We start from the raw sequence: 57,671 nt of genomic DNA, 5'->3' as shown, positions 1-57,671 counted from the left end.
TGTCAGTATTTCCATCCCGGTCATCACTGCCACCTGCTTCTTAATTGCCGCGGCGTCCGCGACATGTGTCAAATCCAGATTCTGCATTACCAGATGCAGGGCTGAGCCTGCTTCAGCGGCAGTCAAGCCATGTTCCTCCTGCATAAAAACCGGCCGCCTGCCAATAGGCGGACGATAATCCAGGGATGCTCCCTCATCCTCCACAATTTGCCGGTCAAACCTTCGTTTCAGGTCAGTTACTGAAGACTTTGCCGCGCAGCCGGTCAGCCCCAAATCAGGATATTTCCATTCCAACCGGCTTTTCACAATCCCGGCAAACCGACTGTCCGTGTCCACCGGCTCCATCCGGCGGACTTGACTTAATAACTCCCTTTCGGATGGTTTTTCCTGTTCTGAAGCGGCGCCTCCACCCTTAAAAAATACCGCCCAGCGTGAGGAGTCCCCTGCCACCGCCGCCGGGGGCTGATCATCACACAGCGCCAGTTTTCTTATTCCCGCGCCGTCTTGATGGCGGGCAAGAGCCGGAACCAGCCAGTCCAGGCAAGAACTTGCCCCGGCCAGTTCACCGTCCGGCAAAGCCCACCCCGCCGCCGCCACCGGACCGCACCAGCGGCGGGCGTGCGCCGGGAGATTGCGGACCGAGCCGACCAGAATCAACTTCTCTCGCGCCCTGGTCATGGCCACGTAAAGGATTCTTAACTCCTCAGCCAAAGCTTCCATTTTTAATTTGTGCTTTATAGCCAGTTTGGCTATCGTAGGATAAGTAATTCTTCTCTCCGCGTCAATTAACTGCGGCCCCAAACCTAAATCCTTGTGCAGGAGCATTGTTTTGTTCAGATCTTTCATATTGAATTTCTTACCCAACCCGGCCACAAAGACCACCGGAAACTCCAGCCCCTTGCTTTTGTGTATACTCATCAGCCGCACTACATTTTCTTTTTCATGCAAAGCCCGTGCCGCCCCCAGGTCGCGTCCGCCGTCTTGAATACGCTCAATAAAGCGGAGAAAGAGAAACAGCCCTCTGAACCCGGTGGTCTCATACTGCTGCGCCCGCTGGTGCAGCGCCCGCAAATTAGCCTGCCGCTGCCCGCCGCCAGGCAGTCCTCCGACAAAATCATAGTATCCTGTCTCCCGGTAGAGGGTCCAAATCAATCCGGCCAGTGTTCCCCGCCGGGCGGTAGTGCGCCACCCGTCCAACTTTTCCAGAAAACATGTTAAACGGTCCGAAATTGCCCCTTTCATCAACGCCGCCGCGGACACCACCGCCTCAAAAAAATCGCCCTGGCGCCGGCACAGCCTGATTTGCGCCAGTTCCCCAGCGTTAAGCCCGACCACAGGAGACCGTAAGACTCCGGCCAACGGCACATCCTGGCGCGGGTTGTCGATTACTTTTAACAATGCGAGAATAGTTTCAACCTCAGTCGCCTCAAAATAACCGGTAGCCAGTTCGGCGTAAGCAGGCACCCCCATCCGCCGAAATTCTTCCAGGAAGCTGTTGGCATAACCGGTGGTGGCGCGCAAAAGCACCACTATGTCACGGTAAACCGCCGGGCGGTATTTTTTTTGATCATTATCGTAAATCAGCGTTCCCGCCCCTCCTGCCGGGTCATTACCGACAATTTCCTCAATCCTGGACGCTACCAGGCAGGCTTCCATTTGCACCGCGTCCAGGTCCGCCTCCGGTTCTCCGGAATCATCTGACTTGTCATCTCCGGAACCGTCCGTCGCAATAACATCTTCTGCGGGGTTTTCAGCCTGTTTGCCGCGCTCAATCAAATACACTTCCACTGTTCCGTCCTCTGCCGTCACTCTCCCGTCAACTGCAGGATAATCAGCGCCATAAATCAGTTCCGCCCTTTGATTATAGGTAAGCTCGCCGACTGCGGGAGACATCAACTGGCGAAAAATAAAGTTCACGGCGTCAACTACTCCCCGGCGGCTGCGAAAATTTCTGGCCAAATCAATCCTGCGCTCCGGGCCGCCCGGCTGCGACGGATACTTTGAGTATTTATCCAGAAAAAGGCCGGGATCCGCCAGCCTAAAGCGGTAAATACTTTGTTTGACATCCCCGACCATGAACAAATTCGGATGCGCTTCACCCTGCCGTGACACCAGCCGCAATATTGCCTCTTGAACCGCGTTCGTATCCTGGTACTCGTCCACAAGCACTTCCACAAAGCGCTGCCGCAGCTCCAGGGCCAATTCCGACGGAGCCAACCCATCCGGTCCGGCAGTCGACAAAATTCGCAGGCAATAGTGTTCCAGGTCGTTGAAATCAACCAGCCCTTTAGCCGTTTTGGCCTCTTGGTACGCTTTATCAAAATCGCGCACCAGTTCCGTTAGCTCCTTTACCAGCGGGGCAACGGCGCGCAGATCGGCGCAATAGTCTTCCGGAAGGCGGGAGAAATAATCATCTTTAAGAGTTTTTATTTGTTTTTTGGCATAATCACGTAAAGCAGTCACTTGTTTTTTTAAGCTCTGCTCGACCCCGGCATCTCTAACTGCCTTTAATTTGCCGAAACTAATTGTGTTAATAATGGAATAAAGACTGGCCCAGCTCATGTCCGCCGCACAAGCCCGGTCCAGACTGAGCGCTGCGTCACGGTCAGCCTCAAGGGTGTCTATATATGCACGCGGGCCGCCTGCCCTGCCGGCCAGCCGGATAGCCATTTCAAGCGTCGCGACAATCCCGGCCGCCTCAAGCGCAATCGCCTTCTTTAAGGATGCGCTCCAGGGGAGCCGGTCGAATAAGATATCCTCCGGCATGTCGAAACCCGCCGCCAGTTTTTCCAGCCATTTTGCCGGTTGAGGCATGCTGCGGGCAAATCTGTGTAATTCCAGAACAAGCGCCTGCAAATCCGTGTCGTCTCTCTTTCCCCCATAGCAGTCAACTAATGTGTTGAAAGGGAGGTTATCACCGGCGTTGTAACGGCGCTCAAAAAGCTCTTCCAACACCTCCGCCTGGATTAAAGCAGCCTCGGTTTCATCGGCTACCCGAAAAGACGGATCCAGGTCAATCCGGTAAAAATGCTGACGAATAACATCCAGGCAAAAAGAGTGAATGGTGCCGATGCTGGCGTGGTTGAGCAAAGACATTTGCCTACTTAAATGTTTTGATCCCGGGTGTTCGTCGATATGCGCGGCAAGCGCGCGGCCGACGCGCTCTCTCATTTCAGCCGCCGCGGCATTGGTAAAAGTCAACACCAGCAGGCGGTCAACATCGGTCTGCGCCGTCAGGTCGGTAATCCGGCGAATGATCCGTTCCACCAGGACCGCTGTTTTACCGGCCCCGGCGGCGGCCGCCACCAGCAAATTGCCGTTACGGCTGTTCATGGCTTCGAGTTGCTCCGCCGTCCATTCTCTTTTGCCTTTTTGTTTAACTTTGGCACTGATCAAGCTGCGCTCCATGCTCTCAAATTGTTCCCGCGGCCCGCCGTTACTCAACGTGCTCACCCCCCAGTATTTCAGCCAGCTTGCCCCATATGATGTCTTTCCGTACCGGCGCGATCTGACGGTAGGCGTTCCCTTCCACCAGTTCGTCAAACGAACAAACCGGGCTGAAAAGGCAGTGCTGACACGAGCGGAAATTCCCCTGGCGATAGGGAGCGATATCCACCACGCCGCTGATAATGTCGTTCCCGGCGGATAATAACTGCATGCGCAGGTAAGCCCGCAGCAATTCAAACTGCTGTCCGGTGAGAACAGCGGAGCGGGCGGCAAAATCACCATCTCTCTTTAGCTGCACCGGAATCAGGTCTGAGGGGCCAGAAAGCCCGCTGTCCATCATCCCGACAACGGCCGGGTCGGCGAGCAGCATACCCTCCATCCTCATTTTCCTGAGAATGCTTTTTTCCAGCTCCTCGTCCGGGGGAATTTCACCGCTGGTTTTGATTAACGGGTCGTCCAGGCTGAAATAAAAAATCGCGCCGGGCAGGCCCGGCCCACCCGCCAAACGGTCCGCCTGCCGCAGCGCCACCTCGAGGTAGGTCAACAGCTGCAGTTTCAAGCCGTGAAAGATGTCCGAGAGATTTATGGTCACCCGGCCCGACTTGTAATCAATTACCCGCAGGTAAATCCCGGCGTCGCCACGAGCCGCGTCAACGCGGTCGATCCGGCCGGTTACCGCCATCTCACTGCCGTCGGAGAGAATAAAGGTTACGGCGGGCAATTCACCCTCCAGCCCGAAAGACAGCTCCAGCCCGACCGGGCGGAATTTCCCCCGCTGGGCGTGCTCAGACAGCACCAGCGCCGCACGCTGCACGGTGCGCTTGATTTTCCTGGTGAGGTAGCGCCGCCGGGCGGAATTGAGCAGTATTTCGTTCTGCAGCCTGGGAGCGAGATAGTCCACCACTTCCCCGGCCAACTTGCGGCAGTCTTTTTGGTTTAGTTCACCCCAATCCAATCCCATTTCCTGGACCCGGTCCCCGTAAAGCTTTAGCGCCGCGTGAAAAAATTGTCCCAGGTCCGGGGCGCCCAGCCTGAAAACAGGCCGGTCCCGCAGCCGCAAGCCTTGAGATAAAAAATGGGCAAAAGGGCAGGAGCGGAATTTTTCTATACCGGAAACGCTGGTTTTCAGCGGCTGCCCGTACAGGAGTTTCGCGGCGCCGGGAGTTAGCCTGTCTTCCTTGTTGTTGTAAAATAGACCGGATAACGCGCGGGTACATTCCTCCCGCCGCTCCCCCCGCGCAAACCAGTTGTATACATCCCACCAGATGGGATTTAAGGAGCGGCCACCCTTGGCTTCCCTCATTTGAACAGCCAAATAAGACAGGCAGCGGCCGGGGTTTGTCACAAACTCAAGGTCTTCAGTACCGGCCGCGTTCGGCTCCACCGCCCAAACCCTTTCCTCAACGCCAGGCAATAGTTCCCTAACCCGTGCAATCACCGGCGAGGGCATATTCGCCCCGCCCTCATCGTCCGCCGACGGGTAGCTGAGAATCAAGCGCTCCGCCGATCGGGTCAGGGCGATATAAACCAGGTATTGCTCGTCAAAAACTTTCCGGCGGACACCGGGAGACAAAGGCAACCCGATCGCCTGCAGGCATTCCCTTTCCGTTTCGGACAGGACCCCTTGCCCCGTTATCCGGGCGGGCAGCACACTTTCATTAACGCCTATGATAAAAGAGGCGCGGGCTTGTGGGCTGCGGGAACGATCCAGGGAACCGGCCACTACCTGGTCAAGTCCGGGCGGGATCAAGCTCAGTCGCATGCTTTCAAAACCGGCGTCCAGTACCGCGGCATAATCCGCCGGCTTTAAAACCTCGTCGCCCAGTGTCTCCACAACCTGATCCAGCAAAGCCGTCAGCATATCCCACACCTGACTGTGCTCCCGGGCCACCTCCAGAAGCCCCTGTGTTTCAGCCCGCCGGCTCCAGCCTTCCAGCATTTCAGGAACCTCTAGCTCGGACAAAAGGTTAAATAGCGCTATTGTTATCTCCCGTACATTACCGGCCTGCCGGACCGCCCGGTGGAAGCCGGCCAGCGCTGCCGTCGCCGTCCGGCGAATCCGGTTGATCTCCTCCAATTCCCGGACCTCCGTTGATGAAACCTCAAGATCCTCCTCAAGCGTCAGCCGTCTCCGGTACTCCCAAGGTCTGGCGTCAACCCAGCGGCTGCCCCGGATGCCGTGCGCCAGCACATAGTTTTCCAACAAATCAACTTCTTCCCGGGCAAGCGGAATGAGGTCGGTTTTCAGATAACGAAATACCGGGTCATAGGTCCAGTCCTTCACTACCACCTCAAGCGCCGCACGGACCAGCTCAATCAGGGGATGGCTCATCACCGGACGCTTCCGGTCCACAAAAACGGGGATACCATGATCGTCGAAAACAACAGCAATAAGATGGTCATAAGCATCCAGATCTCTTGTCAGCACGACAATGTCACGGTAGCGGTAACCCTGGTCGCGGCACAAGCTTATTATTTCCCGCGCCACCCCCTCCACTTCAGCGCGGCGGCTCGCCGCAGCCGCCAGCACCACCCCGTCGCCGGTGTTTTTAGCGGGCGGCGCCGGGCGGCGGAAAAAGTTTTCTTCAAGGTAAGTGATGGAGGAATTGCGGAACCGGTTCTTTTTTTGCTCAAGTGTCAGCGGGCGTTCAACCGGCACCCGCTCCCGGGCCGCTATTTCGCACAAGATATCGTAAGTTTCCCTTGAAGGGTAAAATAGGTCGTTATCATCAAGGCTGCCACTCATTGCGGCCAGATCGGCGCACAAAGTGACATTTATCCGGCGCGACGATCGCAGAAGAGCGGCCAACACCTGGTATTCCTGGGGTGTGAACCCGATGAAGCCGTCCACCCAGATTTCCGACTCCTTGATCGCCGCCGACTTTTCCAGGCGGGCCGCCAGCAGGCTCAGGTAATCGTCCGGGTCGGTAAAACGGCCGGCCAAATAAGCTTCCAATTCACCATATAAAAGACAGAGGTCTTCAAGCTTATCCGTCAGCAGGCTTTGCACTCCCTGCTCACGCAGGGCGTCCAAGCCCGCGGCCAGGTCTGCCGGCGTAATGCAGTAGGTTTTCATTTCACCCAAAGTGCGGGCCAGGGTATCGGCAAAACCAGGCTGTCCGGCCGCCCGTCCAAATACCTTCAAATTTCCCCGCCGCTGTTCCAGCAAGCGGCGCAGTGCCATCCGCTTGCCAAGCTCACCAATATGCGCCCGGGCGGCGCCGCCTACTTCCAACAGCACCCGGTAAGCCAGGCGCCGGAAACTGAGCACCTGAGCGCGGATAAAGCCTTTGACTCCGGCGGAGGAGACCAGAGCGTATTCTGTCTGGAACGTTGCCTGTTCCGGCACTAATAAAATCAGCGGCGGTCCGTCCGGCCCGGCCAGGAGTTCTTGCCGGACGGCGTCCAGGCAGGCGCGGGTTTTCCCTACCCCGGCCCTGCCGATAATAAAGCGCAAAGTCATGGTTTTCATTCACCATCCTATAAGCAAAACATCCCTTAAATGTAATAGAGCATATGTTCGGCACACAAAAACAAAATCCTCCTAATGGAGGAGCAAGATCAAAAAGAACCTTATATTATGATTATGTAATTAATGCTTCTATTTGCTTGCCGCTTTGCCTTCAACGCGCTTAATAAAGCCCGCCAACTCAACAATGAAACGCTCATGTACGCCGGTGCCAACCAGGTCTACTTCATCCTTCACCTCAATATTAAACAAAAGTCGCTTACCGTTCACTTCCACCAGCCGGGAGGTGGCGGTGACATTCATGCCCATAGGAGTTGCGGCCATATGTTTGACCTCAATTTTCGTTCCCACGGTGGTATAGCCTGCGTCCAGCAACGGGTCAACCGAAGAAAGGGCGGCCTTTTCCATCAGTGCGACCATAGCCGGCGTTGCAAATACATTTACCGCTCCGCTCCCGTAAGCCATGGCCGTGTTACCCTTATTTACTACAGTCGAGGCTTTTCCTTCAATGCCAACCTTTATTTCACGCAACATGCTATACCTCCCAGATATATCCAATCAGTTAACATTTTTTGAACGAATCACAAGAATTAAACATATTATATCATAATTTTATCATAGAATAAATTTGTAATATAATTTTATTCCTGTATTAATTCAGGTCATTTTATTTAAATTTTTTCTACAATGTTCATATTGACTCATTCTAAATATTCTGATAATATGATAATAAAAAATAATCTAAATTTTTTAGGGGAAGGGGGAACATTTATGAACGCTTTACTTGCTAAATCCAAAGAACAAAGTACGGCGGAACAAGATCAAATTGATGTTTACCTTGTACCCATTCTATTATACTAAAACACCCGCGTAACGGCGGGTGTTCTTTCATAATGCCGCGCTCCAGTTCATGTACCCCCCGCTGAGATTAAATACTTCACGGAAACCACTTTGCTGCAAAATTTTTAACGCCAGGTAAGAACGGTAACCGCTACGGCAATATACGACGGTCTTTTTCCGGGAGTCCAGCCGGCTGATATCCTGACGAAAGTGGTCAAGCGGTAAATGGACCGCCCCGGAGATATAGCCTTGATTGAATTCCTCGGTGGTGCGCACGTCAACAAGCTGTATATCCGCGCTGTTGCTTAGCTCCCGCCGCAAGTCCCGCGCCGTCAGGGTGGGAACCTCGCCCCGCAGAATATTTGATGCCACCATGCCGGCCATACTCACCGGGTCTTTGGCGGATGAATAAGGCGGCGCATATGCCAGCTCCAAATTCTCCATGTCCTTTACCGAAAAACCGGCGGCCATTGCTGTCGCCAAAACATCAATGCGTTTATCCACGCCCTGATAACCAACGGCCTGAGCACCCAGCAAACGCCCGGTTTCTTTATCAGCCATTAATTTTATCAACATAAATTTAGCTCCGGGGTAATAGCCGGCATGATCCAGGGGGTATGTGTAAGAAATATCGTATTGATATCCGGCATCGATCACTTCCTGCTCATTCAACCCGGTTTTTGCCACCGTCAACTTACCGATTCTGACAATACCGGACCCCAGTACTCCCCGAAATTCCATGTTGCCGCCCGCGGCGTTAGCCCCGGCCGTTCTCCCCTGCTTGTTTGCGGGTCCGGCCAAGGGTAAGCGGACCGGTCGTCCGGATACAAGATGCCTGGTTTGAACGATATCACCGGCGGCGTATATATCCGGATCACTGGTCTGCATCTTTTCGTTTACTTCCAACCCGCCTGTCACACCTATTTTCAGACCAGCCTCCCGGGCCAGTTCCAACCTCGGCCGTACACCTATTGCCGACACGGCCAGATCGGCCTGCAGAATACGGCCACTATTCAACTCAACCTGCTGCAGAATACCTGACCCCAAGAAACGGCGGACGCCATCCCCCAGGATCATTTGAATACCCTCATCTCTTAAGTGGCCGGCCACCAATTCTGCCACTTCCGGGTCCCACGCCGGGAGAACTTGGGGCAGCATTTCCACCAAAGACACTTCCAAACCGCGGGCAAGCAGGGCTTCCAGGGCTTCCAGACCAACAAAGCCGCCGCCAATAATTACAGCGGTGCGCGCACCCAGACCGGCAAGCAAAGCGCTTATTGAGTCGGCATCCGGTATGGTCCACAAATGAAAGATATTTGCCAGCCCGGAACCTTCCAGGGGAGGCAGCACAGGGGCACTGCCTGTGGCAAGAATAAGCTTGTCGTACTTTTCCCTGTATCCTTCTCCCGCAGCCAAATTTTTTACGACCACCTGCTTCCCTGCCGGGTCAATAGATAAAGCCTTTTGTTGAAGTCGCACTTCAATGTTGAAATGGTCCTTAAATCTTTCCGGAGTTGTAATCAGGAGGTCTTCTCTTTTCGGTATGACCCGTCCCACATAATACGGCAAACCACAGTTGGCAAAAGAAACAAAAGGGCCTTGTTCGAGAATAATTATTTCCGCGGCTTCGTCTGTCCGGCGGGCTTTGGCGGCGGCGCTGGCACCGGCTGCCACTCCGCCGACAACCAATATTTTCGTCGGCATACAATACTCCTCCCGGCAAGTTTTTAAACAACGGTACTTGTATTATGCCCGTTAACAGGCAGTTCAAAGGTAAAAGTGCTGCCCTCGCCCACCTTGCTTTTAACCTGTACGTTGCCATGATGAACGTCGATAATATGCTTCACGATAGACAAGCCGAGCCCGGTGCCTCCCTGCTCCCTCGAACGTGCTTTGTCCACGCGGTAAAAGCGCTCAAACACCCTGGATATACTGTCCTCGGGGATGCCTATTCCGTTATCCTGGACTTCGACTTTGACTTTGTCTCCACTAGATTGGGCACTGACACGAATCATCCCGCCGTTTTGAGTATAACTCACCGCGTTGTCGATTAAATTAATTAAAACCTGTCCGAGCATGTCAGGATCCCCGTGCACCATCGGCAGTTTTTCAGGAAGGACAACTTCTATGTTCAAGTCTTTTTCCGCTGCGCGAGGTTTAAAAATTGCCACGGTACGCTCCATTAATTCATGCATGGACACCGGTTGCCAGTCAGGCGCCACCTTATGGTCCTCAATTTTGGACAAGTTCAGCAATTCATCAATTAACCTGGTCAACCGCTCCGACTCAACGTAGATAATCTCTAAAAAATGCTTGGTTGTCTGCGCGTCTTCCAGGGCGCCGTCCAGCAGTGTCTCAGTAAAGCCCTTGATTGAAGTTAAAGGAGTCCGTAGTTCGTGAGAAACGTTGGCCACAAACTCACTGCGCATTTCCTCTAATTTCTTTCTGCCGGTAAAATCCCTCAGCAGCGCCACCATCCCGCCCCCGTCAACGCCAGTATCCATGAGCGGGGTCACTTGCACACGGAATAAACGAGGTTCAGGCGTCATAAGCTGAATTTGTTTTTGCACCGGCCGCCCGGTTTCAAGAAATTGGTTCAGCACCTTTTCAAAATCGCTGTTTCTGATCACTCTGCGTATGTTTTTGCCTTTGCTTGCTTCCTGAGTAGTGCCGAAAAACTTTTCCACAATGGGGTTGACGAGAATTACGCGGCCCCAATTGTCCATCGCGATAACACCGTCACACATGCTGGCTAGAATCGCCTGGACTTTGTTTTTCTCCGAAATAACATCATCAATATTTTTTTTCAGCTCCCTGGACAGGTAATTGATCGAACGCGCCAAGTCGCCGGTCTCGTCCTGTGCGAAGATGCGTATCTCCTGTTCCAGGTTGCCCCTGGCCATATCCTGGGCGATACTAGACATTTCCTCAATAGGGTTAATCAAACGCCTGTAAGTGATCCAGGCAAGTATCGCGGCGCTGATAAAAACGACAACTCCCATTTCCCAAAGAATGGGTTTATGCAGGGCATACAGCTGCGCCAGGGCTAAAAAACCCAGGAAGAGAAAAAAATAACTAATCAGTGGTCTCCATCCTATCCCAAGGAATGGTTTTGCAACGGGTGACACTTCCCAATCCTCCTTAAACCGTACCTGCCCCGGCCATATTTCACCGGTAAGGTTTCCATCCGGCAGGCATTCAATGTTTGTTCTCATTTAGTCTGTTTTTAATTCTAGCCGACAGCTCCCGCGGGCTAAAAGGCTTGGTCACATAATCATCAGCGCCCATTTCCAGCCCCAGCATCCGGTCGAGTTCCTCGGCCCTGGCACTGAGCATAATGATCGGAATACTTTTAGTCATCGTATCATTACGCAGTTCCAGGCATACTTCCAGGCCGTCCATTTCCGGCAACATGACGTCCAGCAAGATCAAATCCGGGGCTTCAGTCCGGGCAAGTTCAAGCCCTCGAACGCCGTCCAGGGCAGTCAATACCTGATAACCTTCCCGCTCAAGATTAAAGCGGACTAATTCAAGGATATTCTTTTCATCTTCGACCACCAATATCCTTGGCATCTTGATCACCCTTTCATCTATTTCAACATGATAAACGACGCCATCCTACCGGTTATCCCTCCTGCAGCCCGGTAAGAAAAGAACTGATCATTCCGGCAGGAAGTGCAAACGCCAGCCATAGCTATGCTGCTTTCCGGCAAGCCGGCTTCCAGGAGGGTGTGGTAATTAGCCTTCCATAAATTCAAGCGCCATTTTCCGGGATGTATGGATTCCGCTAATTCCGCCCAGTTGGAAAAGCTTTTTTTAAACAACCCGATGACCTGCCCGTTCACTTCATAACAGCAGGGCCCGATGGAAGGCCCCACGCCGGCCAGACAGTCCGCCGGATTAGTTCCGCATACCTTAACCATCTTTTGAACAGTTTTTAAACCTATTTTAGCAACCGTCCCCTTCCATCCGGCGTGGGCCAGCGCCACCACCCCCTGAACCGGATCGAGAAGGAAAATCGGCACGCAGTCCGCATAATAACTGGATAGAGGCACACCCGGCACGGCAGTGACCAGGGCGTCAACATCCGGCAGCGCATCTTCAAATACCCTGGCGCCTCTTCCCTTATCGCTCAAAACCACCACTTCAACATTGTCGCCGTGCACCTGCCTGCCGGCCACGATATCATCCGGGTTTATACCCAGGGCGCGGCAGGCCAGCGCTCTGTTCGCCCGCACGTTTTCAACAGCGTCACCGACGTGAAAAGCGGTGTTCAATGATGAATACGGCCCCCGGCTCTCACCGCCGCCCCGGGTGGTAAATCCATGCTTCACCTGGCCGGTGGCTTCAAACATGGGGATCTGATAAAACTGCAAGTGATTTTTTACTTCAGTAACAAAGCCTCTCATCCTGTTTTTTTCAATCCCTCGTCCAAGTAAGTTTCCAAATCAGTCATGCGCCGAATTATTTCCTCCCGTTGAGATTGCGGCAAATCACAATCAAGAAGATTACGCAGCTTAGATGATAGCGAGGCATATACGGTTCTAAGCGGATCCGCCGCGCTTGCCGCAATAAGATTAACGGTCTGCCGCCAGGTAGGAACCGTGGCGTTAAAACCCAGCTCAGCACGAATTAAACCGGCTAAGGCGTTGGAGGAATCGGGTTCACCGTGTACTACAAAAATCTCTCTCGGAGGTATTTGAAAGCCCCTGACCCACTCCATTAATTCCGCCTGGTCGGCGTGCGCCGAGTAACCATCGATCGACCTGACATCGGCCCGGACAGCTATTTCATCGCCAAATATCCGCACTGTCTTCTCCCCGTCTAAAATTAGCCGCCCGAGAGTGCCGGGCGGTTGATAGCCGACAAAAAGCACGGTTGATTCGGGGCGCCAAAGGTTGTATTTCAAATGGTGCCTGATGCGGCCGGCCTCGCACATACCGCTGGCGGAAATAACAATGGCGCCGCTGACGTTGTTCAAGGACTTGGACTCCTCGGCGGTTTTGGTGAATCTTATCCCCGGCAAATTGATTGGGTTTCCGCTTCTTTTGATCAAATCAAGCGTTTCCTGGTCGAAATACGCCTGGCTGTGCTGAAAAACCGCGGTCGCGGCCGTGCTTAACGGACTGTCGATATATATCGCCATTGGCGGCATCCTTTTCGCCTCCGCGAGGAGACTGAGGTGGTAAAGCAGATCCTGAGTGCGCTCAACGGCAAAAGCGGGGATAATAAGATTACCACCCTTCTTATAGGTTTCCCAAATTGCTTCATGCAATAATTCCATTTCATCTTCGTTTTGCTCATGCATGCGGTTGCCATAGGTCGACTCCATGACCACATAATCAGCTTGACTGATTATTGACGGGTCTTTTATCAATGGTTGGTCCTTCCTGCCGATATCGCCGGAAAAAACCAGTTTAATCTCGTCGTTCCCTTCCTTAACCCACAACTCGATCATCGCTGATCCGAGAATATGACCGGCGTCAACAAACCGCACTCCGATCTCAGGTGTTAGCTGGACTATTTCATCATATGAAACCGGGCTAAAAGAAGACAGGCTGTTGTACGCGTCCCTCACATCATAAACAGGTTCTATCATAGCTTTGTTGGCGCGACGGTTTTTGCGGTTCTTGCGTTCAACCTCCATTTCCTGAATATGCCCGCTGTCGGGCAGTAAGACCTCGCACAACTCCACTGTGGGAGCGGTGGTGATTATTTTGCCGCGAAAACCATACCTGACGAACTTGGGTATCAAGCCGCTATGATCAATATGTGCGTGAGTGAGCAACAAGAAATCAACACTGCCGGGAGGCGCAAGGATTTTGCCGTAATTACGTTCCCTGATTTCTTTGGGTCCCTGGAACATCCCACAGTCAACCATTATTCTAGTATTTGCCGTGTCCAGCAGGTAGCATGAACCAGTTACCGTGCCTGCCGCTCCCAAAAATTGCAGTTGCATTAGAGTCCCTCCCCCTCTTCCCACATTAGCAGGTATATGAAACTAAATAATGTATATAAGATAATTCCTCTCCACAACCCTTGATCCCTCTTTTTTCAGATAAAAAGTAACGGCCGCTTGACATGGCAACCCCAAATGGCATACTCTAGAAAAGTAATATTGCTGATTAAAGTGAGGTAATTCATATGCCGATTTACGAGTTTCGGTGCACCGGGTGCGGTAGTCGTTTCGAAAAGCTATGCCAATTGGATGAAAGCGGTGAAGGCTTAAGGTGCCCCAGTTGCGGCGCCGCATCCCCCAAACGGGTGATGTCATCTTTTCGCGCCGCCGGCGGTGGGGTAAACAGCGGGGATGCCGGCTGCAGCACCTGCGGTTCTTCAAATTGCAGCACTTGCGGACATTAGCCTGAAGAAATGCACAAGGAGGCAGGCGGAAACACTGCCTCCTTGCTGTTTTTGTAGAAAAATGATTCTAGAATAGGCAACGCAATTCAACGTCGTCAATCTTAACCGTATTGTTATTGTTTCCCGACGGCTCGAAGGTAAATCTTACTTCGGCGATCCTGGCTCCCGCGGGCACACGTCCAGTGGAAAGGCTATATCTTTGGTAAGCGTTATTCGGTATGTTCTCCTGTGAATATCTTGGTTCAGTTCTACCGACAAAATTCCCGGCCCGGTTGGTATAAATGATTTCAACAAATAAAACGAATCTTCCCACGCCGCCCGGCTGGATATTCTCCCTGGCCCGCCAGCTTAGTTCATATATTCTCCCAGGCTCTATATTTACCTTTTGAGACAATACAGCGCTTTCGTTATGAACTGCGCCAAGCTCGGCGGCATAATTACCGGTATGGGAGAGAGTGCTGCGGTACAGGTTGCTTCCCGTCCAGCCCCGCGGGAAAGAAGCCGCCCGAGGCCAATCCTCAAAATTAGGATTAACTAAAATGTTTCCTCCCGGGCAAGGGGTGGGAGCAACTGTCGGTGTGGGTGTGGGTGTCGGTTCAACAGCTGAGCGGATTCTAATATTAACGGACACGGCCACGTTCTCAAAACCTCGGGCAACGTTATATCCTTCAATGGTTATGTCGCCTGCCGCCACCTGCTGGCCGCGGTTGTTTCTTTGGTTCCAGGTTACTTGAAAAGTCTGGCTGCTGCCTGATCTGAGGGTAACATTTGAAGCTACCTGGGCAAAAGAACGTCCACGGGACCAGCGCCAGATTTCAGTCTGACCGCGTCTGGCCACAAAATCATAGCGTTGGGCATTCCGGTAGCGAAGCGTGACATTTCTACCGCTCACGTTGGTTTTAACCAAAGTGATTACCACATCTTCGCCCCGCCGGTACACCGATTTATTTGTGTATAAAACATAGCGAACGCCCCTTACCTGACGTGTTGCCCTGTTTCCTGCCGTTGCACTGGCTTCCGCGCCCCCTTCATCTTCCGGAATGGTCAGAGTCTGTCCTACAAATATTGTATTAGGATCAGCAATGCTATTAGCCTGAATAATTCTTTCCACTGTGGTGCCGAAACGCCGGGCGATCAGGAACAAGGTGTCTCCTGTCTGAACTGTATAAGTTATTGCCATAATGTCTCCCTTCCTTCCAAATTAGATCTAGACACATTTTTTTACATCTTATGTGTAAAACCCAAAAATGCCACACAAATAAAAACAAGGAACGTTCTAAAGTTGCCGCTCCTTGTCCAAACTCTGCTATTTTATATTTAGAAACAAATGCTAATTGAATGAAGCATTCCATTCAATTATTTTTCTTTCTTTTAATGAATTCACCACATCAATCACCCGCTGGTTGCGAGAGCCCCGGAAAGGCAACTCCAGATCCCTCTCCGCTATAATAAACGGGCCATCTACGATATAATCGGACAGTAGAAGCAGTTCCCTGACAGGCTGATTTAAATCAGCAAGCGCCAAGAGCTCTTCCCAGACATAACCTGTATAGGTAATCACATCCAGACCCAACATTTTGACTTCACGGCCTATCCATGCCAAAGGCAACGCTTGAAGAAAAGGCTCGCCCCCGGAAAAGGTAACCCCTTTAATCAGCTTCGCAGATTTAATCTGTTCCAGTAAATCCTTTGTCTCGACCAGAGTGCCGCCGGTCAGGTCCCATGTGTCCGGATTGTGGCAGCCCGGACAGCCTTTCTCACAGCCCTGGGTAAAAATAACAAACCTCAGCCCCGGCCCGTCAACCACACTCTCTTTGACAGTCCCGGAAACCCGCAGTTCCATGCTCGTCACCTCCTTCAAGTATTCAGAATATATTGAGAAGACAAACTATCCTCTCATTCTGACTCCTGACTGCTGACTCCTGATTACTATTAAACTAATTATACCGGTTTGCAAATCTGAGTAATCTGTACCTTCCCATTCTGCAGCATCTTACCTTTTGCCACTGTTAAACCGTTTATTTCAAGTTCTACTTGCCCGGCCGGAAACGGTATATTGATTTCACCGCCAATATACAACCTGGCTACATCCTCCATCGTCCATCGAAGCCTGCCTAAGGTAAACGAAACCTCTGACGGCACGGCCAGAACACCGGCCAGGTTGGGCAGTTCCTGGAAGGCAAGCGGCTCCGCAGATACCGATGAACCTGCCTGTTCATCCGGCACGTCAAACAGACCCGCTTTCATCAAGAGGAAATAGGCTTCATCACGTGCCGTGTCAACGTCGGTTATCTGCATAAAAGTAGTTTTAAACAGGTTTCCAATCTTCACTTCGAAACGGGCGACAACTACCGGCTTGTCGGTCATCAGCGGGGAGTGGTCGGCGTTCGACAAGTCCGACACCATGATTGTCCGGGGCGGCTCAATATCGACTGCCACCCCAAAAATATTGGACATAGCCGTGGCCGCCGCGCCAATCATCTGATTCATGACCTCAGTCGCGGCGCTTATTTCAATCTCGGTTAATTTAATTGGGTGTTGTATTTCCCCAACGCCGCCCATCATAATGTCGGATATCAATGCTATATCTTCCTCAGTGATTACAAGTACATTAAAACCCCTCAACCCTGATTTGAAACAAACCTCAATAATTAAATAAGGTGTCGAAAAAGCCTTGAAGACTTCTTCCTGGCGGCAAACAATCGTCTGCGGATAACCTATGGTTACTTCCTTGTTCAACAACTCGGACAAAGTGGTAGCCGACGTGCCCATGCAAATGTTTCCGATTTCACCAATGGTATCCAACTCCTGCATGGTTAAAAGCTCCTCAGCTTCTTCCTGGATAGGTTTCTCACTATATCTGTTAAACAATTCATCAATTTCTTTTTGGGTTAATAGCTCTTCACTCATGCGTCTCACCTATCCTTATATGCAATTATTCTAAATATCCCACCAAGCAATAAATAGCACGCGTGTCACCAGCACGACAAGTATATTATATTCTACATATGTGTTACCCTGTCCCTCAATTCGTAAAGTTTGCTGTCATTGAACCGGTCGGTGGTACTTAAATAGCCGGTAATCCGCCGTACCCGGCTGATGTCGGCCGAACCGCAGCGCGGGCAGGTATCTTCATTGATAACACTCAATAAATTGCAGTTGGTGCAAAAATCTACCGGAAAATTTATACCGCCGTAACCCATATCGCATTCACGCATGTGTCTGATGATCGCCTCCACTGCTTCCGGGTTGTGCAGCGGAGGCGAAGCCATTTCTACATAACTGATGTGACCGGCGTTGCAATACTTATGATAAGGCCCCTCCAGCTTAATTTTGTCATAGGCGCTGATTGGCTGGTCAACGGGAATATGAAACGAATTTGTATAGTATTCTTTTGTAGTTACCCCCGGGATAAGCCCGAACTCTTTACAATCCAACCCCACAAAGCGCCCGGAAAGTCCTTCGGCCGGCGTGGCCAGCAAAGTGTAATTCAAATTATAACGCTCGCAAGCCCCGTCAATGGCTGAACGCATAAAGGCCACTATCTCCTGGCCAAGAGCCTGCGACTCCTCGTCCTCGCCATGGTTCCGGCCGGTTAGCGCCGTTAGCGTTTCGGCCAGACCAATGAAGCCCACGGAAAGAGTACCGTGTTTAATGGCCTCTTCAATCGGGTCGTCCGGCTTTAGTCCGTTAGAATCAAGGTAAAGCTTTTGCCCCATGATGAATGGCATATCTTTAACTTTCAATTTCGCCTGCACCGTGTAGCGGTGGTATAGCTGCCGGACGGCTAAATCCATCACTCCGGAAAGCCCGCGGTAAAAATCGTCCAGGTTCCGCTCCGCCTTGATCGCCACGCGGGGCAGGTTTATGGTGGTAAATGATAAATTACCCCTGCAGTCGGTAACCTCCGGTCCCCGCCTGTTGGCCATGACTCTGGTGCGGCAGCCCATGTAGCTGACATCGCAACCGTATTGGCTGTTAAAAGAAGAATCCATGAAACTAAAAGTGGGGTTCAGCCGTTTGCTGGCAACTCTGATCGCCAACTGGAACAGATCGTAATTAGGATCTCCCTGGTCCAGATTAATTCCTTCTTTGACCCGGAAAATGATATTCGGAAATATTGGGTTTTCACCTTTGCCCAGGCCCGCCTCGTAGGCCAAAAGAAGGTTTTTTACCACGCGCCGGGCTGGCTCAGATGTTTCCGTACCGATGTTTATTGAAGAAAACGGTACCTGGGCTCCCGCCCTGCTATGCATGCTGTTTAGGTTGTATATCAAAGCCTCCATGGCCTGGTATGTTTCAAAATCGGAAGCGTCCGACACGAAGGGTGCGATATCCCGGTCGAAGAAGGCAAACGACTGTCCGCCGTGCATGTCGTTCTGAGAACTCTGCAGGATTATCGTAGCCAGGGCCGTTGCCGTCCCAAGCCGTTTAGGAGGCCGGATATACCCGTGCCCGGTGTTGAATCCTTCCGATAATAATTTATTTAAAGGTATTTGCAGGCAAGTTAATGTCTTTCCGTAAAAATCAAGATCATGTATATGAATATCCCCGCGCAAGTGGGCTTGCGACATCTCCTCGGGGATTAGCCTGGTTAAATAATACTTTCTGCTGGCCGCACTGGCAATTTGGAGCATCTTAGCGGAAGGAGAGTTACTGATGTTGGCGTTTTCCCGGTTGGTCTCCTCCAGAATTTCCTCCACCGCGTCCATCAAATCGCCCTTTGCCTCACGGATGCGCGTACGCCTGTCCCGGTAAAGTATGTAAGCTTTCGCGGTGCGCGCGTGGCCCGCTTCGATTAATACTTTTTCCACAATATCCTGTACGTCTTCCACTCCGAAAGTTTTGCCGTTATATTGTTTCTTTAACAGTTTTATTACCTCGATAGTTAGTTCCATGGCGGTCTGACGGTCTTCACCGCCAACTGCCCGCGCGGCTTTAAAGATGGCGTCCGTTATCTTTGTTTCGTCAAACGGAACCTCCCGGCCGTCACGCTTCTGGACAGTCTTAAACATAGTCTGCTTAGTCCTCCTTTTTAACTGTTACCTTTATTATTGAGAAGATCTTTTAATTCTTTCATAAAGCTTTCGGCATCCTTGAACTCACGGTAGACCGAGGCAAAGCGGACATACGCCACCTCATCGAGGCCGCGCAAGCTGTCCATTACCAATTCACCTATATAAGTGCTTTTGGCTTCCGTCTCCATGGTGTTGCGCAGTTCCCTTTCAATGCCTTCGACTATTGTTTCAAGCTTTTCAGTGGAAACCGGCCTCTTCTGGCAGGCTTTGAGCAAACCCTGCAGCAGCTTCCGCCGGTTAAAAGCCTCCCGGCGGCCGTCCTTTTTCACTACTTGCAGAGGCAGTTCGTCCACTCTTTCATAAGTTGTAAAACGCTTTCCGCAGCTGCCGCACTCCCTGCGCCGACGAATTGAATGCCCCTCCACGGTAGGCCGGGAATCGAGCACCCTGCTGTCACTGAAACCACAATACGGACACCTCATCTTTTTCACCTGACTATCCTTGCCTGCGGATGATTATAACCCACAGGATATTGTATATACAATGCTAACATTATACAATATCTTGATAAAAAACAAAAGCACCGGATCCGGTAAAAAACAAAGAAAGAGACATTTAAGTCTCTCTATCGCTTTAAAGGTAAATTTTTCACATAAACATAATAAATACAATAATAAATATTTAAAATATTGCTGCCAGGCATCCGGTTTATCAAAAAACATGTTTAAGGACAGTTCAAGTTATATCTCTAAAACTGTTGGCCTCCACCAGGATAACATCCATTCCAATTTTTTTTATCTTATCCCACGGAACGATAATCTCCTCTTCTTTCCCGAGGAAACCTAAAAACTTCCCCCCATTTAACCCGGGCAGGATAATCGCATCGATCCTGCCTTCCTCCAGATCAATATCAATATCTTTAATCATGCCAAGCCGTCGCCCGTCTACTATATTGATAACCTCCCGCATCCGCAAATCAGAAATTTTCACCATACCGGACACCTCCCTCTATATTTATATGATCGAATATTGCGGCACTGACCATAAATTTAAAAATGGGGGTCAGGCTTTACTTTGTGAGTTTCTATTTTATAGAAACTCACAAAGTAAAGCCTGACCCCCTCAAAACATGCATATTACATGAATTTACGCATGTGGTTCAGCGCCGCCTTTTCCAGCCGCGACACCTGAGCCTGTGATATGCCGATTTCTTCGGCCACCTCCATTTGAGTCTTCCCTTCGTAAAACCTTAAAGTTAGAATTAATTTTTCACGGTTGCTTAGTTTTCTGAGAGCATCCTTGATAGTTATGTCTTCAAGCCAACTCTGATCCATATTTTTTTCATCATGAATCTGATCCATCACAAAAATTGTGTCGCCGCCGTCGTGATAAACCGGTTCAAAAAGAGATACAGGCTCCTGGATAGCATCAAGCGCAAAAACGATCTCCTCCCGCGGCATCTTTAACTCACCGGCAATTTCATTGATGGAAGGCTCCCTGGAATATTTGTTTACCAGCGCGTCACGCACCTGAAGCGCCTTGTAGGCCACGTCCCGCAAGGAACGACTGACCCGGATCGGATTGTTGTCGCGCAGGTAGCGGCGGATTTCCCCGATAATCATGGGTACTGCATAGGTGGAAAATTTCACGTTCTGGGAAAGGTCAAAATTGTCAATAGCCTTCATTAGGCCGATACAACCTACCTGAAACAAATCATCAACATATTCTCCCCTGTTGTTGAAGCGCTGAATCACACTCAGCACCAGCCGGAGGTTCCCGCTGATCAACTGGGTGCGGGCTGCAATATCACCATTATGCATGGCCTCAAACAACGTTCGCATCTGACTTCCTGTAAGTACCGGGAGCTTTGATGTATTAACCCCGCAGATCTCAACCTTATTGACCAGCATGGACATCCTCCCATTCCAGGTATTGTCGGGAAATAAACAACAAAGTCCTGTCCCAGTACATTATTGCCACGGAATTACCGAAATATACATTGGCGCAGCGCCGGTTCTCACTCTAAGAAGGTTTACTCCATGCGGTGAATTTCTTTTTTCAGCCTTTTGATAATCCTTTTCTCCAGCCTGGAAATATAAGATTGAGATATGCCTAAAAGATCAGCTACCTCCTTTTGAGTTTTTTCCATTCCGTTATTTAAACCGAAACGCAGTTCCATAATTTTGCGTTCACGCCCCGAAAGCCTCTGAAGCGCCAGGTAGAGGAGTTTCTTATCCACTTCATCCTCAATATATTTATAGATGATATCGTTTTCCGTGCCCAGGACATCCGACAGCAACAGCTCATTGCCATCCCAATCAATATTCAGCGGCTCGTCGAAGGAAACCTCTGTGCGGGTCTTGCTGTTCCTCCTCAAGTACATCAAAATCTCATTCTCAATGCAACGCGACGCATAAGTGGCAAGTTTGATTTTCTTCGCCGGGTCAAAGGTGTTAACGGCTTTGATCAAGCCAATGGTTCCGATAGAAACCAGGTCTTCAATACCAATTCCCGTGTTTTCAAATTTTCGCGCGATGTAAACAACCAACCGCAGGTTCCTTTCAATCAAGACGCTCCTTACCGCGGCATCCCCGGACTCTAAACGGTTGATTAAAAAGGACTCTTCATCCATGGTTAAAGGCGGCGGCAAAGCCTCACTGCTGCCGACATAGTGAATGCGGGGCCGATAGCCGACCCGGATCAGAAAGCGCAAAAGCGCCAAGCGAACGCACCATATTGTACACCAAATTTTCCTCACAGATAAATCATCCTTGAATTAATTTTTTTTAATCCTTCATTACATTTCCAGAAGGCGCGGATGCAATAAAGCGTTGTATGAGTTACCGGGGTCTATTTTTTTATGATATACTGCGATAACGGCTTTTTTTATCTGCACCAGGTGTCCCCGTTGCTCAAAAAACACTTCATCCGGCCGGAAGCCCACCATTAATCCACCGGAATTACCCAGCGAGTTAAAAGGAATAACGCTAAATAACGACCTCCGGGGGTTTTCACTCAGCGCGCTAAGTATATGCCACACGTCTGGCTCACCGGCTTGCTCAAACAAAACTTGCACTTCAGCAGGCAAGAGCGGCTTTAGAACACCATATTCCACCACGATTACCGCCCGTTTTGTCATCGGATCGATAAGCTGATTGCCGGTGTCAAGAAAAGCGCTGACCTGAACCTGTATTCCCTGTGATTTAATAAATAAACCAAGCTTGAATACTTTTTCCATAATACGCTTCTTAAGTAAGGAACTAATCACCTTGACCATGACCCCAAAGGCAATTATGCCCAGTAATAAGCCGGGCCAAAAATTTTTTGATACGATCAGACCGGTACCATTTATACTGGAAATCCGGAATGGCTGAATATAAAAGATTATTCCCAAAATCAGCCCGCCAAGAACAAAAGAAGTTAAATAAAAAACACCTAAACACACAAAAAACTTTTTGGGCTGGAGCGGCGCAAAGGTTAACGCGATGATTAATACTGATGCTATTAACTTGAACCAAGCGGTCAATAGTACATTGTTTCCAGGAATAAATAAAGTCAGTGTATAAGCCGCTCCCAACGCCGCACCGGCGGCCAGGCGGCCTTTAACGGCCTTTGTCCGGCTGAGTTTGGCGGTAGCCCATAGAATTGCATAGTTCATTACCATGTTGCCTAAAAAAACTTGGTCGAGATACACAGTATAAAACAACATCGCCCGACCCCTAACACCGGCAAAAAAATTAGTATTCCGTTACCAGTATATTACTTCAATTAACCGTTTATGACAGGCAAGTAAAATGATAACAGCCCTGACCTAATTATACACGGTCAGGGCTCAGGAATTTGTCGAGTCTTGAAGTGATGCGATTTTTTTCTTAAGAATTAATTACCAATATTCGCGGCTTTGCGTCAATAACCTCCCCAATTTCAGCTGCCGCCACTCCCTCCGCCAATAAACCATCCATGACAATCTCTGTTTTGTCCCCGGGAACAGCCATCAAAAGGCCGCCTGAAGTCTGCGGGTCGGCTAGGACAAGTCTGTCAACATCTTCAATGCCGCCTTCCCATGTGAGAAAATCGTCAAGATAATTTAGATTACGATAAGCGCCTGCCGGGATAATACCCATACCGGCAAGGGACCGCGCCTGTCTCAGAACTGGTATGGCCGGTAATCGCAGCCTTGCTCCCACACCGCTGGCCGCCAGCATCTCATAAAGATGGCCTAACAGTCCGAAACCGGTTACATCTGTGCATGCGTTTATCCCGGTCTCAATCATAACCCGGGCGGCACGGTTATTTAAAGTCACCATTAATTCAACAGCGCCCTGATAAGTTGCCTTGTCGACCAAATCACCTCTTAAAGCCGTTGTCACAATGCCTATGCCCAACGGTTTGGTCAGGATTAGGGTGTCTCCCGGGCGCGCCCCGGCATTGGTTACTATGCGTTCCGGGTGGACCACACCAGTTACGGACAGCCCATATTTGAGTTCCTCATCTTCTATGGTGTGTCCGCCGGCTGGAATCGCGCCCGCTTCTTTTACTTTTTCGGCCCCACCTTTGAGGATCTGCACCATAACTTCCAATGGTAAGGTTTTAGTTGGAAAGCCGATAATATTTAAGGCCAGTAGCGGTTTAGCTCCCATGGCATAGATATCGCTCAAAGCATTCGCGGCTGTAATCAACCCGAACGTATAAGGATCGTCGACAACCGGCGTGAAATAATCCACTGTTTGTACAATGGCCATATCATTATTCAGCCGGTATACGGCCGCGTCGTCAGAGGTGGAGGAACCGACCAACAGATTCGGATCTTCAACTTGTTCTAACTGGCGCAGCACCTGCGCCAGGTCCTTGGGACCGATTTTAGCCGCTCACCCGGCGCAACTGGCCATCTGAGTCAGGCGATACTTTTCTTCCTGCATTCCGTTCCCCCCTCTCTCCTGACTATTATTTTACACCATTTTAAGATTATAAACCTGCAACGAGCACATTTTGAACGAGGAATTTATATAAAAACCCCTACCTTGGTAGGGGCGTTAAACATTCCTTGTAGCTTTACCGCCGCCGGAGAAAAGCGGGGATATCCAAATCGTCGTGGGTGGAGAATGGTTTTATTTCCATCTCCATCCGTTCTTTTCTAAAGCTTTTCTGCTCAAAACCAGTCGCAATAACCGTTACTCTGACTTCCGCTTCCATATTTTCGTCAATGACGGCGCCAAAAATAATGTTCGCTTCCGGATCTGCGGCTTGTGCGATAATTTCCGCCGCCTCGTTTACTTCAAACAAGCCCAGGGAAGTACCGCCCGTAATATTTAATAGAACACCCCTGGCGCCTTCAATGGAGGTTTCCAGCAGAGGACTGGAAATAGCAGTGCGGGCGGCCTCGGTGGCCCGGTTGTCGCCGTTGGCGACACCAATGCCCATTAACGCTGAGCCGGTTTCCCTCATGATAGTTTTTACATCTGCGAAATCTAAATTAATCAGTCCAGGAACAGCAATCAAATCCGATATACCCTGGACCCCCTGGCGCAGTACGTCATCTGCAATACGGAAAGCTTCGACTATGGAAGTATTCTTTTCTATTACCTGCAATAGTCTGTCATTAGGAATGGTGATCAAAGTATCAACTTTGGCTTTCAATGTTTCAATGCCGCCCTCAGCCTGATTGGAACGCTTGCGCCCCTCGAAATTAAAAGGCTTGGTTACCACCCCGACAGTTAGGGCTCCCAATTCTTTAGCCACTTCAGCGACAATAGGCGCCGCTCCGGTACCGGTGCCGCCTCCCATACCGCAGGTGACAAAAACCATGTCCGATCCCTTTAAAGCCTGCATTATTTCATCGCGGCTTTCTTCAGCCGCTTTTTGCCCTATTTCGGGGTTGCCGCCCGAACCAAGTCCTTTGGTCAGTTTAACGCCTATCTGGATTTTTTGGTTTGCTTGCGCCAGGTGAAGGGCTTGAGCGTCAGTATTAACGGCAATAAACTCTACCCCTTTTAATCCTGCGCTAATCATCCGGTTCACTGCGTTATTTCCACCACCCCCGACCCCGATAACTTTTATATTTGCAAACTGGTCAAGGTCAAGTTCAAAATCAAGCATGCCTTAGCCTCCTCTTAGAATCAGTGTATAAAAACAATATGCAATTTACCATGATGCTACTATTATGATGCGAAACCACATTTGACAAGGCCAAAGGCGTTCGCATAACGTGGACCCAAATCCATTCCGGTATCTTTAGGCACACCAATCCTCACCGGAAACCGCAGGCTGTTTTCAACTAACGAGGTAAGACCGCCCATTTCCGCCACTCCACCGTAAAGGACAACACCGCCGGGCAATTGGCCTGCGTAATTAAATTTTACTACCGCCCCGGCAATCATTTCTAAAACCTCTTTAACCCGGGCCGTGATTATTGAGTGCACCAAGTCGGCAGGCACGTTTACAGCTTTTTCCCCATCCACCCTGATAATATCTATACACCCTTGCCCGGCTTCCCTGTTAACCTGGTATTGTTTTAAGATTTCCCTGGCCTGTGTCAAGGAAATATGCAACCCTATGGCTAAATCAGCAATTATGTGCTCGCCGCCAACCGCCAGAACAGCATTTTCCCGGATTAGCCCCCGGTCGATAACACTCACCGTCGTAGCGGCCGCGCCAAAATCAACAAGCAATGTTCCCAGCTCTTTCTCGGCCGGACTCAAGAGCGCTTCAGCCGCTGCCAGCGGGCTGTATATAATATCACGTACTGCCAGGCCGGCCAAGCGGGCACTCTCAATAACACTATCAAAATCGCGGCCGCAGGCAGTTATTGTGCGCACCTCGGAAATAAGCCCTGATTCTAAAATACTAAGCAGGCCAGGAGTGGAGAGAACCGCCAGCAGTTTTTCTCCAGCCGGAATTCCATCTGCTGCTATATCCTGTAAATGAACCCTGCCACCGGCATGTTTTCCTGCTTTTAGAGCAACTCTGCAGTTTCTTGTTGTTATTGATAAGCCGCTGTAACCAATATAGGCCGGGAGCGCTCTCCCTCCCGCTATTTTCCCTGCTTTCTCCAACGCTTGTCTGATTGATCCTGACGCCGCCTCGCTATCAACAACTGAACCTCTCCGTACACCTAAGGTATAACTTTCGCCCACCCCGACTATCCGCGGCTGAAAATCGTTAACAGCCTGAGCAATCACCACCGCCGTATTCATACTGCCTAGGTCAAGACCAACCAGCGTAGCAGGATGTCTTTTGGCCAAGAAAGGAACCTCCCGACCAGCTTTACTTGTTTTGCTAATATTCCATCTTATAGGAATTCCACATGGAATACAATTTCCCTCTTTAATAAACTTACTTTTTTAACAAATGTCTACGCATAATTGCAAGGTTTTGGAAGAGCCTGACACCAAAAGCAACTACCGCGGCAAGGTAAAGGTCAATCCCCAACCTCTCACCAATAAAGGCCAGGCCTGCCGCCAGCAATGCGTTGCTAAAGAAACCGGTAACAAAAATGTCGTTATCGAAGTGGTCTTCCATAGCCGCGCGTATGCCTCCAAAAACCGAGTCCATCGCAGCCAGAGCCGCCACTGAAATATATTTGGCATAGGCTTGAGGCAATACCAAAGGAATATTCAACCCGACCATGATCCCCACTCCCAGGCCAAATACCGCCAACCATAGTCCCAACCACATATTTAAGTTCACCCTCTTTGCGTTGATCTGGCATAATCAAACCGCAGCTCTCCGGTAAAAGCAGGTATTACTATATTATCTCTCTCCTCCACTTTTACCGTTATGCGCTCGCTCAAGTTTTCCACAAGCCCCCCCTTGATTTCCAAGCTGCTTTTTAATGTTGTGGCATTACCAATCGCAGTAACTTTATAAGGGGCAGTCAGTTTGGTAAGATTTACATTGATATGGTTCCCTGCCAGGCGGACCTCGCTGGTGGCAAGAATCCGCTGGTTGTTTACGGCGATGGCTTCCGCCCCGGCGCCGCGCAAATCATTAATTATTTTCAACAAGTCCTCGTCTTTAACAAAGTAAAGATTGGGATTCCCGCCCGGTCTTGCGTTTTCGGCAAGATTGTCTAACGTCACCTCTACGCCGGGACCTTCAACTTTTGTTAGTCCCGCATAGAGTCTTATTTTAAGCAACTCGCTGGTAAAAGCGTCCGTTGCTTGCGAGGAACCTTTACCTGCCTCTTCAAGCTTGGCCGTCAAGTCGTCCACTTCTTCGCGCAGTTGAGTGATATCTTTCTGCAATTGACGCTTCTCCATGGTTAATTCCTGCTCACGGCCAGAGGGCACTCCGCTTTCGATACTACTGGTAGTCCGAAATTGAAATGCCACAATTAAACCCAGTATGAGCGAAACTAAAGCGATAGAAAAATAAATTGACTTATTCAAAACCAACTCTCTCCTAACCGGCTGCTTTCGCGTATTCAAATTTAATCCCGCCGCTGTATGCCGGCACGGTAACTTGAGCTATTTTTTTAACTGAGACTTGGATTCCCCAGACTTGGAGAGCTTCAGCCACTCCGCCTTTCATTTTCAAAGAATTCTCCAGAGTATCCGGATTGCCGATCGCTGTAATCACAAATGGCGGCGCCAGGCGCTTACTCTTGTTCAACACAATAGTCGGACCCGTGCACCTAACCTCGGTGGTTGCCAGCAGTCTTTGACCGTTAATCGAAACCGCCTCAGCTCCGGCTGCGTTGATTTCATTTAAGACCTTTAACAAATCTTCATCATGCAGCACATAAAGGTTGGGGTTCTGGCCCGGGCGGAGATTAATATTGCTGTCGCTCAAAGTAACCTCAACGCCTGGCCCGCTTAATTCGGAAACACCGGCTTCCACCTTGGCTTTCTCCAGTTCATCCCGCAGGACTGGATTCAGTGGGGTGGCGTTATCTAATTCGGCACGCAAATTATTAACCTGGGTTTGAAGCGCTTCGTGGTTTTGCCTCATTTGGTTTACCTCAGCCGAAAGTTCTTGCACTCTTTGCACTGATTCGGTACGCTGGATTTCCCTGGTAAAGCGGAACTGAAAGGCCAGCATTATTCCAAGCACCAGGCCCATTAGCGCAAACACCCACTGATAGTTTTTCAATCTCATCAACCCTCCTCCCAAATGGGATATCTTTCAACGAGGCTGTCTATTTTAATAATATTTCACCACAGGTTTTCCCGAGGATGAGATATCTATATAATCAACCTTGGCGCCTTGTTTTTGCAATTCTTGCAAGATCCTTGCCAAAACCACGCCTTTTTCCCTTACCTCAACAGCCTCCCCCAAACGGCACTTTATACGATCCAGTGTATAAGCCTTAATCTGGCCATCCGGGTCGATATGCACCTCCGAGAGCTGGTTAACCACCTCATCCGGCAAGCCGCTGATCATCATCAGGACATCCGCCAGGAGTTCCGTTTCAACTATCTCCCCAGGTTTGACGACATCCACCTGCACTCCTGTTATTATTGGCACACCGGGAACACCTGACCCGGTCTGCTGAAGGCAAATGCCTTCCTCATCCACTTCGAAAAAACCGTTTCCCGCCGGTAATAGCCCTAACGGGCGACGTTCAGTAACAGTAATCAACACAGTTGAGGGCAATACTCTAGTAACACGCGCCTCCTTAATCATGGGTACCGTTTTTAATCTATCAGCTGCAGCGGCCAAATTAATTTTAAAAATGTTAACACCTAGGCCAATATCCGCCGCATTACGCACATTATCCTCAACAAGATACTGGTTGCCCCGGACCACCACCCGTTGTATTTCAAACAGCGGCGATCGCAAAAAAACATACCCGGTTATCAAAACTAAAAATATAAAAAAAAGACTTTCAGGAGCATTCCATTTTCTTTTCTTTTTACCACTCTGAAAAGTGTCCTTCAATAGCACCTCACTCCAGTGGCATATTTACAAAATCTAGCCAAATATAATTATAGCAACTGTTTTTTCCTTGTCCATGGTTCAATGCAGTTTATTAATATAATAATTTCAGCATTTAATTAGTATTGTCCTGGCGTTAAGCAATTTAATCAATGCTCAGGCAGGAATATTTTTTATGTTTAGGTAAAAAGTTTACCGGTAAAAAAACATCTGTGGTTAAAGAAGGTGGCATGTGAGGGAAGAAGAAAATATTGAACATGAGCTTGGCGAACAGAGCCGAGCATATAAGGCCCGTCCTGAAGATATCCAAAAAAGAGCCACATTAATTGTGAACTCTAATAATTCTCGCACCCAGGGCGTTATACTTTACCTCCAACCGTTCATACCCGCGGTCGATGTGCTGGACTTTTTCCAAAACAGTCCCGCCTTCAGCGGCAAGCGCGGACATTACCAGCGCCGCCCCCGCCCGTAAGTCGCTGGCTTCGATATAGGCGCCGCTCAGTTTATCAACTCCTTTAATGATCGCGGTCTGCCCTTCGACCTTAATATCAGCGCCCATCCTGCGCAGTTCCCCAACGTGTTTAAAACGATTTTCAAAAATAGTTTCAGTGATTACACTGGTTCCTTTCGCCAGACTCAAGAGCGCCATCATCTGCGGCTGCATATCGGTCGGGAACCCCGGGTAGGGCATCGTTTTTATATCGACCGCTTTTATACGCCCGTTTCCCAGCACCCTGACCCAGTCATCTCCAACGCTGATATTGACTCCGGCCTCGCGCAGTTTTGCCAATAACGGATCCAAGTGTTCGGGAATAACGTTCGTTATAGTCACATCACCACCGGTCATAGCGGCAGAGACCATAAACGTGCCCGCTTCAATACGGTCAGGAATTATAGTATAAGAAGCCGGTTTGAGGTCTTCTAAACGGACACCTTCGATCTTAATTGCATCCGTCCCAGCACCCTTAACCCTGGCGCCAATACTGTTAAGGAAATTTTGCAGATCTACTAATTCCGGTTCTTTAGCGACATTACGGATGAATGTTACTCCTTCAGCCAGCACTGCGGCCATGATTAGATTCTCTGTGGCGCCCACGCTGGGCAAGTCAAGGTGGATATCGGCCCCAACCAACCGATCAGCTTCGGCCGTGATATAGCCAAACTTTTCCTGAATCGTGGCTCCTAACAATTGGAGGCCTTTTAAGTGGAGATTCATCGGCCGGCTGCCGATTTGGCAGCCCCCCGGGTATGATATTTTTACGCGTCCGAACCTGCCTAACAGCGCGCCCAACACCAGGTTTGAAGCACGCATCCGGCGCATCAGGTCTTCTGATATTTCAACAGGCTGAACATTTGAGCTGTCAACTTCAACAGTGTTTCTGTCGCAATAAACTTTCGCACCAAGATGAGTCAGCACATCTTTCATTACCGACACGTCAAGCAGTCTGGGCACTTCATGGATGACGCTCTTGCCGGCGTTTAGAATACACGCCGCCAATATCGGTAAGGTGGCATTCTTAGACCCAGCGGCGCGAATAGTCCCTTTCAGGCGGTTCCCACCCAAGATCATGAATTTTTCCATTCTTGTCACCTCTGCCTAATCATGACCGGTAAGTTTTATTTCCGGCTGGAGATCCACCCCAAACCGACTGTTTACAACTTCCCTGGTGTGCTCAATTAAAGCCAGCACATCCCTGGCTGTGGCAGAACCCAGATTAATTATAAAATTGGCATGCTGAGTAGAAATCTGGGCATTCCTCACCCGCATCCCTTTCAATCCCGCAGCTTCAATCAAACGTCCGGCAGATTCGCCCGGCGGGTTTTTAAAAACACTCCCGGCGTTAGGATAGCAAAGCGGCTGTGACGCTTTGCGCCTGGTCAGGTAATCCGCCATTTCTTTCCGGATAAGTTCTTTATCCCGGGGATAACAGGTAAACGTAACCTCCACAATAATAGCCGGTTCCGAATGTAATATACTGTTCCGGTAGCCAAAACACATATCTTCCTTGTTCTTATTGATAAAATCCCCTTCGAAGCTTAATACCAGCACATTTTTAACCAGGGTACTCACGGTAGAACCGTTAGCCCCCGCGTTCATTACCACGGCCCCTCCGACAGTACCGGGAATACCGTTTGAAAATTCAAATCCGCCCAGACCGGCATCCATGGCCGTCGACGCAACAGCCGCCAATTTAGCTCCGGCTTCCGCAGTAATTTCCTTGCCGGCGGTAACCACCCTGGCCATGCTATTTCCTATCTTAACCACAACCCCCCTGATTCCGCCGTCGGAAACCAGAAGGTTTGAGCCCGCCCCAATCACTGTTAAAGGAACACCTTTATCTTTGGCAAAAGAAACAACGAGCTGGAGTTCCGAGCGGGTTCCCGGTTCCACAAAAACATCCGCAGGCCCGCCGATGCGCCAGCTAGTATGTTTTTTCATTGGTTCGCCTGCCCGTACCCGGCCGGGCAAAAGCGCAAGCAGTTCATGGTAAAGGGTTAAATCAGCCAATTTTTTGACTCTCCTTCAACCTGTTGACCAGTTCAACACCTGCGTTCCAAATATCACCTGCTCCCATAGTCAGGATCAAATCGCCGGGGCGCACTGTTTCAACCAGATAATTTACTATCTCTTGTCTGGTAGGCAAATAGATTACCTCGCGATGTTCATTTTTCTCAATCGCGGAGACAATATTTTTCGCGCTTACACCGTTTATGGGCTGTTCACCGGCACTGTATATGTCGCTGATAATAATAATATCCGCATCGCTGAACGCCGTCCCGAAGCGTTCGCCAAGGAGTGAAGTTCTCGTGTAACGGTGCGGTTGAAAGACCCCGACGACACGACCGTTTTTCATCTGGCGCGCTGCGTTCAATGTAGCTTTTATCTCAGAAGGATGGTGCGCGTAATCATCGACAACTTTTATCCCTTTTACTTCGCCCATACACTGAAATCTACGCCCGGCGCCTTTAAATTTTTTTAAAGCCGCCGCGATGCCCTCGAAAGAAAGCCCAATAAACCGGCCGGCCACAACCGTTGCCAGGGCGTTAGAAAGATTATGCCTTCCGGGCACGGTTAATTCAAGACAGCCTAAAAAATCACCCTGATAATAAACGTCACCCGCCGTGGTATCATTATCAAGCCGGAGATTTTGCATGGTATAATCCGCGTCATGCCGTTCAATGGCATAAGTCTGGTATGGGCGGTCATATTCATCCAATAGCTCTCTTATTCTGGCGTTGTCCAGACAGGCTATCAACAGGCCGTCGTACGGTACCTTGGCCATAAATTTCCGGAAAGCGGCCACTATGTTTTCAATGTTTTTATAATAATCCAAGTGATCGTCTTCTATGTTAGTAATTATTTCGATAAAGGGATTCAATTTTAGAAACGAGCCGTCACTTTCATCCGCTTCCGCAATTAGATATTCGCCGGTGCCAAGTTTGGCGTTCCCCCCGATATCTGTCAATTCACCTCCGATGATTATGGTGGGATCAAGATAATTCTTTTCAGATACCAGGGAAAGCATCGAAGTAGTTGTAGTTTTTCCGTGAGCCCCAGCTATAGCTATGCCCTTCTGTCTATCCATCAGCATTGCCAGCATCTCGCCCCGGTGAATGATCGGCAGGCCTTTGTTCTTTGCCGCAACCAATTCTACATTTGTGGCAGGAATAGCCGTAGAGGCCACAACTAAATCAGCATCTCCCAAGTTTTCCTCAGCATGCCCGGCATAACAGGTCACCCCAAGGGCTTCCAGCCTTTCGGTTACGGCTGTGGTTTTCAGGTCCGAACCTGTTACCTTATAACCTAGCCCCAACATAATCCCGGCTATACCGTTCATACCGGAGCCACCGATTCCGATAAAATGAACATGCTGTTTTTTTTGCACTAATCACATCTACCTTTCTAATATTATTTAAGCGTCATTCTTGCACTAAATATAAAACATTATTCCAGCATATACCAAACAAGGCCAGCAAATAATCAACCATAATTAACCACAATAAATAAATTTACCATATAAATTTATATGTCTTATTAATTTTTGTTAAGTATTTATCATCTCCTTAACCTTAACAGAAACCAATCAAATATTTCTGCCTGAAATATAGAATATACTATGCATATTTCAAAAAAGTGTTACATTACTCATATTAAGACTTGTCCACTGAATGTAGACCAATAACTTAAACTCATTACCATATTTTATATTACTGATCGCTTTATGTCAAAAGCTGGCTAATTTTTTCTTGTTTTAATTAACTCATCCACACATTCTATTATATCTTTGAGCGCATGTCTTCTGCCAAGCCTTTTACTGGCAGCACTCATGGCCGATAATTTGTTTCGGTTGTCAAGCATTTCAGCTACTTTGTTACATAACACTTCCCCGTTCAACTCGCGATCCAGCACTACAATCGCCGCCTGCTCTTTTTCAAGAGCGCGGGCGTTAAACTCCTGGTGATTTTCCGCGGCGTAGGGGTACGGAATCAGAATCGCAGGGATGCCCATGGCCGTTAATTCAGCCAGGGTGGCCGCACCCGCCCGGCTGACAACCAAATTTGCCGCCGCCAGGGCATCCTGCATGTTATAAAGATAAGGCATGATGGTAACATTCCCAATTTTGTCCAAATCTATACCGCAAGCGGCGATGTTATTGATAAAGTCTTGGTGCCCTAACGTACCGGTCACATGAATGATGCTTAGCCGCGGATCATCCGCAAACTTTTTAATTACTGAAACCATCGCCTCATTAATGGCACGGGCTCCCCTGCTACCCCCAAAAGACAATAATAAAAAGCACTCATGGCTTAAACCCAATTTCTTCAAGGCGGTCTTCCGGTCAGCCGTCAAGATTTCCGGCCGCACAGGCAAACCGGTCAGCCTAACCTTATCCCGGCTTGGGAAATATTCCATTGAGTCTGTGAAAGTCACGGCCACCAGCCCGGCAAAACGCGATAGAATCCTGTTGGTAATACCGGGAAATGCGTTTTGTTCATGGATCAAAGTAGGAACCTTGCTTAGAGCGGCTGCCAGCACCACGGGACCGCAAACATAACCACCCGTCCCGATCACCGCCACCGGCCGCCACCGCCGGATAATCCCGGCTGCCTGGAAAAATCCTCGTCCGGCTTGCCATAACGCCAATAAGTTATGGAGAGATAACCTCCGTTCTAATCCAGACGCTACAATACCCTCGAACGGAAAATTTTCTTTGCGAACAATATCCGTTTCCATACCCTTCGTTGTTCCGACATAAAGCACTTCCGCACCGGGATATTTTTCTTTCAGACCCCGGGCTATAGCCAGGGCAGGGTATATATGTCCTCCAGTCCCCCCGCCGGACACCACAAAACGCAAACACCTCACTCCTTAACGGGCGGCGGTATATTGAGAAATATTTAGCAATATACCCACTCCAATCATGGTAAAAAGCAGAGATGTGCCGCCAAAGCTGATGAAAGGTAAAGGTATACCTGTTACCGGCAAGGATCCGGTTACCACGCCAATATTGATTATTGACTGGATACCCACCCATGCGGTTATACCGGTCGCCAATAAGCTGGCGAACGGGTCAGTCGATGTGATCGCTATCTTTAGACCTCTCCAGATAAAAATGGCAAAAAGCAAGATTACCAGTGAAGCTCCGATAAAACCTAACTCCTCACCGATGATGGCAAAAATAAAGTCGGTGTGGTTTTCGGGCAGATAAAGAAACTTTTGCTTACTTTGCCCCAAGCCCAACCCAAATAAGCCGCCGGAGCCGATAGCGTATAAGCCCTGGACGATTTGAAATCCGTCACCCTGAGAATCGGACCAGGGGTCCATGAAGGCCATTAAGCGCTGCAACCGGTAAGGTTCCATCATAATAGCAAAACCCACCGCCACTAGGCCGGTTGCTATAATGCTGCCAAGATGGGTCAGCCTGGCGCCCGCGGCGAAAATCATTACTATTACTATTCCGGCCAGGGACACAGCTGTTCCCAGGTCCGGCTGGATTAAAATCAGGAGAGCCGCAAAGGACATTAACAGCAGGTAAGGCAATACGCCTTTCGAGAAAGTTTTGATCTTGTCTTTTTGCCTGGCCAAACCGTACGCGGTAAAAATAATCATACAGAGCTTGACAAGTTCAGCGGGCGCGAAAGGTGTCGGGCCAACGGCAATCCAGCGCCGTGCCCCGTTTACCTCCTTGCCGATGCCGGGGATAAAAACCAACACAAGCAGCAGTAAAGCAATTATTAAGATCGGTAAAATATAATGTTTAAGCTGCCAATAATTGTACTTCATTGCCAAACGCATGGCAATCAATCCGAGCAGCGCCCATATTAACTGTCGTTTAAAAAAGTAAAAGCTGTCATTGTATTTGACCAGGGTGCTGTACTCGCTAGCGCTGAAAACCATGACAACGCCAATGCTTAATAAACTCATTACCGTTAAGAATAGAACAAAATCAGGAGACTTCTTTTTTTGCTGCATGGCTTTAGGCTACCCCCCCTTTAGTCAATATTACTCCTAATGATTCTTAAGACTAAAAACTATTTCTTTAAATAAATCTCCACGCTCTTCAAAATTATTGAACATATCCCAACTGGCGCACGCCGGGGATAATAAAACTATATCTCCGGGCCGGGCGGCTTGACTGGCCATCATCACGGCCTCCTTAAAACCCGCCGCGGCCAGGATATTTTCAAATTTTCTTGTTCTGGCGGCGTCGGCAATTAATCCGGCACTCTGCCCCAGGACCACCAATACCCTGACTTTTTCCTTGATTTTTTCAGCAAGTTCATTAAAGTCGCTACCTTTATTTTTTCCGCCGGCAATCAACACGATGGGTTTGTCATAAGCTTCAAGCGCTTTAATTGATGCATCCGGGTTGGTCCCCTTGGAGTCGTTAACGTACCTTACACCATTAATTTCAGCCACAAATTCCAACCGGTGAGATACTCCCTTGAAATTTTTCAAGGTGGAGGCCAGCGATGCGCTGTTCACTCCCATCACCTTGGCGGCCGCAACTGCCGCGAGAGCGTTTTCCAAGTTGTGCGCGCCGGGCATCTTTAAATCATCAACGCCGCAAATAATCTCAGCTTGCCCGTCAAGGCTGGCCGCGATTTTTCCCTCACTGACAAAGACGCCTTTCGCCAATTCCACACGCCGGCTAAAATAAACAGTATCGCCGCGTGATTTATTCCCCAGCGCAGCGGTCAGCGGATCATCATAATTCAGCACAATAAAGTCACCAGGTTTCTGGTTGGTAAATATCCTGGCCTTGGCCGCGATGTAATTGTCCATATTGCCATGACGGTCCAGATGGTCAGGCGTGATATTCAAGACCACACCTACCTTCGGCTTGAAGGCTCTGGTAGTTTCCAGCTGAAAACTCGATACCTCGGCTACAACGACATCTCTAGAACAGTATTTCTCTACTTCAGTTACTAACGGAAGGCCGATATTGCCGCCTACCAGCGTGGATATGCCGGCATCCTGAAAAATAGAGCCAAGCAAGGCGGTTGTAGTGGTTTTGCCATTCGTCCCGGTAATAGCCACAATAGGCGCCGCGGTAAAATGGTAAGCCAGCTCCAGCTCTCCGGTGACAGTTATTCCATTGTTCATGGCAGACAAGGCCGGCTCGACAGTAAGAGGAACTCCGGGACTCATAACCACCAGATCAAAACTACCCTTGCGCACCTCCGGGTATCTGCCGAGAGAAAGCTCAACCCCTTCAGCAGCCAACTCCGCCAACTGATTATCCTGATCCACCGGATTGCTGGCATCCGTTAAAACAACAACAGCGCCTTTTTTCAAAAGAAATCGTGAAACAGCCAATCCGCTCTTGCCGGCGCCAACAACAAGCGCTTTTTTATCCTTAAGTTCCATTGATGCCCGCCTTTCAAAAGCTGAGTGAACTCGTTTAGCTTCCGCTAAACTTCGGGGCTGCGGTGGGGGATTCTACCGCCACCGCAGCCCGAAGGCAATTCCATTCGTTGGGGACATTCCTCCGACCCCAAAGTCATATTATTGGGGACATTCCTCCGACCCCAAAGTCAGGCTTTAAAGAGAGGTGTGTCACCTTTCCTTAACACTTTACCTACCCAGGTGGTAAAACCCGGCAAGCCCAATCATACTAAAAACTATGGTAGCCGTCCAAAAGGTGAGCACCACTTGGTTCTCTCCCCATCCGCCCAATTCAAAATGGTGATGTAAAGGGCTCATGCGAAAAATACGTTTACCCCTGGTTTGAAAGGATATCACCTGGATGACCACGGAAAGTGTTTCAATAATAAAGATACCGCCGATTATTAATAAGAATAGCTCACTCCTGGTTATTACCGCAGCGGCGCCCAGCCCTCCTCCCAAAGCCAGGGAGCCGGTGTCACCCATAAACACCCTGGCCGGGTGGCGGTTGAAATAAAGAAAACCCAGACAACCCCCCGCCAATGCCGCCAGGCTCAGGGCAACCCCGGTGTTGTCCATCAATAAAGCAATAACCATCATACCCAGCGCAACCAGCAAGCTTACACCGGCGGCCAGACCGTCCAGCCCATCGGTAAGATTGACAGCGTTGGCCATCCCGACAACAACCAGAACGGTAAATGCCAGGAACAGCCACCACCCCAAATCCAGGCTTGCACCTCCATTAACTATCAGATATGAAAACGGCAGAGACAAGCTGGTGCCCCTATCTGATAAAAATACTACCCAATAGGCCAACCCGGCCGCAAGAAGCCCCTGCCCGAGCAGTTTCTCCCGTGCTCTCAAGCCCAGCGACCTTTTCAGCACAACCTTGATATAGTCGTCAAGAAACCCGATCAAACCGAACCCCAAGGATACAACGAGTACGATGATACTATCCCGCGCCCCTTGAGCGACTAACAACACCGCTACAGACACGCCTGCCAAAAATATCACCCCACCCATGGTGGGGGTACCCGCTTTTTGTTGATGCCGGGAAGGTCCTTCCGCGCGAATGTTCTGGCCGAACTTTAGCTTTCTTAAAACAGGTATTGCCAGGGGACCCACTAATAATGTCGTTAACAGCGAGGCAGCGAATGCCATCCATAATCCTTGCATGAAAGCCTCCTACTATACTCATGCGCGGGCTTTGCCCCGGAAATCGACGCGACGATCTGCTCCATATGCATAGCTCTGGAACCTTTAACCAGGACAACGTCCCCTTTCCTGAGAATGCTGTTTAATACCGTTATCGCCTCTTGATTATTCGCACAGCTGTGGATCTTACCAGCCGGCATGCCGGATCTCACAGCCCCTTCAGCTATACCTGAAGCGAGATCGCCAACCACCACCAAAGAGTCCACCCCCAGGTCAGCCGCTATTGAACCAACTTCAACGTGTCCTTCCACCGCCCGGGGACCCAGTTCCAGCATATTGCCGAGCACAGCCACTGTACATCTGCCTCCGGATACTTCTTTCAGTACCCGAAGGGCTGCCCCGGTTGAAGCCGGGCTGGCGTTATATGCATCGTTAATAATTTTCACATCAGCCGCTTCGATAATTTCCAGGCGCATGTCCGATAAAGTCACTGTGTTAAGTCCCTCAGCTATTTCTTCGATAGAAAAACCAAATTCCCTTCCCACTGCAATCGCGGCAAGCGCATTCAGCACATTGTGCCGCCCCGGCAGGGACAGAGAAAATCCCCACTCGCGCCCGGATATTTTTGCGGTAAACTGGTTGCCTCCCTTTTCCGCTCTGACATCTTTAACCATTATTTCACATTCTTTATCGGTACCGAAAAAGATTACCTTCCCGCGGCAACGCCCGGCCTCCCTCCGAATAAACGGGCTGTCGGCATTTAATACGGCAAACCCGTCGGCTGGAATGTTTTCCAGTATTTCTCCCTTGGCCGCGGCAATGTTGCTCACCGTTCCCAGCAACTCCAAGTGGGCCTCTCCGATATTGGTAATCACCGCGCCGGTAGGCCTGGCGATACGGCACAAAGTATTTATCTCTCCCGGTCCCCGCATACCCATTTCCACCACCGCGACCTCTGAGCTTTCATCTATATGTAAAAGCGTAAGCGGCAGGCCAATCTCGTTATTATAATTACCCATGGTTTTTACGGTGCGTAAACGCCTACCCAGAACAGACGCGATCATATCTTTTGTCGTAGTTTTCCCGTTACTGCCGGTCACTGCGATCAGCGGTATCCCGCACCGGTCCCTGTTCAATGCCGCAAGTGCCTGCAGGGCGGCCAGCGTATCAAATACTTTTATTACAGGAAGACCGGCAGTTACCTTTACCGCCCGGTCAACCACCAAGCCTCCCGCGCCAGCCGCGACTGCCAGGTCCAGGAACTGATGGGCGTCGTATTTTTTTCCCCTCAAGGCTAAAAAAAGGCTGCCGGGTTCTATTTTACGGCTATCGGTGGAAACCTGGCTGAATACAACGCCGGAATCACCCTGGATAATTTCGCCGCCGATGGCTTTAGCTATTTCTACCAAGGTGGTTGCTTTCATACTAACCCCCGTTTATTTGTTTACAAATCATCCTTTTTAGCAACTCCACGCACTCGCTTTTTCAGGATCTAACCGTTCCTTAACTCCAAGTAATTTTTAATTGCTGAAGCTGCTTCCCGGCGGTCTTCAAAGGGAAACTTTTCCGTACCGATTATTTGGTAATCTTCATGACCTTTACCGGCGATAATTACTACATCGCCCTTGCGCGCCATACTTATTGCCAGGCCGATAGCCTTGCGCCGGTCCTGTTCCACCAGATAATTCTCCTTTGGAGCCAGCGGCCGCACCCCTTCAATGATGTCCTGGATAATCTTCGCCGGACTTTCTGTACGCGGATTATCCGCAGTAATAATTTGAAAATCACTGTATTTTGCAGTTATGCTTCCCATTACCGGACGTTTCCCACGATCACGATCTCCTCCGCAGCCATAAACTGTGATTAAACGCCCCTGGGTTAACTGGCGGGCTGTTTTCAGGATATTTTCAAGGCCGTCCGGAGTATGGGCATAATCAACAATTACTGTAAAATCCTGACCCGCGTCGACCTTTTCAAAACGGCCCGGTATTCCCTGTATGTTCTCCAGGGCACTTTTGATAATCTCGTGCGGTACGCCCAAAGCCGCCGCGGCGGTAAAAGCACCCAGCGCATTATACACGTTAAACAGGCCGGTTAAACATAGATTTAATTGACAGCGACCCAGCTTCCCATCTATTTGAAAATTAACGCCCCGGGTATTTATATTAACATTCGTGGCGTAAACATCCGCCGTGTTCTTGATCCCGAAGGTGTGGACCAAGCCACCGGCAGCTTGTGCAAAGCGCTCCGCAGCCGGATCATCCGCGTTAATTACAGCGTGTTTTATTGTGCTTTTGTCGCCGGGTACCTTCAGGTTCTTGAACAGCTTTAATTTTTCTTCCAAATATTGACCCATGCTCTGGTGAAAATCCAGGTGATCCTGGGTGAGGTTGGTAAAAACCGCCATGTCAAACTCGCAACCGTCCACCCGGTTTAGCGCCAAAGCATGAGAAGAAACTTCCATAACACAGGCGCCCACCCCTTCCCTGACCATCCTTCTTAGCAATGCCTGCAAATCAGTTGATTCCGGGGTAGTATTATTGCCAGGTATAACCTGGGTGCCAATTCTGTTATGAATAGTGCCGATCAATCCCACTTTTGCCCCGGAAAGGCCCAAGATTGCCGAGATTAAGCTGGCTGTCGTGGTTTTGCCGTTAGTACCCGTTACACCAATCATCTTTAATTCTTTGGCAGGATCGCCATAAAACCGCGCTGACAGTACTGCCAAAGCATGCCTTGTATCTTGAACAACAGCCCATGCTATATCCGGCGGCAATTCAACCTTACGCTCCATTACCACCGCTACGGCACCTTGTTTTACCGCTTGCCCCACATAATCATGCCCGTCAGATTTAAACCCTTTTATGGAAACGAAAAGAAAACCCGGGCATACCTTGCGTGAGTCATAAGTTATCCCTTTAAGCCGGACATCATGATTGCCGCCGGCAGCTTGGATATTTACTGCTTCAAGCAGTTTTTTCAAAAGCAATTAAAAATCCTCCCATTCGGGATTGTTCTACTCAATATTTCATAGTATTTCCATTATTGACATCTATTGATATTCTTAATCATGCAAGGTTTGCACAAAGCTTTCACTGAATTCAACATTAATAGTCGAACCTCTAGCAACTTTTGATCCGGGTGGCGCTTGCTGCCCGATAGCCACTCCAGTGCCTGCCGGGCTTAAAACAAGTCCCAGATTCTCAAGCAAGCTTCCTGCTTCTTTAATGGTCAGTCCTTTTAAGTCAGGTACGGCAACTTCATTGGATGTGCTGGCTTCCTGCAATTCGAGAATGACGGTGGCGCCGCTCAAAACATCAACACCACCTTTGGGAACCTGACTGCTTACAATACCGCCCTGGCCTCTTGTCTGAACTACTAGACCGGCGTTTTTCAGCACCCTTTGGGCGGCTTCCACCGGATAATTCACCACATTAGGGACAATGATTCTCGACTTGGGTTCTTCAAACATAAAGGGGTCCTTCGGTTTTTCTATAGTCCTTTCCGGAACCTTCAGGTAGTGCAGAGTGTCCAACGCTACCGCCTTAAAGGCCGGCGCCGCGACCTGACTGCCAAAATAGCTTGGTCCGTTGGGTTCAGCTACCATCACCAAAGTAGCAATTTCCGGGTCGTCCGCCGGTGCAAAACCCATAAACGATGCCACATACTTGCCGTCAACATACCTTCCCTGCTCAACCACCTGGGCGGTACCGGTTTTACCCGCCGCGCCATACCCGTCGACAAAGGCATTTCGACCTGTTCCCTTCTGAACCACGTTAGTAAGCAGCCGCATCAAGGTTTGAGCGCTGTCTTTTGAAATTACCTGGCGAACCGGTTCAGTATTAAACTCCTGCAGCACCTTTCCTTCAGGGTCGGTAATCGCCTTAACCAGTCTCGGTTTAAGCAAAACTCCTCCGTTGGCCACCGCGGAAGCGGCGCAGATCAGTTGGATTGGCGTAACAGCAATAGACTGGCCGATGGACATTGTGGCAATATTTAAGTCAGTAACTTCATCAAGAGGAATTTGCAGGCCTACTTCCTCGCCGGGCAAGCTGATCCCTGTCTTCTGGTCCAGACCAAAAGCATTGATATATTTATAAAATTTATCCTTGCCCAACCTCAAACCCACTGTAATAAAACCGGGGTTGCATGAATTCTGGCATACTTCTTCAAAGGTTTGCAAACCGTGTCCGCCGTCATACCAGCACCGGATTGTCCGGTCCGCGACTTTGATAAAGCCGGGGTCATTAAATGTGTCGCTCGGCCTCACCGCGCCTTCTTCCAAAGCGGAAGCGGCTGTAATGATTTTAAAAGTTGAACCGGGTTCATAATTATAACAGACGGACGGGTTATGGTCCCATACAGACTGAGGATAACGCTGCCACTCAGCCGGATTAAATGTCGGCCGGTTCCCCATGGCAAGGATTTCCCCCGTTTTGGGATTCATTACGATCATGACAGCCAACTTCGGATGGTAGGACTCTGTAATCTTATCCAGCTCTCTTTCAACAAAAAACTGAATGGTCTGATCAATTGTCAGCACCAGATTGTTGCCGGGCACGGGTGGTACGTACTTGTGCACCGCTTCAGGAATGCTTCTTCCCACGGCATCTTTTTCAATAACGATACGACCTGGAATTCCTGTCAATTCCTTATCATAAGCACTTTCAAACCCAGTCAGGCCCTGGTTGTCATCACCGACAAATCCGAGCAAGTGGGCGGCCAGATTGTCCTGACGGTAAAAACGCTTGTTTTCTTCCACCAGTTCGACACCATCTATTTTTAGCGCCTTTAGTTTTTGGGAGGATTCGTAGTCAATTCGTCTCTTTAGCCAGACAAAGCCCACATTTTGAGTGAGCTTTTTATACACGTCTTCCTTATCCATTCCCAAGGCGCCGGCAATCCTATCCGCGTTTTCCCGTTTATCAGGAACCTGGGGAGGGAATGCATATGCGGAATCCACACTGACACTTGAAACCAACTCATTGCCGTTCCGGTCAAGTATCGCTCCCCGCTTGGCCTCCACCGGCACGTCCCGGGTACGAATGCCCAGAGCTTCCGCTCTCAGCCTGTCCCCTTCGACAAGCTGAAGCCAGCCTAAACGCAAAACCAAAAACAAGAAAACAGCTGCGGCTGTCAGAAACAGTACGGTTATTCTCTTTCGAATCATTATGTTTGTTGTCTGCATTTGCCTCCTCCCAAAAACCGCAACCCTCAACCCGCTCTAACCGCTCTTATTATCAAACCGGTTTACCAATTCAGCAAAAGTTTCTATCAAGCGGCTTTTTTCTTTTTCACCCCTGGATACGGCGGCCGGTTGATCAGGCTGTACTTTTGACTGGGTTGTTGATTCCTGCGGGGCCGTGTCGGCAACAGTAATCACCATAAAATTATCAGCATCCGGCTTAACCATATTAAGCTTATGAATTGCCAGATATTCAATATTATCTATACTTACCAGTTGCTGAATATCCTTTTCCAAACCATGGTTTTCCACACGGAGGACGCTCAGTTCTTTATTTAGCCGGTTTATTTGGTAACCGAGGGTAAATAACTGGGAACAATAATAAGTAATAAACACACCAACTAAAAAAATCGCCATAACGAACCCCGTAAGCACAAGTTTCTCACTTTTGAAAACCGCCTTGCGCCTGCGTGTTTTTCTCGGCTGGAACGTTTCATCAAAAAAACCACAGTTGCCTTTCTTCTCCTGGGCTACAATCAATCTTATTCAACCCTCCCGAAGAATAGAACCACAGAACACACGTTCAGGTATAATATTCCATAAGAATTGAGAATAGACCATTCTCTTATTCACCACTGCTAATTCAATACCTTTTCCGCTATCCTGAGCCTGGCGCTTCTAGACCTGGGATTAAATTCCAACTCAGCGGGCCCGGGCACCAATGGCTTTGCCGTAATAATATTCAGAACCTTCTTTTTACCGCAAACGCATACCGGTAATTCTTTCGGACAAGAACAAGGTGACGCATGTTCTCGAAATAAGTCTTTGATAATACGGTCCTCTAATGAGTGAAAAGAAATAACGCAAATTCTTCCTTCGTTACCGAGAACATGTATGGCAGAACACACAGCTTCCGTTAAAACCTCAAGTTCATTGTTAACCGCTATACGCAACGCCTGAAAGGTGCGTTTAGCAGGGTGCGGACCACTCCGCCTGGCGCGGGCTGGAATAGCTTTCTTAATCACTTCAACCAGCTGGCCGGTTGTTTCGAGCGGCCGGCGGCTTCTTTCCACCTGGATAAACTCAGCTATCCTGGATGCCCAGCGCTCTTCGCCATATTCTTTAATGAGCCAGGCCAGCTCTTTTACCGACAATTCATTAACAAGTGTCCTGGCAGTTATTTCTTGCTCAGGGTTCATCCTCATATCTAAAGGAGCGTTATTCAGATAGCTGAAACCTCTGGCCGGGTCGTCAAACTGATGTGAAGAAGCGCCAAGATCAAATAAGACCCCGTCCACACAGTCAATATTTAATTGATTCAATTTAACCGCAAGCTCTTTAAAGTTTGCCTGCACAAATTCTACCCTGCCATGGTACGGCGCCAACTTTACCCTGGCATACGCGATGGCCTCCGGATCCTGATCAAATGCGATCAACCGCCCGCGTGGGCCGTTCTGTTCCAAGATGGACTCACTATGCCCCGCGCCACCAAGCGTGCAATCAACATAAATTCCATTCCGCTTTATGCTTAGACCAGTGACAGCCTCAACCAGCATCACCGGAACGTGAGCAAAATTCATAACACTACTCCATTGTGCTTATATTACCATGTTTTTCGACTTCAGGATATTAAATTGTTGAATCCTGTCGTTTCTTACAGCTCTAAATCAATATCAATAATCTTCTCAGCTATATCCTCATAAGAAGAAGCGGCCTTTGTTTTATAATTTTCCCATTCATGAGCAGACCAGATTTCCACCCGGGTGGAAACACCAATTACCACAGCGTCTTTTTCCAGTTTGGAGTATTCGCGCAAGTTACCCGGTATTAATATTCTTCCCTGTTTATCCACCTCACACTCCGTCGCTCCGGAGAAAAAAAACCGAACAAAGGCCCGGGCATCTCTCCTGGTAAAGGGGAGCGACTTCAGCTTTTGCTCTAAAACCTGCCATTCCTGGCAGGGATAAGCGAAAAGGCATCCATCCAGACCTTTTGTCAAGACAAAAAGATCTCCCAGGCCTTCTCGGAGACGGGCTGGTATAAAAAGCCTTCCTTTGGCGTCAATAATGTGCTGGTACTCTCCCATAAACATGACGGGAACCTCACTGGCAAATAATACGATCCACTAATCACCACTTTCCACCACAATTAATTCTATATTAATGAGAAAATTCCTTTTTTTAAAATAAAATTAAAAAGCCTGGTGAAAACTTTTATCACCAGGCTCACTTCTAGCAATCTTTGTTAATATATCTTTTTTGAAATTCTGTTCCGCTGGTCGAACAAGGTTATTTCCTCGTAACCGACTTCTTTTATTAAAGCTACCGCTTGCGCAAAACCCGCGCCGACCTGGTCCGGGTGATGGGCGTCCGAACCCAGGGTAACAGGCAGTCCATACCGGAAAGCGATCTTTAAAAAGTCCCGGGAAGGATAAATCTCCCGCACCGGATACCTGAGCCCCGCCGTGTTGACCTCGACACACACCCCAGCCCGCTGAAAAACCCGCGCGGTATCTTCATAAAGAGGGATTAAACTTCTGGCAGGGATAAAATTAAACTTTTTTATCAAATCGGGGTGGGCCATGATATCGAAAAAGCCGCTTAAAGCCGCCTGCTGGACAAGGCCAAAATACTTTTCATATAACTTCCAGATGTCCCATTCGCTGTATTTATCCAATTCTTCTTGATTATCGAAACTCCAACCGTCAATAAAGTGCACCGATCCAATCACGTAATCGAAAGGTTGGGAATTTAATAACTTACTCAGCTTGCTTTCATGACCAGGGACAAAATCAGCTTCTACGCCCAGCCTTACCCGCACCGGCCCGCTCTTTTTCTGCAATCGCCTGACTGCGCCGACATAGGCGGGGATCTCGTCCACCAGCATGGCATAGCCGGGCATTATTTTATCCGGGGGCATGAAATAAAGCGGCAGGTGGTCTGAAAAGCCGACCTCAACCAAGCCCCGCCTTAGGGCAGACGCAAAGTATTCTTCAATCTCACCCGTGGCATGGCCGCACATTTTCGTATGCAGATGATAGTCTACCGGCACTTGTTAAGTCCTTCCTTACTTAATGATAAAACGATTCTGCATTAAAAAAATATACCACCTCGTTGTGTGGCATGAGTCAGATACATTTTTTGCAAATACCAAAAATTTTTAACTGGTGGTTGGTTACGTTAAAATCATACTGTTTACTGACCCTGTTTTCCAACTCCTCCAGCAAGTCCTCGTTTACTTCAATAATTGCGCCGCATTTGGTGCATATGAGATGGTGATGGTGGTGATTCACACCTTCCACTCCGCCAAACTCGTAACGTCTGCGCCCATCCCCAAAATCCATGCTGTTAATAATATCAAATTCCTGAAATAGTTCCAATGTACGGTATACCGTGGCGATTCCCACATCCGGCGCTTTTTGCTTAACCAGATTATAGATATCCTCGGCGCAAAGGTGATTGCCTTTATTTTCTAAAAGGACTTTTAGTATGTGCTCCCGCCGTGACGTAAACTTACATTCCTTTTCTCTCAACTTTTCCCCGATATCTGAAATAACCTTCTCATTCATCAAACCACCGCCAGTAACGCTTTTCTTGTAGTATAAGCAATCCACGCGCGTCCGTCAATAAAAGACATTGTTGCAGGTATGCATAACCTAGTTTGACGCAATCTCCCAAGTCCTTTTTTAGTAATACTTGCGTCTTCTCATATTGACAAAATCACGGCGCCGGTATTTGTATCTAAATTTGTTTATTGAGCGCAACAATAATACTAACAGTATCAGTGAAAGCCACGGCCACCAATAAGCAGACCGCTTTTTCTCCACATCCTGCCGACTCACCAGGTCCACACGCCCGATTTCCCGCTCGCCGGAGAAAAAAACCAGCTCACCAAGTTTATCGCCTGACTTAATAGGCGCTGATATTTGCTCTATTAATCTTGCTTCTTGCCTAATTACAACTGGTTTATCCTTTGGGAAATTATAACTAAGCGACTGGTCGGTAAAAACATTCACCGAGTTTGGCGCTCCGTATTTTACCCGCGCGTCCGTGATGTATTGTGCCGCATTTATAACTGAAACCGAGTTAAATTCAGCAAAACCATAGTCCAAGAGGACTCTGGTATCATCCCAGATACTGGTTCCGACGCTATTCAACACCACTGTAATCAATTCCCGGTTTTGCCTGTTGGCGGCCGTTACCAGGCATTGTCCGGCCGCGTCTGTATAACCGGTCTTAATACCGATAGCACCTTCATAATTCCACAACATGTTGTTGCGATTTAAAAGATATGTCTGCGCTTCAGGATTTTCCCGATGGATATTCCGGGTTTTGGTCGAGACAATTTTTCGGAATTCCGGATTCTTCATCGCATAACGACCGATAATAGCCAGGTCATAAGCGCTGCTGTAATGATTGAGGTCAGGCAACCCGTGGGGATTATTAAAGTGGCTGTCCAAAGCGCCGATTTCCCCTGCTTTTTTATTCATCATTTCAACAAAACCGCTCACTGAACCACCGATATATTGAGCAATGGCAATTGCCGTATCATTCCCTGAATTCAACATCAACGCATACAGCAAGTCTTCCATGGAAACGCTCTCGCCCTCTTGCAAACCAATGGCCGAACCTTCTATGTTGCACGCGTCACTTGATATTTTCACCTGATCACTCAGCTTGCTGTTTTCCAAGGCTATTATCGCGGTTAGAGTCTTGGTTGTGCTGGCCGGATACATGCGCTGGTGCGAATTTTTCTCATATAGCACCTGGCCGTTATTGCTGTCGATAATTATTGCCGCGCCACCCACAATAACAGGACTGGTGGAGGCAAGCGCGGAATCAGCGGCAAAGATAATCAATAATATCGTCAAAAAGGCCAATAGACTAGTTTTTTTATGCATTATATCCACCTGAGAAGTAATCTATTAAATAAGTTTATGTTAATAAATTATAAATCCAGCTCTTTATAATGGCACAACTAATGCTATATTATAGCATATAGTTAACTTCTCTCTCCACCAATCGCGCAGATTACGTCAATTATAATAAGCGAAGAAATTTTAGGCCAACCAGATTTCCAGCAGGCGCGTCGCTAATCCGCCAATAAGAAAAGCCAGGATAAAAACAACGGCCCATATCAGCAACCCCTCTCGCCAGCCACGCTCCTTGAAAATTACCATTGCTGAGGCTATACAAGGCACGGTTAGCGACAGAGTAAGCATGACAATAAACTTTTGCAGAGGGAGCATCTGCAGGTTCAAGACGGCTGCCGCTCCAAATTCTTTTCTGATAAAACCCATAATAAAGATATCCGCCACATCTTCAGGCAGGTGTAACCAGCTTACGGTTATTGGCGCCAGGAGTCGTTGCAATTCATGCAAAAAACCATATGCATCAAAAATCCCCAATAAAAGTGTTCCCATGGCAAAAATGGGAAAAGCTTCTTTTATAAACTGATATGATCTGCCCCATGCCTTTTGGCAAACGTTCTGCACTCCCGGCAAACGCAATGGCGGCAATTCAATCAACAAAGGGAATGGCCTGCCGGGCAGAAAACGCTTCAGCAACGTGCCGGCACACAATACTATGCCCAGCATAAAAAGCACGTATAGAAGCATATATAAAGCGCCTGAACCGGCAAGCACAGCTGTGATTATCGCTATCTGCGCCGAGCAGGGAATACCAAGCGCCAGTAAAAATACGGCTATCCTGCGTTCACGGTCGGACCCAAGAATTCTTGTTGTTATACAAGCCATAGTTACGCATCCGAAACCCAGCAACAGAGGGATCACGGCCTGTCCATTCAGGCCGATGCCGGTCAAAGCGCGGTCCAACAAAGTGGCAATGCGGGGCATGTATCCCGAATCTTCCAAGATAGAAAGAACAAAAAAAATTCCTAGCACTAACGGAAACAATAGACCAATTAGATAGGTGACAGTTAAAGTCAGCACCCCGTATTGTCCGGCGAGAATTGTATATAAAACACCCTCAGGTGACATAATACCGCTCAGCAATGACCTGACCGCCGGCTCATAATACCCGTTCATTACGTCCCCGGTGAAATCGACCACAGATTGGGCCAGGAAAACTCCCACCAGTTTGTAAACAGCCCATAATGTCAAGGCCAAAAGCGGAAAACCGGTTACGGGAAGGAGCATCCAATTCCCCAACCTGGCGGCAATGCCCGCATCTTTGTTAATCTCTCTGACTACCTGCGCCACAATCTGGTTAACCCTTTCCCGCCGGGCGCGGTAAATAGCCTCTCGGTCGGTTCCGGGTTTAACTCCGTAACACTCGCTGAGCTCAGTGTCCCCCTCAATGACAAGCAGTGCTTCTCTCCTGTTCATTCTATGAAGCATTTTATTTATTTTTTCTATCGGCTGAAAATGAGCATGGCCCGGCCGGGCTGTGTAAATCTTTTTTTTTAACTCGTCAATGCCAATGCCACGCACAGCGGCAATAGATACAACAGGCACTCCCAGCAATTCCTCAAGAAGACGGATATTAATTCCAAGTCCTCTCTGCACGGCTTCATCCGTCATGTTCAAGGCAATAACCATTGGAATGCCCATATCGATAATCTGCAGGGTAAAAAATAAATCCCGGTCCAGGTGGAGCGAGTTGATAACGTTTACCACGATGTCCGCCGCCAGGATAATATCCCGGGTGATCTTTTCCTCATCATTTATGGAGGATAAACCATAAACGCCCGGCGCTTCGATTATCACGTCGCCGTTGTACCTGCCGCAGGCCATATCGAGAGTGGTCCCGGAATAATTCGACACATCCACATATAGACCGGTGAGGATGTTAAAGAGAGCTGACTTGCCAACATTCGGGTTGCCGGCCAAAACAATCTTTTTTCCTTTCACCATGTTGCCGGCTTTTAACCCGCTGCCCGCCAATACCTCCTCACCCCCGACAGTAATGTCATAATGAATTAGTCTGTTCAACTATTAGCATGGCTCAACCAAAATAGCGCTGGCCAAACTCCGGCCGATAGCAATTTCCTGTTTATTCTTAGATACCACCACCGGACCCGCCGGCACCACTTCAAGGCAGGTGACAACTTCTCCCTCCGAAATGCCAAAACGAATAGCTTTGATGCGGGTCTCTTCATCAGGAATATTGGATATTCTAATTAACTGGCCTTTTCTAACATTGTCCAGGGTCAATAGCATCCCCTCCAATAATGATAATCATTATTGCCAATATGATAATTAGAACCGTTCGCAAATCGATTATACATTCAACCTCTTCAACAATCAATCCCTTTTTCATGATTATTATGTTTGACAGCTTTTGTACAGTAATTGTTCATAATTCGCCTATAGTGTATAATAGAAAAGATTGTATTTTTATTAGTATTTTCTATAAAGGAGTAATTTCTTGCGCGTTTTAAAAAATATTTCTCTTTCCCCAAAAGAATATTGCCTCTTACTGGTGCTTCTCTTGATTGAATTTACACGGGGCGCATTCTTTCTTACATTCCTCCCGCTTTACGCGGTTAATTATTTAGGTATTTCAGTAGCCGCGGCCGGCCTTGCCGTATCCGCGCACTACCTGGCGGAAACCCTTTCAAAGGGTGCGGCCGGCTGGCAGTTGGACCGCCGGGGACATTTAACGATGCTAATCGGGCTGCTAGTCGGACTGGCAGCTTTGGTGCTGATGAAAATTCACCCTTCCGCCATTCTCCTGCTTGCCGGGTCAGCTGTCTTGGGATTGGGTATCTCGCCTGTATGGCTTGCCGTGATCAGTAAAGTGGCGCCGGTTCAGCTTAAAGAACGGGCAACCCGGATGGGTATTATTTTCGCAATCTGGCTGGTTGGTGGCGGTGGGGGCCCGGTTGTAATAAACTTTTTTATTGCCCGGGACTATAATATCGCTTTCTGGTTGTTGATTTTCCTTTGGGGCTTTGCTTTGGCTGTATCTGCAACACTATTGCCGGGAGCGGAGAGCAAAACCGGCAGCGGTCAGGGCTACTCTATTAAAAAAGAATTATTAAAAATGCTCCAGAATAAAGCAATTAAAAAGATTCTCTTGCCGGGTATGTTTCTCCAAACCTTGACAGGGGGGTTGCTATTACCCTTACTTCCCCTGTACGCGCAAAATAAAATTGGACTGGAACCCAGCCAGTACGGTATTCTTTTGTTAATTGGCGGAGCGGCGGCAGCCCTGTCATTCTTGCCGATGGGCCGTTTGGCCGACCGGGTAAATCTTAAATTTATTTTAAGCGCCGGTTTTGGCATCAGCGCGCTATCCCTGGCAGCGTTTTCTGTTGTCAGGGATGCCTTTAACGCATACCTGCTGGCCGCCCTGATCGGATTTTCATATGCCGCGGTTCTACCCGCCTGGAACAACCTACTGTCTAAAGCGGTCCCGCCAGACAGACAGGCTACCGGCTGGGGCGTCTTTTCCACCATCGAAGGCATGGGTGTGGCCATCGGTCCGGCAATGGGGGGTGTTGTGGCAAAATATATGGGAATTCAAGCCCCCATCATCATCAGCACAACATTATTGGCCATCATGTCCTGCTTCTATCTGTTTTATCCGGTGGAAAGAATATTTACAAAGTAGCCGTATTTTACTCTGGGCAAGCTCCAAGACTTAACCGGAACCGTGAAGCGTTTTCCGGCTCCGGCGCCAAACAAGAGGGGTTTTTGGTGGAACCGTTTTTTTTCAAAATATTACTTACAGTTCTACTTATTTATACTGTTGTCCCGACAATTCTGACCCGTTTCGGCCAGGTTAATGTGATTACACGCGTCCCAAGAGGGAAAGGTAGAGTCGTCCTTACTTTTGATGACGGGCCGGACCCCCGTTACACCCCGCGCATACTGGAGATATTAAACCGCTATCAAGTAAAAGCCAGTTTTTTTATTACCGGCGCCAAGGCCAAAGTTTACCCTGATTTAATAAAACAGATCGTATCGGCCGGGCATGAAATCGGCAACCACGGTTTCCGGCACAAAGCTGCCTGGCTGTTGGGTCCTTGCGCCACGATCAACGAAATTGCGGAAACAAATCGCGTCATTGAAGAACTCACCGGTAAAAAACCAATTTATTTCCGCCCGACGTGGGGACTCGATAACCTGTTTTCACTCTGGTACTACTGGAGCAGAGGTCTAAAAGTAGTGCTCTGGACTTACATGAGTTGGGACTGGACCAAGCGAGCCACACCGGAAAGCATAACGCGCAGGGTGTTGAACAAACTCCGGGACGGAGTTATCCTGATATTTCATGACAGCGACTCCGTAGGAGCCGCCCCGGGAGGACCAGACCGGGTCATTGCCGCCTTGCCTCAAATCTTGGAGGAAATAACACTTCGCGGCTTGCGAGTGGCTTCTTTGGAAGAGATCATGACGGGTAAAAACAGCAGATCAACCATCAAAAGAGTAGTTTTATTTTTATGGAGCCATATCGATTGGATAATCAGACGGCTAAGCGGGATTAAAGACATAGAAAACAATAAATCGTTTATCTGGCGGCTGGCGCTTCGCCGTTACCACGGGCGGGAGTGGCTGATGAAAGACGGCTCTGTGCTGAGAGGAGGAGATTATTATATTGAAATTCATCTCAACAACGACCATTTATTGAGCTTAATTGGTGAAAACTCCTCGACAGAACGAACCGCTATCATCGCCATGCGGGAAATAAGCCGCAGTCTGCCTAAACTGGCCAAACTTATGCAGGATGATCAGCAGTACGGCAAAGCGAAGGTATTATTGGGAATCACCCTCCTGCACCGAGGAACGGTGCGCCTTGGTTTTACAGCATATGAGTTAAAACCAGGCCTTTTCCGCATGTTTACAGGCTGGTATGAAAATCTGCTGCTGACCCTTTTTCATCCCGGCGGCTTGAAGAATTCCAAAACATACAGAAAAAAACTCTCGCCCAAATATATAATAATGACCAGGCAAGAATTGATGCGTCGTTACCCGCCCGCCGGCATTCCTGATACCCGCGCGCCTCAAAGTAAAATCGTGGAACGAGAGGATCATTTAAAAAAGAATAACTGAGTTAAGTTAACTTAATCCCAACAATTTTCTCCATGGATCTTTTTCCATAATATCAATCCGGCGTGACTTCAACTCTATATTTTCCCTAATCAAACCCGCTGAACATGCTTTCTTCCCCGGGCAAAAGGTAAATACCCGCACCCTGCTCCCACTCGGAACAACAGGCTGATCCACAAAGACGGCCGCAGTCCACAGCAAGAGGTGTAATATCATCTAACAGTCTGTAAATCCGGTCCCAGTCAACCATAAACGAAACCTGCATTTCCCTCATAGTATTCAGAACTCAGGAGTCAGAATTCAGAAATCTCGAGACAATAAAACAATTCTTTAATTCTGACTCCTGACTCCTGAGTACTATTCTTATTTAATGTTCCTTGGTTTTTCAGCTATTGAAATATTTACAGAGTTTAGCTGCCTATTGCGTACCAATAAAACCTTCACTTTATTTCCCACTTGAGTAGCCTTAATCGCCGTGACCAGTTCATCCGCATTGTTTATCTTGACCTCGTTAAACTCGACAATCACATCCCATTGCTTTAGGCCGGCTTTTTGGGCCGGGCTGCCGGCAATCACACCTGTCACTAGAGCCCCTTCCGCCTCAGCCAGCCCAAGATAGCGAGCTGCCTCCTCATCCACCGGTCGCACTTGAACGCCAACCCATGGACCCGCGCTGTTTTCACTGTTTTTCAATTCCTCAAGCACACGCTGCACCGTACTCGTGGGAATAGCAAAACCAATTCCTTGAGCTTGAGCGCTAATGGCCGTATTGATCCCAATTACCTCACCCCGGAGGTTAAGCAAAGGCCCGCCGCTGTTTCCCGGATTAATGGAAGCATCTGTCTGAAGCAAGTTTTCATATTGCCGGTCGCCGACATTAATCGGGCGTCCTTTGGCGCTGATCACCCCGGTCGTCACAGTATGGTCTAATCCATAGGGGTTTCCAATAGCGATTACCCAGTTGCCTACCCTAACCTGGTCGGAATTACCCATATTTAGAAAGGGCAGATCCGAATCAGCGTTTATCTTCAAGAGAGCCAAATCCAGGTTATAATCCGATCCGACAACATTAGCCGCCAGCGGCTGATCATAGCCGGTGACAGTAACAGCAATATCATTAGCACCATCAATTACGTGTTCATTTGTCAAAATAAAACCGTCTTTAGACATGATAAACCCCGAGCCGAGGCCTTCTTCCTGCTGCTGGGGCCGATAAGGCACGCCGAAAAACTGGCGAAAGAATGGGTCGTTAAATAGAGGGTCGCCAGCTTCACCATTCACCATTCTTGTGGAAATCTTAACAACAGCCTGGCTGGTACTGGAAACTACATCAGCAACAGCGTCGGGAGCCGTTCCTGGCAGTGGATCAGCATTCACCGGCTCACCAACCTGATTACCCTGTTTAGCCGGCAGAAAATTCCCGGGGAAATCACAGCCGCCCATAAACACCATTCCGGCTAAAAAAGCAACTACTATTGTAAATAATAGCAACCGTTTCAATTTGGTCGGCATAATCGCAAACCTCCATATTATTAGTAACTTATTATTAGTAACTTACCTTACTATTATAACAAAAAATTACATTAACAAAAGCAATGAACCAGAAAACAGGCCGATAATGGTAAAAATGGGCTATTGTCCTATAAAACTCCACCAATAAAAACAACCCGCCGCTCTAATTTTGCAAACCCAGTAACTCACGACGGGTTGGGACGTTGCTTTAATGTTCATGAACGAATTATTTTAAAAATCCCTTTAGGATGGTTTCTTCTGCTTCTGATTCTGAAAGCCCCATCGACATAAGTTTAATTAACTGCTCACCGGCAATCTTCCCGATGGCGGCCTCGTGAATTAGTTGAGCCTCCGCGTGGTTCGCAGCAATTTCAGGTGTGGAACTAATCTGAGCCTGATGCATAATAATTGAGTCACATTGCACATGACCCCGGCAGCGGTTTAACCCAACCACGCGGGGGTAAAAAACTTGCCGGGAATTATCTCTGCCCACCGAACGGGAAACGATCCTGACAGAGGAATCCTGCCCCACCAACTCGACGAGTATTCTTGACTCAGCTAACTGAACACCATCCGTAAGCATCCGCTCAGTGATAAACAGGTGGGCGTTTTTGTGCAAACGAGCCTCTGTATCACGTTTTGTGTTGTCAACACCACTGATTTGCACCAGTTCCATCTCCGCATAAGCGTATTCTTCCATTTCCACGATAGTCTTCGGATTGAGTATTTTTTGGCCCTGTCCATTTCCTTCACCATAGTGTTTCTCCACATAACGAACACGCGCACCCTTACGAACGATAAAATTATGTATTCCATCGTGCCGCGCGCTAGCATCCCCGGGATTATGTATGCCGCAGCCGGCAACAATCAGGACATCCGCTCCCTCTCCAATATCGAAAGTGTTATATACCAAGTCCTCCAGTCCCTCGGCTGTCAAAATCACCGGTATATGGATACTCTCGTCTTTTGTTCCCGGTTTGACTATAATATCAATTCCAGGCTTGTCTTCTTTCGTTTTAATCTCAATATTTGCCGTGGTATTGCGACTGATTCCCACTCCATTCTTACGAATGTTATAAGCTCCCCGGGGAATATCGTGCATTCCTGCAACAGTCTGCAACATATGCTTATCTATGGCATTGAACAATTTCCTCATTCCCTTCGCTGCATGCGTCACGGCAGTTACAACAGGCATCCTCCATAATCAAAGGCCAAACAACGTCTCTACTTCCTTGTTCTTTGATCATACCGTCAGCCACCAGGATAATTTCATCAGCGAGACTTAATATTCTCTCCTGGTGCGATATCAGCACAATTGTAGTGTCGTGCATTCTGTGGTAATTTTGAAACGTTTCAGTTAACCTGCTAAAGCTCCACAGATCTATACCTGCTTCCGGCTCGTCATAAACAGCAAGCTTCAGTTCTCTAGCCAGCAGGCTGGCAATTTCGATCCGTTTAAGCTCACCACCGGAAAGACTGATGTCCACCTCTCGTTCCAGGTAGTCTTGCGGGCAAAGACCCACGTCATAAAGCAGACTGCACTCTTTCATTGCTTTATCTTTTCCTAGCGCGAGTTGTAACAGTTCCCCAACCGTCAAGCCTTTAAAGCGGGGAGGTTGCTGGAACGCGTAACCTATACCCAATCTAGCCCGCTCGGTCACTCCCAGCCCGGTTATATCCTTACCGTTAAACAGGATCTTACCGGCTGTTGGTTTATAAATACCCATGATTACTTTGGCCAGGGATGACTTCCCTCCTCCGTTGGGTCCGGTAAAAACATATAGCAAGCGGTCTTTGAAAACAATATTGATATCCTTAAGGATCTCCACAGGACCTTTATCACCTTCAAGTGTCAAGGACAGGTTCTTCATTTCCAGCACACCGAACACTCCCTTTCAAAACAGAATAGTGTATAACATGCTACTATTCAGGTATTCAAAATTCAGGAGCCGGAATTCGGAATAATCCGAGACGACAAGCCGTTCTCTCATTCCGACTCCCGACTTATTACTATAACATAACCGTTTAGGTTCCACAATAAGCCCCGGGAATAAGTATGGTGAAATGTAATCTTGCGCTTGGCTGACAAAAATAATGAAGCCGGATTAACAGAAACAAGAAGGGAATACGGAAAGAACCTTTCACTTATTCCGGCATCTAGTCTCTGACTTCCGGCTCCCGTTATTTGTTAATCAATATTCATTGACTCGCTAAGAAGAAATCCGCGCAACTAGTTCGGCAACATCATATACTTTAACTCGATCAGTGGCTTCCTTATCCTTCAAGCCGTCTTCGAGCATGGTCAGGCAAAACGGGCAGTTGCAGATAATAGCCTGTGGATCCAGTTCCAGAGCCTGTTCTGTACGCGCTATGTTGATCCGCTTGCCGATATCTTCTTCAAGCCACATGCGCCCGCCGCCCGCGCCGCAACAGAAGCCTTTTTGTTTTGACCGGGTCATTTCCACCAGGGAAACACCTTTTACCGCGGCAATAATATTCCTGGGAGCGTCGTATTCTTCATTATAGCGCCCAAGATAACAGGAATCATGGTAGGTCGCCTTTAATTGTTCTCCCAGCGCGCCCGGCTTAATCTTACCGGCTTTGATTAATTGATCAATCAACTGGGTATGGTGTATTATCTCAAAGTCAGCGCCCATCTGTTTGTAGTCGGTTTTCATCACCGTAAAACAGTGCGGACAGGCGGTAATAATTTTCTTTACCCCGTAGCCCTTAAAGGTTTCGATATTCTCCTCGGCCATACTCTGGAACAGGTACTCGTTACCCAGCCGCCGTGCCGAGTCGCCACAGCACTTTTCTTCTGTGCCCAGAATGCCGAAACTTACTCCCGCTTCCTTTAAAACCTTAACCAGGGCAGTCGATACTTTCTTGATTCTGTCGTC

49 protein-coding genes and 1 pseudogene (1 of these 50 running past the window's edge) are annotated in these 57,671 nt (G+C 48.8%); 3 read left to right on the top strand and 47 right to left on the bottom strand.

What is annotated here, in order from left to right:
• From addA to A4E54_RS12135, 8 genes and pseudogenes are all read right to left on the bottom strand, one after another.
• Nucleotides 1-3,444, bottom strand: partial view of a helicase-exonuclease AddAB subunit AddA gene (addA, locus tag A4E54_RS12170; RefSeq protein ID WP_312038076.1) — the 5' portion only. It extends 396 nt beyond the left edge of the window; the window shows 3,444 of its 3,840 coding nt (coding positions 1-3,444); it begins with the start codon at nucleotides 3,442-3,444; its stop codon lies beyond the left edge, outside the window.
• Entirely contained in the window at nucleotides 3,437-6,919 is a 3,483-nt protein-coding gene (gene addB, locus A4E54_RS12165) for a helicase-exonuclease AddAB subunit AddB (protein ID WP_286726292.1), read from the bottom strand. The genes addA and addB overlap by 8 nt, the downstream gene beginning before the upstream one ends.
• Nucleotides 6,920-7,048: 129 nt before the next feature.
• Nucleotides 7,049-7,450, bottom strand: a complete 402-nt coding sequence (locus A4E54_RS12160) for a thioesterase family protein (RefSeq protein WP_240083290.1) — start codon at nucleotides 7,448-7,450, stop codon at nucleotides 7,049-7,051.
• Nucleotides 7,451-7,804: 354 nt separating this feature from the next.
• Complete coding sequence (locus tag A4E54_RS12155; RefSeq protein WP_240083291.1) at nucleotides 7,805-9,460, bottom strand: FAD-dependent oxidoreductase; 1,656 nt, start codon at nucleotides 9,458-9,460, stop codon at nucleotides 7,805-7,807.
• 23 nt (nucleotides 9,461-9,483) lie between these two features.
• Nucleotides 9,484-10,971 (bottom strand): two-component system histidine kinase PnpS, encoded by a 1,488-nt coding sequence (gene pnpS / locus A4E54_RS12150; protein ID WP_240083292.1) that lies wholly within the window; start codon nucleotides 10,969-10,971, stop codon nucleotides 9,484-9,486.
• A gap of 1 nt (nucleotide 10,972) precedes the next feature.
• Nucleotides 10,973-11,329, bottom strand: a pseudogene (locus A4E54_RS12145) (response regulator); the annotation flags it as partial.
• Nucleotides 11,330-11,346: 17 nt separating this feature from the next.
• A complete protein-coding gene (pgeF, locus tag A4E54_RS12140; RefSeq protein WP_286726289.1) occupies nucleotides 11,347-12,165 on the bottom strand; it encodes a peptidoglycan editing factor PgeF in 819 nt (272 codons plus the stop codon).
• The gene (locus tag A4E54_RS12135) at nucleotides 12,162-13,715 is read right to left on the bottom strand and encodes an MBL fold metallo-hydrolase RNA specificity domain-containing protein (protein WP_286726287.1); all 1,554 of its coding nucleotides are present in this window, start codon (nucleotides 13,713-13,715) and stop codon (nucleotides 12,162-12,164) included. Before A4E54_RS12135 ends, pgeF begins: the two co-directional genes overlap by 4 nt.
• 185 nt (nucleotides 13,716-13,900) lie before the next feature.
• Between A4E54_RS12135 and A4E54_RS12130 the strand changes: the two genes are divergently transcribed.
• Nucleotides 13,901-14,119, top strand: coding sequence for an FmdB family zinc ribbon protein (locus A4E54_RS12130; RefSeq protein WP_240083295.1), 219 nt, complete (start codon nucleotides 13,901-13,903; stop codon nucleotides 14,117-14,119).
• Between the two features lie 67 nt (nucleotides 14,120-14,186).
• Here the strand turns inward: A4E54_RS12130 and A4E54_RS12125 are convergent, their stop codons facing one another.
• From A4E54_RS12125 to A4E54_RS11960, 34 genes are all read right to left on the bottom strand, one after another.
• The gene (locus tag A4E54_RS12125) at nucleotides 14,187-15,299 is read right to left on the bottom strand and encodes a BsuPI-related putative proteinase inhibitor (protein ID WP_240083296.1); all 1,113 of its coding nucleotides are present in this window, start codon (nucleotides 15,297-15,299) and stop codon (nucleotides 14,187-14,189) included.
• A gap of 150 nt (nucleotides 15,300-15,449) precedes the next feature.
• Entirely contained in the window at nucleotides 15,450-15,962 is a 513-nt protein-coding gene (locus A4E54_RS12120) for a 4Fe-4S single cluster domain-containing protein (protein ID WP_240083297.1), read from the bottom strand.
• Nucleotides 15,963-16,060: 98 nt separating this feature from the next.
• A complete protein-coding gene (gene fliY / locus A4E54_RS12115; protein ID WP_286726285.1) occupies nucleotides 16,061-17,029 on the bottom strand; it encodes a flagellar motor switch phosphatase FliY in 969 nt (322 codons plus the stop codon).
• A gap of 92 nt (nucleotides 17,030-17,121) precedes the next feature.
• On the bottom strand, nucleotides 17,122-19,134 hold the full coding sequence (nrdD, locus tag A4E54_RS12110; protein WP_240083299.1) for an anaerobic ribonucleoside-triphosphate reductase: 2,013 nt from the start codon (nucleotides 19,132-19,134) through the stop codon (nucleotides 17,122-17,124).
• Between the two features lie 20 nt (nucleotides 19,135-19,154).
• Nucleotides 19,155-19,619 carry a transcriptional regulator NrdR gene (gene nrdR / locus A4E54_RS12105; RefSeq protein WP_240083352.1) on the bottom strand — a complete coding sequence of 155 codons (465 nt, stop codon included), beginning with the start codon at nucleotides 19,617-19,619 and terminating at the stop codon, nucleotides 19,155-19,157.
• A gap of 253 nt (nucleotides 19,620-19,872) precedes the next feature.
• The gene (locus A4E54_RS12100) at nucleotides 19,873-20,130 is read right to left on the bottom strand and encodes a YlmC/YmxH family sporulation protein (protein ID WP_240083300.1); all 258 of its coding nucleotides are present in this window, start codon (nucleotides 20,128-20,130) and stop codon (nucleotides 19,873-19,875) included.
• Between the two features lie 143 nt (nucleotides 20,131-20,273).
• On the bottom strand, nucleotides 20,274-21,047 hold the full coding sequence (sigG, locus tag A4E54_RS12095) for an RNA polymerase sporulation sigma factor SigG (protein ID WP_240083301.1): 774 nt from the start codon (nucleotides 21,045-21,047) through the stop codon (nucleotides 20,274-20,276).
• A gap of 122 nt (nucleotides 21,048-21,169) precedes the next feature.
• Complete coding sequence (gene sigE, locus A4E54_RS12090) at nucleotides 21,170-21,859, bottom strand: RNA polymerase sporulation sigma factor SigE (protein WP_248285948.1); 690 nt, start codon at nucleotides 21,857-21,859, stop codon at nucleotides 21,170-21,172.
• A 75-nt stretch (nucleotides 21,860-21,934) separates the two neighbouring features.
• Entirely contained in the window at nucleotides 21,935-22,846 is a 912-nt protein-coding gene (locus A4E54_RS12085; protein ID WP_240083302.1) for a sigma-E processing peptidase SpoIIGA, read from the bottom strand.
• Nucleotides 22,847-23,009: 163 nt separating this feature from the next.
• Entirely contained in the window at nucleotides 23,010-24,056 is a 1,047-nt protein-coding gene (selD, locus tag A4E54_RS12080) for a selenide, water dikinase SelD (RefSeq protein ID WP_240083303.1), read from the bottom strand.
• A 133-nt stretch (nucleotides 24,057-24,189) separates the two neighbouring features.
• Entirely contained in the window at nucleotides 24,190-25,233 is a 1,044-nt protein-coding gene (gene ftsZ, locus A4E54_RS12075) for a cell division protein FtsZ (protein ID WP_240083304.1), read from the bottom strand.
• 62 nt (nucleotides 25,234-25,295) lie between these two features.
• A complete protein-coding gene (locus tag A4E54_RS12070) occupies nucleotides 25,296-26,378 on the bottom strand; it encodes a cell division protein FtsA (protein ID WP_240083305.1) in 1,083 nt (360 codons plus the stop codon).
• 91 nt (nucleotides 26,379-26,469) lie between these two features.
• Nucleotides 26,470-26,811: a small basic family protein gene (locus A4E54_RS12065; protein ID WP_240083306.1), complete on the bottom strand. Its 342-nt coding sequence runs from the start codon at nucleotides 26,809-26,811 to the stop codon at nucleotides 26,470-26,472.
• Nucleotides 26,812-26,819: 8 nt separating this feature from the next.
• Complete coding sequence (locus A4E54_RS12060; RefSeq protein WP_240083307.1) at nucleotides 26,820-27,524, bottom strand: DUF881 domain-containing protein; 705 nt, start codon at nucleotides 27,522-27,524, stop codon at nucleotides 26,820-26,822.
• A gap of 13 nt (nucleotides 27,525-27,537) precedes the next feature.
• Nucleotides 27,538-28,233, bottom strand: a complete 696-nt coding sequence (locus A4E54_RS12055; protein WP_286726284.1) for a DUF881 domain-containing protein — start codon at nucleotides 28,231-28,233, stop codon at nucleotides 27,538-27,540.
• 45 nt (nucleotides 28,234-28,278) lie between these two features.
• Entirely contained in the window at nucleotides 28,279-28,917 is a 639-nt protein-coding gene (locus A4E54_RS12050; protein ID WP_286726283.1) for a cell division protein FtsQ/DivIB, read from the bottom strand.
• A 418-nt stretch (nucleotides 28,918-29,335) separates the two neighbouring features.
• Complete coding sequence (gene murA, locus A4E54_RS12045) at nucleotides 29,336-30,595, bottom strand: UDP-N-acetylglucosamine 1-carboxyvinyltransferase (RefSeq protein WP_240083310.1); 1,260 nt, start codon at nucleotides 30,593-30,595, stop codon at nucleotides 29,336-29,338.
• 15 nt (nucleotides 30,596-30,610) lie between these two features.
• Nucleotides 30,611-31,522: a UDP-N-acetylmuramate dehydrogenase gene (gene murB / locus A4E54_RS12040; RefSeq protein ID WP_240083311.1), complete on the bottom strand. Its 912-nt coding sequence runs from the start codon at nucleotides 31,520-31,522 to the stop codon at nucleotides 30,611-30,613.
• Nucleotides 31,515-32,900 (bottom strand): UDP-N-acetylmuramate--L-alanine ligase, encoded by a 1,386-nt coding sequence (murC, locus tag A4E54_RS12035; RefSeq protein WP_286726281.1) that lies wholly within the window; start codon nucleotides 32,898-32,900, stop codon nucleotides 31,515-31,517. The genes murB and murC overlap by 8 nt, the downstream gene beginning before the upstream one ends.
• A 350-nt stretch (nucleotides 32,901-33,250) precedes the next feature.
• Nucleotides 33,251-34,372, bottom strand: coding sequence for an undecaprenyldiphospho-muramoylpentapeptide beta-N-acetylglucosaminyltransferase (gene murG / locus A4E54_RS12030; RefSeq protein ID WP_240083313.1), 1,122 nt, complete (start codon nucleotides 34,370-34,372; stop codon nucleotides 33,251-33,253).
• Between the two features lie 12 nt (nucleotides 34,373-34,384).
• Entirely contained in the window at nucleotides 34,385-35,488 is a 1,104-nt protein-coding gene (spoVE, locus tag A4E54_RS12025; RefSeq protein ID WP_286726279.1) for a stage V sporulation protein E, read from the bottom strand.
• A 36-nt stretch (nucleotides 35,489-35,524) separates the two neighbouring features.
• Nucleotides 35,525-36,886 (bottom strand): UDP-N-acetylmuramoyl-L-alanine--D-glutamate ligase, encoded by a 1,362-nt coding sequence (gene murD / locus A4E54_RS12020; RefSeq protein WP_240083315.1) that lies wholly within the window; start codon nucleotides 36,884-36,886, stop codon nucleotides 35,525-35,527.
• A 207-nt stretch (nucleotides 36,887-37,093) separates the two neighbouring features.
• On the bottom strand, nucleotides 37,094-38,080 hold the full coding sequence (gene mraY / locus A4E54_RS12015; RefSeq protein WP_240083316.1) for a phospho-N-acetylmuramoyl-pentapeptide-transferase: 987 nt from the start codon (nucleotides 38,078-38,080) through the stop codon (nucleotides 37,094-37,096).
• Nucleotides 38,041-39,483 carry a UDP-N-acetylmuramoyl-tripeptide--D-alanyl-D-alanine ligase gene (locus A4E54_RS12010; protein ID WP_240083317.1) on the bottom strand — a complete coding sequence of 481 codons (1,443 nt, stop codon included), beginning with the start codon at nucleotides 39,481-39,483 and terminating at the stop codon, nucleotides 38,041-38,043. The genes mraY and A4E54_RS12010 overlap by 40 nt, the downstream gene beginning before the upstream one ends.
• A 68-nt stretch (nucleotides 39,484-39,551) precedes the next feature.
• Entirely contained in the window at nucleotides 39,552-41,048 is a 1,497-nt protein-coding gene (locus A4E54_RS12005; protein WP_240083318.1) for a UDP-N-acetylmuramoyl-L-alanyl-D-glutamate--2,6-diaminopimelate ligase, read from the bottom strand.
• 75 nt (nucleotides 41,049-41,123) lie between these two features.
• Nucleotides 41,124-43,247: a stage V sporulation protein D gene (locus A4E54_RS12000; protein WP_240083319.1), complete on the bottom strand. Its 2,124-nt coding sequence runs from the start codon at nucleotides 43,245-43,247 to the stop codon at nucleotides 41,124-41,126.
• A gap of 36 nt (nucleotides 43,248-43,283) precedes the next feature.
• Entirely contained in the window at nucleotides 43,284-43,784 is a 501-nt protein-coding gene (locus A4E54_RS11995; protein WP_240083320.1) for a septum formation initiator family protein, read from the bottom strand.
• Between the two features lie 98 nt (nucleotides 43,785-43,882).
• Nucleotides 43,883-44,824: a 16S rRNA (cytosine(1402)-N(4))-methyltransferase RsmH gene (gene rsmH, locus A4E54_RS11990; protein WP_240083321.1), complete on the bottom strand. Its 942-nt coding sequence runs from the start codon at nucleotides 44,822-44,824 to the stop codon at nucleotides 43,883-43,885.
• A gap of 74 nt (nucleotides 44,825-44,898) precedes the next feature.
• A complete protein-coding gene (gene mraZ / locus A4E54_RS11985; protein ID WP_240083322.1) occupies nucleotides 44,899-45,336 on the bottom strand; it encodes a division/cell wall cluster transcriptional repressor MraZ in 438 nt (145 codons plus the stop codon).
• A 152-nt stretch (nucleotides 45,337-45,488) separates the two neighbouring features.
• On the bottom strand, nucleotides 45,489-46,295 hold the full coding sequence (locus tag A4E54_RS11980; RefSeq protein WP_240083323.1) for a histidinol-phosphatase HisJ family protein: 807 nt from the start codon (nucleotides 46,293-46,295) through the stop codon (nucleotides 45,489-45,491).
• A 76-nt stretch (nucleotides 46,296-46,371) separates the two neighbouring features.
• Nucleotides 46,372-46,812: a Fur family transcriptional regulator gene (locus A4E54_RS11975; protein WP_240083324.1), complete on the bottom strand. Its 441-nt coding sequence runs from the start codon at nucleotides 46,810-46,812 to the stop codon at nucleotides 46,372-46,374.
• Between the two features lie 117 nt (nucleotides 46,813-46,929).
• Nucleotides 46,930-48,144, bottom strand: a complete 1,215-nt coding sequence (locus A4E54_RS11970; protein ID WP_240083325.1) for a D-alanyl-D-alanine carboxypeptidase family protein — start codon at nucleotides 48,142-48,144, stop codon at nucleotides 46,930-46,932.
• Between the two features lie 159 nt (nucleotides 48,145-48,303).
• Nucleotides 48,304-50,196, bottom strand: a complete 1,893-nt coding sequence (gene feoB, locus A4E54_RS11965; RefSeq protein ID WP_240083326.1) for a ferrous iron transport protein B — start codon at nucleotides 50,194-50,196, stop codon at nucleotides 48,304-48,306.
• Between the two features lie 3 nt (nucleotides 50,197-50,199).
• Nucleotides 50,200-50,418, bottom strand: coding sequence for a FeoA family protein (locus A4E54_RS11960; RefSeq protein ID WP_240083327.1), 219 nt, complete (start codon nucleotides 50,416-50,418; stop codon nucleotides 50,200-50,202).
• A gap of 214 nt (nucleotides 50,419-50,632) precedes the next feature.
• Here A4E54_RS11960 and A4E54_RS11955 point away from each other — a divergent pair, with 214 nt between their 5' ends.
• Nucleotides 50,633-51,820 carry an MFS transporter gene (locus A4E54_RS11955; protein ID WP_240083328.1) on the top strand — a complete coding sequence of 396 codons (1,188 nt, stop codon included), beginning with the start codon at nucleotides 50,633-50,635 and terminating at the stop codon, nucleotides 51,818-51,820.
• A gap of 86 nt (nucleotides 51,821-51,906) precedes the next feature.
• Complete coding sequence (locus A4E54_RS11950) at nucleotides 51,907-53,262, top strand: polysaccharide deacetylase family protein (RefSeq protein ID WP_240083329.1); 1,356 nt, start codon at nucleotides 51,907-51,909, stop codon at nucleotides 53,260-53,262.
• Nucleotides 53,263-53,347: 85 nt separating this feature from the next.
• Here A4E54_RS11950 and A4E54_RS11945 read toward each other — a convergent pair whose 3' ends face one another.
• The 5 genes from A4E54_RS11945 to A4E54_RS11925 all read right to left on the bottom strand — a co-directional run.
• Entirely contained in the window at nucleotides 53,348-53,509 is a 162-nt protein-coding gene (locus A4E54_RS11945) for a hypothetical protein (RefSeq protein WP_286726274.1), read from the bottom strand.
• Nucleotides 53,510-53,622: 113 nt separating this feature from the next.
• Entirely contained in the window at nucleotides 53,623-54,771 is a 1,149-nt protein-coding gene (locus A4E54_RS11940) for a S1C family serine protease (protein WP_240083331.1), read from the bottom strand.
• A gap of 226 nt (nucleotides 54,772-54,997) precedes the next feature.
• Nucleotides 54,998-55,918 (bottom strand): SufB/SufD family protein, encoded by a 921-nt coding sequence (locus A4E54_RS11935; RefSeq protein ID WP_240083354.1) that lies wholly within the window; start codon nucleotides 55,916-55,918, stop codon nucleotides 54,998-55,000.
• Complete coding sequence (locus A4E54_RS11930; protein ID WP_240083332.1) at nucleotides 55,899-56,651, bottom strand: ABC transporter ATP-binding protein; 753 nt, start codon at nucleotides 56,649-56,651, stop codon at nucleotides 55,899-55,901. Before A4E54_RS11930 ends, A4E54_RS11935 begins: the two co-directional genes overlap by 20 nt.
• A gap of 330 nt (nucleotides 56,652-56,981) precedes the next feature.
• On the bottom strand, nucleotides 56,982-57,671 hold a 690-nt coding region (locus A4E54_RS11925), incomplete at its 5' end, for a (Fe-S)-binding protein (RefSeq protein WP_286726273.1).

Source organism: Pelotomaculum sp. PtaB.Bin117, assembly GCF_002067195.1.
Classification (GTDB): domain Bacteria; phylum Bacillota; class Desulfotomaculia; order Desulfotomaculales; family Pelotomaculaceae; genus Pelotomaculum_D; species Pelotomaculum_D terephthalicicum.
This window is presented reverse-complemented; position numbering and strand designations above follow the sequence as displayed.

Excerpts from the sequence above, each read along its gene's own strand:
- ftsZ (WP_240083304.1), bottom strand. The coding sequence starts at position 25,233 with ATGCTTGATTTTGAACTTGACCTTGACCAGTTTGCAAATATAAAAGTT.
- A4E54_RS12065 (WP_240083306.1), bottom strand. The coding sequence starts at position 26,811 with ATGTGGTTGGGACTATGGTTGGCGGTATTTGGCCTGGGAGTGGGGATC.
- fliY (WP_286726285.1), bottom strand. The coding sequence starts at position 17,029 with ATGAGTGAAGAGCTATTAACCCAAAAAGAAATTGATGAATTGTTTAAC.
- A4E54_RS12000 (WP_240083319.1), bottom strand. The coding sequence starts at position 43,247 with ATGCAGACAACAAACATAATGATTCGAAAGAGAATAACCGTACTGTTT.
- A4E54_RS12125 (WP_240083296.1), bottom strand. The coding sequence starts at position 15,299 with ATGGCAATAACTTATACAGTTCAGACAGGAGACACCTTGTTCCTGATC.
- nrdR (WP_240083352.1), bottom strand. The coding sequence starts at position 19,619 with ATGAGGTGTCCGTATTGTGGTTTCAGTGACAGCAGGGTGCTCGATTCC.
- addB (WP_286726292.1), bottom strand. The coding sequence starts at position 6,919 with ATGAAAACCATGACTTTGCGCTTTATTATCGGCAGGGCCGGGGTAGGG.
- A4E54_RS12160 (WP_240083290.1), bottom strand. The coding sequence starts at position 7,450 with ATGTTGCGTGAAATAAAGGTTGGCATTGAAGGAAAAGCCTCGACTGTA.
- mraZ (WP_240083322.1), bottom strand. The coding sequence starts at position 45,336 with ATGTTTATGGGAGAGTACCAGCACATTATTGACGCCAAAGGAAGGCTT.
- A4E54_RS12055 (WP_286726284.1), bottom strand. The coding sequence starts at position 28,233 with ATGAGATTGAAAAACTATCAGTGGGTGTTTGCGCTAATGGGCCTGGTG.
- A4E54_RS12135 (WP_286726287.1), bottom strand. The coding sequence starts at position 13,715 with ATGCAACTGCAATTTTTGGGAGCGGCAGGCACGGTAACTGGTTCATGC.
- sigG (WP_240083301.1), bottom strand. The coding sequence starts at position 21,047 with ATGCTGGTCAATAAGGTTGAGATCTGCGGGGTTAATACATCAAAGCTC.
- A4E54_RS11970 (WP_240083325.1), bottom strand. The coding sequence starts at position 48,144 with ATGCATAAAAAAACTAGTCTATTGGCCTTTTTGACGATATTATTGATT.
- pgeF (WP_286726289.1), bottom strand. The coding sequence starts at position 12,165 with ATGAGAGGCTTTGTTACTGAAGTAAAAAATCACTTGCAGTTTTATCAG.
- murD (WP_240083315.1), bottom strand. The coding sequence starts at position 36,886 with ATGGAACTTAAGGATAAAAAAGCGCTTGTTGTTGGCGCCGGCAAGAGC.
- pnpS (WP_240083292.1), bottom strand. The coding sequence starts at position 10,971 with ATGAGAACAAACATTGAATGCCTGCCGGATGGAAACCTTACCGGTGAA.
- rsmH (WP_240083321.1), bottom strand. The coding sequence starts at position 44,824 with ATGAATTTTGCTCACGTTCCGGTGATGCTGGTTGAGGCTGTCACTGGT.
- A4E54_RS12010 (WP_240083317.1), bottom strand. The coding sequence starts at position 39,483 with ATGAAAGCAACCACCTTGGTAGAAATAGCTAAAGCCATCGGCGGCGAA.
- nrdD (WP_240083299.1), bottom strand. The coding sequence starts at position 19,134 with ATGTTTAAGACTGTCCAGAAGCGTGACGGCCGGGAGGTTCCGTTTGAC.
- murA (WP_240083310.1), bottom strand. The coding sequence starts at position 30,595 with ATGGAAAAATTCATGATCTTGGGTGGGAACCGCCTGAAAGGGACTATT.
- spoVE (WP_286726279.1), bottom strand. The coding sequence starts at position 35,488 with ATGCAGCAAAAAAAGAAGTCTCCTGATTTTGTTCTATTCTTAACGGTA.
- A4E54_RS11945 (WP_286726274.1), bottom strand. The coding sequence starts at position 53,509 with ATGGTTGACTGGGACCGGATTTACAGACTGTTAGATGATATTACACCT.
- A4E54_RS12120 (WP_240083297.1), bottom strand. The coding sequence starts at position 15,962 with ATGGAACTGCGGGTTTCCGGGACTGTCAAAGAGAGTGTGGTTGACGGG.
- A4E54_RS12155 (WP_240083291.1), bottom strand. The coding sequence starts at position 9,460 with ATGCCGACGAAAATATTGGTTGTCGGCGGAGTGGCAGCCGGTGCCAGC.
- A4E54_RS12100 (WP_240083300.1), bottom strand. The coding sequence starts at position 20,130 with ATGGTGAAAATTTCTGATTTGCGGATGCGGGAGGTTATCAATATAGTA.
- A4E54_RS11940 (WP_240083331.1), bottom strand. The coding sequence starts at position 54,771 with ATGCCGACCAAATTGAAACGGTTGCTATTATTTACAATAGTAGTTGCT.
- A4E54_RS12130 (WP_240083295.1), top strand. The coding sequence starts at position 13,901 with ATGCCGATTTACGAGTTTCGGTGCACCGGGTGCGGTAGTCGTTTCGAA.
- A4E54_RS11975 (WP_240083324.1), bottom strand. The coding sequence starts at position 46,812 with ATGAATGAGAAGGTTATTTCAGATATCGGGGAAAAGTTGAGAGAAAAG.
- A4E54_RS12085 (WP_240083302.1), bottom strand. The coding sequence starts at position 22,846 with ATGTTGTTTTATACTGTGTATCTCGACCAAGTTTTTTTAGGCAACATG.
- mraY (WP_240083316.1), bottom strand. The coding sequence starts at position 38,080 with ATGCAAGGATTATGGATGGCATTCGCTGCCTCGCTGTTAACGACATTA.